The organism is Streptomyces sp. NPDC058620, assembly GCF_042717135.1.
In the GTDB taxonomy this organism is placed as follows: domain Bacteria; phylum Actinomycetota; class Actinomycetes; order Streptomycetales; family Streptomycetaceae; genus Streptomyces.
Genome location: NZ_JBHXQO010000024.1, coordinates 1 through 57671 on the forward strand (window position 1 = coordinate 1; position 57671 = coordinate 57671).

Below are 57671 nucleotides of genomic sequence, written 5' to 3' on the forward strand. Positions count from 1 at the left end.
CCGCGGACGCCTATTACCACACCGGTACAAACTGGTGGGTATCATGACAAGAGCCCCCTGTATTACTCCGGGGGCCTCTTCTCCGCTGTGCACTCGGCAGGATTCGAACCTGCAACCTTCTGATCCGTAGCTAGCCAGAGCGGTCAGTGGCGGTCATACCGGCCGCTACGAGGCCCCGGAGAGACGTTAGCGGACCGGGACGGTTGCTGGGGTTGCGGTACTGGGCTGCTGTACGGCGGTTTCACGGGGCCGTGAGGTACTAACCCTCGCCTTGTCGTCCAGCCAGAGAGCGGACGGTGATAGAAGTTTCCCCACCTCGTCAAGAACCCCACTCATTGCGGATCGTCCAGCACATCCCATCCGTCGGGCAGGCCCAGCGCGACTGGAACCGCACCTATGCGGAGCTTGCCGAGTGCCAAATTCCCTACACGGCCATGCGGCGCCGTCTGGTGCAACTGTCCTGCCGTCTTGCCGTGCATCCGTTCTGGGGCACCGAGCCGGGACGCTCGTCAGCGGCGCGGGTGGAGCTGCGGTGCCAGGTCCGCGCGCAGGAGGAAGCGGAGGCCCGTGGTCGATCACCTCACCGAGCGGCAGGAGAGGATCCTGCGGTGCATCACCGGGGGGATCGCTGAGCGCGGGGAGGCCCCGTCGGTCCGGGAGGTCGGTCAGCGGTCGGGTTGTCGAGCACGTCGTCTGTGGCGTATCAGCTTCGCCGGATGGAACAGGCCGGAGCGGGCGGCGCTGGCGCTCCTGCCGCATGGGCAGTTGACGGGACCGCTGATTCATCTGCGCATGCTGGGGCTTCTGAGCCGCCAGGCGGAAGGCGCAACCGAATCACGTTATCGCGAGTCACGCCAGGGAGGAATCGCTTGGGACGGACGACTGCGTAGCGAACGGCAACGCTGTCTGAGCGGCAGGACCACAATTGCGGTTTGCGCTTGCCCCGTTGGTGAGTTGCAATAGAAGAACAGCGTTCGAACTCCCTGATGTTGCAGGGCAACCAAACCAGCAACACAGAGGTTGAGCGAACGACAATTCAACGAGTCGAGGGGTGTCAGTATGCCTCGTCTGCTGCAGGGAACAGCCCGCGTGGAGGGTGTAGACCACGAGGACTTCACCGCGAATGAGCACCCGAGTGACAAGCTTCGGGATTTCCAAATCGTTCTCGAAGAGGGGCAACCTGAACAAAACATTGAGATCAGGCCCGTTTCGTGGGGCGGCGAGTGCCGCGTCGAGGTGGAACTCAACGCCCGTGCCGTGGATAACGGGTCGGCAAAGATCACTGGAGAGGCGCGGTTCTTCGAGGGCGCTTCCGAGACGACTGGTGAGCTGGAGGACAGGCAAAGCATCGACTTCTCCGTCCCGCGTTCCACCGGTGCGAACCCTTCCCGACAACATCACGTTTCGCTTCGCAACGAAGTCGATATTGGCGCAGAAGACACTGCGGATGTCTTCCTGACAGTCTCTAATCGGCGCCTCGACGTCGACGACGAAGACGACCTATAGAGGGAGTGAGCCATGCCTCGGTTGTTGATGGGCTCCGTGAGAGCCGCTGGAAAGGACTTCGAGAACTTCGGCAGTGACGAATTTCTCCGTGACAACCACCGTGACGTCAGGGAGCTGCTGAATCAGGGGGACAACGAGAGCGCGATTCGGGTTGATCCGTTCAAGTGGGGAGGAGAATGCCGAATCGAAGTCCACCTGAACGCCATCGCCCTGGATAGTGGTGTGGTCCAGGTGCACGGATTCACATCATTCTTCGAAGGGACCTCAGAAGACACTCCGGACGAGAGAGACCGCGAGCTTCTCAATTTCCTGGTGCCTCGGTTCAAAGCGCCACACGATCACCCGACGGTGATTTCGGCTCACATGCAGAGCGGGCCTGACATGGGAGATGTAACACTCTCCCTGACAAACACCCCTGCCGACTAGTACTCCCGCGGGACTCCTGTATTTGTCCTGGTCAACGGCGTGAGGGTGGGGATTGAACGAAGCGGGCTTCGGTCTACCCGCAGGACGTACACGGGTTTAGACCCCACAGGGGTGGCCATGTGTGGGCCAGGAAGGGCTGTTGGCACGTGGGCACCGCTTCTACACAGGTCAAAGCGTCACGGATGCGTGTGGCGTAGCGGTCTTGAACACCGTCGTGGCAGCGATGTGACCGTGGGTTCTAATCCCACACCCACCGCACGCGAAAGGCCCCTGACCAGACAAGGCGGGTTCTAATGATCCCCGCAACACCCTGATTTTCAGGGAGTTGCGGGGTTCGTGGATTTTGAGGACTTGATGGCGAGGTTCTTCGAGGCGCTGGACCGGGAGTGCGGCAGTATCTCGGGGCTGCTCGGGCGGTCGGGGTGAACCGTGCGACGGCGTTCGGGTGGGCACGGAAGGCCGGCGTCCGTGGTCGCGGGAAGACGGGCACGACCGGGCATCCGGGTCGGGCGGAGTATGACCGGCTTCGCGCGGCCGGGGTGCGGCGGCGGGCCGCCGCGGCACAGGTCGGGGTCCACGAACGTACTGCCCTGGACTGGGACCGCGGGATCCGGAAGATCGGCAACGCGCGCCTGCACCCCGATGGGCGCAGGATCGACTACACAACGGGCATGACCAGCACCGTTGCCGTCACATCAGCGCCGTCCCTTGCGGCGGTCGAGGCCGTGCTGCACCCAAGGTTCCTCACGGCGACAGAGCGGGAGTTGATCGCTGACATGCGTGGTGAGGGCCAGTCGCTACGCGCGAACGGACGGGCACTGGGCCGGCCGCCGTCCACCGTCAAGCGCGAGATCGACGCCCGTGCGGTTGATGGCGTCTATCAGCCGCATCGGGCCCAGCGGGCGTGGGCGAAGAGCCCGTCGCGCCCCAAGGAGTCCAAGCTTTCGTCGAGGGCGTTGAGCCGGTCGAGGATGGCGATGGTGGGCAGGCGATCGACCCCGCGAAAGCCGGAGCCGCCACGCGAACGCCGTGGATGGGCAGACCGCCGGTGACCAGTGGGCGCCGGAACGACTCAAGCCCGCGACCCTGAACAGCTATGAGGGGCTGTCACGCCTCTACATCCGTCCCGCGCTCGGCAAGAAGAAGCTCAATCGGTTGTCGCCGGCGGATGTACGGCGGTTCCTCGCAGAGTTCAAGGCCGCCTGCCTGTGCTGCCTCCGAGGGGCGGACAAGGAGAGGCCGGAGGGCAAGCGCAACTGCTGCGCGGTCGGCCGCTGCTGCAAGCGCCGCCCATCCGCTCGCACGGTCCAGTACATCCACGCCGTTCTCCGATCCGCGCTACAGCAGTCGATGCGCGAAGAACTGATCGCGCGAAACGTCGCACGGATCGTGGAGACACCCACAGTCGACACCAAGGAGGTACGTCCATTGGACGCCGCAGAAGTCCGCGTGATGCTCCGCACCGCCCAGCCTCACCGCCTGTACGCCCTGTGGCTGCTGCTCGTTTCGACCGGCCTGCGGCGGGGAGAAGTCCTCGCGCTCACCTGGTCGGACATCGACCTTGCACGCGGTCAGCTCCGCGTCCGGCGGAACGTACAGCGCATCCGGCGTGAGCTGATCTTCGGCACCCCGAAGACCACACGCTCGGTCCGTACGCTGGCGCTGCCGAAAGGCTGCGTACGGGCGCTCACGGAGCATCGCGAGCAGCAGGAGCGCGAGCGCAAGGTGGCCGGCCAGAAGTGGCAGCCGGTCCCCGAACATCCGACGGGCCTCATCTTCACCACAGTGACGGGCCGCGTCACGGACCCCCGCAGCCTGAATCGGATGCTCACCATCCTGTGCCGAGACGCGAAGGTGCGGCGGGTGCGCGTGCACGACCTGCGGCACACCTGCGCATCGCTGCTGCTGGCTCAGGGGGTCGACGCGCGCACGATCATGGAGACGCTCGGGCACAGCACCATCACCATGACGCTTGACTCCTACGCGCATGTGATGGGCACAACGCTTCGGGCCGCTGCGGATCAGATGGACGACGCGCTGAAATTCGACAACTCCGAGAGCGGAACGGAGGTCGAGACCGGATCGGGCACTGACGCCTGATCCACGTGTCGCGACCTACTGAGCCTGGCTGAGCCCGTCCATGTAGGCGTCCATGTACTCGGCTTCCGACAGGGCGTCGCACGCCGCGGGCTGCGGGTCCGAATCGGTCTCCGGGTCGAAGTCGGCAGGGCGGTTACTGACTGCCTCAGCTATGGCGTTCACGCACTGGCGGGTGATCTCCGCCTTACTGAGCGCGGGCGCGGAAGTGGCGGCCGGCTTCTCTGGTGCGGGGTCCGTGCTGGTGCAGGCGGTAAGCGTCGCGGCCAGGAGTATCAGGGTGGCGGCGGTGCGGGTGGTCATGGTCCCCCCAAGGGCGCGTGGTCGTGGGGGGACATCATGCGGGACGGGACAGCAGCAGGCCCCGCCGTTGCGCAGATACCGACGGGGCCTGTTCACGGACACGTTGATGTCACCCGCTGATGTCAAAGGCCCCCTGGACGATGTCCAGGGGGCCTTTGACCTATGTGCACTCGGCAGGATTCGAACCTGCAACCTTCTGATCCGTAGTCAGATGCTCTATCCGTTAAGCTACGAGTGCCTGCCGTTGGTGTGACCCGCTGGCTTGCCTCCCGGGCTTTTTCTGCCCCGTCGGCGTTGCGAGAACAACATTACATGACCTGCGCCGTCACGCGAAATCCATTAGCTCCACCAGCCCTGAGCTGCGGTAACACCGTCTCGGGACCCTTGCCGGACAGGCTGTCCCTCACCCGTACGGAGCCATCCGCAGCCGGAAACGACCGAAGCCCCGCGCCAGGGGCACGGGGCTTCGGTGGTGAGCGGAGGCGGAGGGATTTGAACCCTCGATGGGCTTTAAGACCCAAACCGCATTAGCAGTGCGGCGCCATAGACCGGACTAGGCGACGCCTCCAGCACACCCCGCGCGAACGCGGGTGGTGCGTTGCAGATGATGACACAGTCGAGCGCGCTGTCACCAATCGCCGCCCACCGTACTAGGCATGCGGGCGCCAGAGCAAAGCACCGCAGCGGTTGCGCATCGTCGGGGCGTGCGCAGCGTTAGAGGGAGCGGGGGCGCCGCCCCCGCCCGCCCGCCGTACGTGTCCAGAGCACAGGAGCCCCGCATGCTGCGTCGCCTCGCCGTCACCGCCGTCGCCTCTCTCGCCGTTCTGTCCGCCGCCGCGCCGGCGGCGGTCGCCGTGACCCCGGTGCCCGTACCCCTGCTGCCGCTGCCGCTGTTCCTGGACGACCGGCAGGACCCATGGGGGCACGAGGGCCGGAGCGGCCCGGGCGACCAGGGCAGTCAGGAGGCCACCCTGCGGATGACCGTGACCGTCACGGATTCCGGGGACCCGGCGGCCGACGGCACCTTCGAGCTCCTGTGCGGGCCCGACAGGGCGGGCGGCACCCACGCGAAGGCACAGGCGGCCTGCGACCGGCTGGCGGAAGCGCAGGCGGCGGACGAGAACCCGTTCCTGCCGACGCCCAAGGACGCCATGTGCACCCAGATCCACGGCGGACCGGCCACCGCGCGGGTCGTCGGGACCTGGCAGGGGCGGGACATCACCGCGTATCTGAACCGGGAGAACGGCTGCGAGATCTCCCGCTGGAACAACCTGATTCCGGTACTGCCCGCCCTCTGACGGCCCTCCGGCCGGTCCGCCGCCCGGTGTCCGCGCACGTCACACGGTGCGCGGACGGTCACAGATCACGCCCCCGGCGTACACCGCTCGCACAGAACCTTGGTGAGAGCTCCCCCTCATAGGCCGCCCCGCCGCCCTCCCCAGCCTTTAGACTCCTCCTGTGACAGCCTGCGGCCCGAGGGGCAGGATGGGGCCCGCTGTCGGCAAGGTGCGGTAATCAGGGAGGAAGCGTCGTCGTGAGCAGCAGGCCATCCCGAGGCGCTGCTCGCCTCGCAGCCATACTCGACGCCCTCCCGGACGGGCTTCTGCTCGTCAATTGCAACGGCACGGTCGTCAACGCCAACACCATCGCCCTCGAAATGTTCGAGACCCCGGGCACCGCGCTCGTCGGGCGCGGACTGCTCGATCTGCTTCCGGAGTTCGACTCCAAGCTGATTCCGGGGTCGATGCGCCGGCCGGAGGCTGCGGACGAGCAGGGCAGGACCAAGCCGACGCGGATGACCGCGCGGCGTACCGACGGCATCGAGTTCCCGGCGGAGATCACCAGCGCGAGCCTGGACAGCGGCCAGGCCGGGTACAACGACATCCACTCCAGCTACACCGGCGACGAGCTGCTGATGCTCGTCGTACGCGACCTGTCGGGCACCGTCGACACCGAGGCCGAGCTGGCCCGTTCGCAGCGCCAGACCGAGATGATCCTGCGGGCCGCGTCCGAGGGCGTCGTGGGTACGGACACGGACGGCCGTGTCGTCCTCGTCAATCCGGCCGCCGCTCAGATACTCGGTTTCCGTGCCAGCGACCTGGGCGGCAAGGAGCTGCACCCGCTGGTCCTGCACTCACGCGCGGAGGGCGAGCCCTTCCCGTACGAGGATTCCCCCCTCGCCGACACCCTCAAGTCCGGGCGCAAGCACCGGGTGCGCGGGCAGGTGCTGTGGTCCAGAGGCGGTGCGCAGGTGCCGGTCGATCTGACGACCGCGCCCGTCAGGGACGGGGACCAGCTGGTCGGTGCGGTGATGACGTTCACCGACCGCAGGCCGTACGAGGAGCTGACCGAGCAGCACACGGCCGAGGTCGCCGAACTGACCGGGAGCCACACCGCCGAGGTCGCCCGTCTCACCGAGGCCCACGCCGCGGAGATCGCGGAGCTGACCGAGCGGCACGCGGCCGAACTCGCCGACCGCACGGAGCGGTACGCCTCCGAGCTGGAGAAGCAGACCGACCTCGTCGCCGCGCTGAGCGCCCGGCACGGCCAGCTGACCGCCGTGCTCGGCGAGTCGCTGCGCGGCCCGCTGGAGGAGCTGCGCGGGGAGCTGTCCACGCTCGCCGCCGACCCGGCCGGCCAGCTGTGGCCGGAGGCCAACCAGATCCTGCACCACCTGGCCGCGGGCTACGCCCGGATGACGACCCTCGTCGACAACGTGCTGGGTTACCAGCGTCTGGACTCGGGTACGGAGGGCCTCGCCAAGGTCCCCGTCCTGCTCGACGGTGTCGTGGCGGCCGGTATCGACGGTGCGGTGGAACTGATCGGGCCGGGCCGCGCGCAGTTCGCGGTGCATGCCCCGCCGATCGAGGCCGAGGTGGACCCGGGACGGCTGGCGACGGCGCTCGCGCACCTGGTCGCGGATGTCGCCGGTGTCGACTCGACGGGCAAGACCCGGCTGGTGCCCGGCGGCGGCTATGTCGATTCGACGGTCGTCGTGGCCGCCGCGCAGCGCGGTGACGTCGTACGGATCGAGGTGCGCGGGCCGTTCGCCGGGGGAGACCCGGTGCACGAGCCGATCGTGCGCGGGATCGTACGGGCGCACGGCGGTGTGCTCCAGACGCACGAGATGCCGGGCATGAGCGGCAGTGCGTACGTACTCGAAGTACCGCTCGGCGCCGGCTCCGGCACGGTCGTGACCCCGCCGGTGGAGGCCGTGCCTGCGGCGCAGGAGATCGTCCCGCAGGACCAGGGGAGCACGAGCGGCGGACGGCGCAGGGCGCGCAGGCCGTCGACCGACGCCTTCCTGGACAGCCCCGTGGGCGGCGCCGCGGCGACGGACACCGATGCGGCGGAGCCGACCGGGCGGCGCAGGGCGCGGCGCGCGGCGGGGGCGCCGGAATCCGCTCCCGAGGAGCAGCAGCTCGCGGAACAGGGTCCCGGCGTGCCGAACGGCGGCTCCGGCCGCAGGCGCGGACGTCCCAGCCCGGCGGAGACGGGTGTGGCGGATCTGCCGGAGGGTGCGCAGGGGCTTCCGGGGGCTCAGGCGCTTCGGGGGGCTCAGGGGCTTCAGGGAGCTCAGCGAGTGGCCCAGCAGGGCCAGGCGTTGGCGTTGCCCGCCGGCGCCTCGGGCCCTTCCGTGTCTCCCGTTCCTCCCGCTTTCCCGGCTCCTTCCGAGGGTTCCGTGGTGACCGCTGCCGAGGGTGCGCAGGGTCGTCCGCAGCTCGGTCGGACCGTGCCGCCGCAGGGCGTGCCGTCGGGCGGGCAGATGCCGGTGTCGCCTTCGGGCCGTCGTGCGCGAAGGGACGGGGAGCCCCAGCCGGCCCTTCCGGCCATCGCCTCGCCACAGCCGTCCCCGGCCGCCCCGGACGGGGCTCCGGGTGCTCCGGGTGCTCCGGGTGCTCCGGGTGCTCCGGGCGGCGACGCCCAGGGCTCGCAGCCCGGTGGCCGCCGGGCGCGACGTGCGCTGTCGGCCGCTCAGGAACGTGCCGCGCAGGCCGAGCCGACCGGGCCGCGTACCGCGTTCGCGCTGCCGCCCGCCGACGCGGACCGGGTCCCGCCCGCGGCCGAGGCGGCGGCCGAAGCGTCGCCGGAGCGCCACGACGCCGTACAGACCACGCCGGACGCCGACCACACCCCGCCGCAGGCGCACCCCGTGCCGTCCGGCCGCCGTCGGGCACGCCGTCCCGTCGCACCGGACGAGCCGGCCGACGCGTCCACGCCCCCCGGCTGGGGCCAGGAGGGCACCTCCGGCCAGGGCCTGGCCGCACTGGCGGGGGACGCCGAGGCATCCGACGACGAGTCCTGGGCGGGCTCCGGCCGGACCACACACACCACCGGGGCCGCTCCGGCTCCCTCACCGGCGCCCCCGCGGGAGAGCGCACCGCCCACCGCCCACCCGGCCGACCACACGGCTCCCGCACAGGACGCGGGGCGTCAGCCGTTGCCCGCCGAGGCGCCGATGCCCGCGTCCTCGGACTCGACCCAGGGCCGCGCGTTCAGCGTGCGGACGCTGGGCCAGGGTGTGCCGTTCGCGCAGCACCTCGCGCACCAGCAGAACCAGAGCCTCGGCGGCGCCGGACGGCGCCGCAAGCTGACCGCCCCTCCGGAGGCCGAGCCCGCGGCGCCGTCCGTGCCGCCGCAGGCCGGCACGGCCCCTGCCGTTCCCGAACAGCCCTCCGCGCAGGCCGGTGCCCCGAAGGGCGCCGGGTCCGGTCAGCTGCTGTCGACCCCGGTGGCCGCAGGGCGCGCGTACGCCATAGGGGCGCCCGACAGGGGCGCCGCCGAAGGACCGGAGCCGCTGGACGGCCCCGGTGGTGCGGTCGAGGTGGCCAACCGGCCGCAGCCCCACCCCGTCGACGACGAGCTGCCCCCGGAGCCGCTGGACAATCCGCGACGGCTGCTCGTCTGGCCCGCACCCGACGTCTCCACCCAGCAGGCGCTGAGCGACCGCGGCTACCGTCCGGTGATCGTCCACTCCCGCGAGGAGGTCGACGCCCAGATCGCCGCGTTCCCCGCCGCGCTCTTCGTGGACCCGCTGACCGGCCCCATCACCCGGACCGCCCTCCAGTCGCTGCGCCAGGCGGCGGTGGCCGCCGAGGTGCCTGTGCTGGTGACGGCCGGGCTCGGGCAGGCGACGCGTGAGGCGGCGTACGGTGCCGACCCCGCCGTACTCCTCAAGGCGCTCGCCCCCCGCGACAGCGAACAGCACCCGCCGCGGGTGCTCCTGATCGAGGAGCACGAGGAGATCGCGGTGGCCCTGACGGAGACGCTGGAGCGCCGTGGCATGCAGGTCGCGAGGGCGGCGGCCGACAGCGAGGCGGTCGAGCTCGCCACCCGGATGCGGCCGAATCTGGTGGTGATGGACCTGATGCAGGTGCGCCGCCGACGCGCCGGAATCATCGACTGGCTGCGCGCGAACGGCCAGTTGAACCGCACGCCGCTGGTCGTCTACACCTCGACCGGTCTGCACGAGTCGGAACTGGCCGGGCTCAGCTCGGGCGAAACCGTTCTCTTCCTGGCCGAGCGCTCCACCAGCGACGAGGTGCAGTCCCGCATCGTCGACCTGCTGGCGAAGATAGGCACCAACTGACGCACGCATGCGAGGAGGGCGGTACGGGAAGTCCCGTACCGCCCTCCTCGTCGTGCCGGGTCAGAGCTGGGTGATGTCCAGCTCACCGTCCGCGTACTGCTTTCGGATCACCTTCTTGTCGAACTTGCCGACGCTCGTCTTCGGCACCGCCGGGATGACCGTCCAGCGCTCCGGCAACTGCCACTTGGCGACCGACTGCGCGAGGAACTCCTTCAGCGCGACGTAGTCGGCGGTGGCGCCCTCCTTGAGGACGACGGTGGCGAGCGGGCGCTCGCCCCACTTCTCGTCGGGGACGGCCACGACCGCGGCCTCGGCCACGTCGGGGTGCCCCATCAGGGCGTTCTCCAGCTCGACGCTGCTGATCCACTCGCCGCCGGACTTGATGACGTCCTTGGCCCGGTCGGTCAGGGTGAGGAAGCCGTCCTCGCTGATCACGCCGACGTCACCGGTCTTGAGCCAGCCGTCCTCGCTGAACTTGTCCTCGGGCCGCAGGTGTTCGCCGTCCGGGCCGCCGTAGTACGCACCGGCGATCCAGGACCCGCGGACCTCCAGCTCACCGGCCGACTCGCCGTCCCACGACAGGTGCTCGCCGCCGGGGCCGACGAGGCGCGCCTCGACGCCGGCGGGGAAGCGGCCCTGTGTGACGCGGTACGGCCACTCCTCCTCCGCGGTGAGTCCGGCGGGCGGGTTGGCCATGGTGCCGAGCGGCGAGGTCTCCGTCATGCCCCAGGCGTGGCAGAGGCGGACGCCCAGCTTGTCGTACGCCTCCATGAGGGAGGGCGGGCAGGCGGCGCCGCCGATGGTGACGCTGGCCATGGACGTGAGGTCGCGCGGGTTGGCGGTCACCTCGGCGAGCAGTCCCTGCCAGATGGTGGGGACGGCGGCGGCGTGGGTCGGCTTCTCCTGCTCGATCATGTCGGCGAGCGGGGCGGGCTGGAGGAAACGGTCCGGCATGAGCATGTTGACGCCGGTCATGAACGTCGCATGGGGCAAACCCCACGCGTTTACATGAAATTGGGGCACGACCACCAGGGTGGTGTCCTTGTCCGTGAGCCCCATCGACTCGGTCATGTTGACCTGCATGGAGTGCAGGTAGATGGAGCGGTGGGAGTAGACGACGCCCTTGGGATCACCTGTGGTGCCGGAGGTGTAACACATGGCGGCGGCCTGGCGTTCGTCCAGCTCGGGCCAGTCGTACTCGGTGGGCCGGCCCGCCAGCAGCTCCTCGTACTCGTGCACGCGCGGCGCGATCCCGCTGAGCCCGGAGCGGTCACCCGGGCCCGTGACGACCACGTGCTCGATGGACGGCAGGTGGGGGAGCAGCGGCACGAGGAGGGGCAGCAGCGAACCGTTGACGATCACGACCTTGTCGTCGGCGTGATTGACGATCCAGGCCAGCTGTTCGGCGGGGAGCCGGAGGTTGAGCGTGTGCAGTACGGCGCCCATGGAGGGGATCGCCAGATACGCCTCGACGTGTTCGGCGTTGTTCCAGCAAAGCGTTGCGACCCTCTGGTCGCCGTCGATGCCGAGCTCGTCACGCAGGGCGTGGGCCAGCTGCCCGGCGCGCCTGCCGATCTCGGCGAAGCTGCGACGATGCGGCTCGGGTTCGCCGGTCCAGGTCGTGACCTGCGACTTCCCGTGAATCGTCATCCCATGGGTCAGGATGCGGGTGACAGTCAGCGGTACGTCCTGCATGGTGCTGAGCACGGCGTCCTCCCGGTGGGCGCTACGCGGCAGTAATGTTCCGCTGATTCTGCGCACATACCACTTGGTATGTCACTACTCCTGCGCATACGAATCGGTGTCGCCGGGCAAAATCGCTCGTCCCGGGACGGGCCGCCCTTACCGGACCGGGGTCAGCTCCGGGTCCTCCCGGAGTTTGCCCAGTGCCCGCGACACCGCGCTCTTGACCGTCCCGATGGACACGCCGAGCACCTCGGCCGTCTGGGCCTCGCTGAGATCCTCGTAGTAGCGCAGGACGACCATGGCGCGCTGGCGGTCCGGGAGCTTGAGGACCGCTCGCCACATCGCGTCGTGAAGTGACTGCTGCTCGGCCGGATCAGGGGCCGGTACGGACTCCTGCTCGGGCAGCTCCTCGCAGGCGAACTCGTCGACCTTGCGCTTGCGCCACTGCGAGGTGCGCGTGTTCACCAGGGCCCGGCGGACATATCCGTCGAGTGCCCGGTGATCCTCGATCCGCTCCCACGCGACGTACGTCTTGGCGAGCGCGGTCTGCAGCAGGTCCTCGGCATCGCTCGGGTTCGCGGTGAGCGAGCGGGCCGTCCGCAGCAGTACGGGCCCCCGCGCCCGTACGTACGAGGAGAACGACGCATAGGGCGAGCAGGTCGGGTGTCCGGCGGCGGCAGCGACTGCCCTGGAGGCGCCGGTGCAGACTGGCGTGGTCATACCTCCACGCTAGGAGCGGGCGCCACCGAGGGGATCGGCCCCAGGTCCCGAAGCGTCGTCCGCCTCAGGTTGTAGGGGCGGGCCGGGCTGCACCTCCTGAAGGTGGAGGGGCCGCCGGCCCGTGTCAGGGTCCGCCCCTGAGCCGGGCACCGGCCGGCCGGTACCTGTGCGCGGGCCTCAGCGCCACCTCCGCGGCGCGGCCGGCTCAGTCGTCGGTACCGAGGATCAGCCCCGACGTGGGAACGCCCGTACCGGCCGTGACCAGCGTCCTGGCCGCCCCGGATATCTGGTTCACCGAGGTCGAACGGATCTGCCGGACCGCCTCCGCGATGCCGTTCATCCCATGGAGATACGCCTCTCCCAACTGCCCTCCGTGCGTGTTCAGGGGCAGTTCGTCGCCCGCCACGAAGTCCGCCGCCTCCCCCGGCCCGCAGAAGCCGAACTCCTCCAGCTGCATGAGGACGAACGGAGTGAAGTGGTCGTAGAGGATGCCCACGTCGATGTCTGCGGGCGACAGTCCGGAGCTGCGCCAGAGCTGCCGGGCCACCACTCCCATCTCCGGCAGACCTGTCAGCCCGTCCCGGTAGAAGCTCGTCATCTGCTCCTGTGCCCGCCCCGCGCCCTGGGCCGCGGCGACGATCACGGCGGGTGGCCGGGGCAGATCTCTGGCCCTCTCGGCGCTGGTCACGACGATCGCCTGCCCGCCGTCGGTCTCCTGACAGCAGTCGAGCAGCCGCAGTGGTTCGACGATCCACCGCGAGGCGGCGTGCTCGGCGAGGGTGATCGGCTTCCCGTAGAAGTGCGCCGCCGGGTTGGTGGCCGCGTGGCGTCTGTCCGTGACCGCCACATGGCCGAAGACCTCCGGCGCGAGACCGTAGGTGTGCAGATAGCGCTGGGCGGCCATCGCCACCCAGGACGCCGGAGTGAGCAGCCCGAAGGGAAGGTTCCAGCCGAGCGCCGTCCCCTCAGCCGTGGGCTCGCGCCGCTGCACGCCGGAGCCGAATCTGCGCCCGGAGCGCTCGTTGAAGGCGCGGTAGCAGACGACGACGTCGGCCACCCCGCTCGCGACGGCCAGCGCCGCCTGCTGCACGGTGGCGCACGCGGCTCCGCCGCCGTAGTGAACCCGGGAGAAGAACGACAGCTCACCGATCCCCGCCGCCTGCGCGACCGTGATCTCGGGGCTGGTGTCCATGGTGAACGTGACCATCCCGTCGACGTCTCCGGGGGTCAGCCCGGCATCGTCGAGGGCGGCCCGCACGGCCTCGACGGCCAGTTTCAGCTCGCTGCGCCCCGAGTCCTTGGAGAACTCGGTCGCCCCGATCCCGACGACCGCGGCCTTTCCACCGAGCGAATCGGCCCTGCGCAGGCTCATGCCACCGCCTCCACCGACGGACCGGTGGCCGGCAGGGCGAGGGTGACCCGGCCCGAGACATGGCGCCCCAGGCCGTTGGTCCCCACGACCTCCACCTCCACGACCTGCATCTCCCCGGCCTCCATCTCCCCGGCCTCCGCCTCACCGGCCCCGGAGACTCCTTTCGAGTGCTCCCCGCCCGAAACGGCGACGACCTTTCCGGTCAGCACCATCGTGTCCCCGGGGTAATTGGGTGCCCCCAGCCGGATCGCGACCTTTCTCAGTACCGCCGCCGGGCCGAAGCGGTCGGTGACGAACCGTCCCACGAGCCCGTTCGTCGTGAGGATGTTCATGAAGATGTCCGGCGACCCCTTCTCCCGCGCGAGCTCGGCGTCATGGTGCACGTCCTGGTAATCGCGGGACGCGACGGCCCCCGCGACGATGAGAGTGCGCGTCACCGCGATCTCCAGCGGTGCCAGCTCCTCACCCACGCACGTCCGCCCCGCCGCACCACGGACCTCTTCCTGCCTCACGTCGGCACCTCCTCCGCCTCCGCCAGCAACCGGCCCAGTTCGTCCAGCACTTCACTGCCGCACCCCAGGTACGCATCGAGCTGGCGCCCCCACAGGAAGTGCCGGTGTACGGGGTGCTCCAGGTCGGCGCCCGTCCCGCCGTGGAGGTGCTGACCCGCGTGGACGACGCGCCGGCCCGCCTCCGACGCCCACCACGCGGCCGTCAGTGCCTGAGCCCCGTACGCGAGCGAGTGATCGCGTCGCCACGCAGCCTCGTACGCGGTGACCCGGATCGCCTCGGTGTCCATGTGCGCGTCGGCGGCCCGCAGCAGGACCGCCTGATGCGTGGAGAGCGGACGACCGAACTGCTCCCTGGTCGCGGTGTGTTCGACCGCGCGCGCCAGCGAGCCGGCCGCCACTCCGGCCTGCAGCCCCGCGAACGCCGTACGACTCGTCGCCAGCACCGAGGCATAGGCCCCTGCCCCGCCGAGTCTCTCCCCGAGCGCCCCGTCCAGGTCGAGCCGCGCCGCCGCCCACGGCGCCGTCGTCTCAACCGGCTGAACCGACACACCCCCACCCGCGGTGCTCACCATCCACAGCGCCCTGTCCGAGTCGGGCACCAGCACATGAGTCGCGTCCCGCAGCCACGGCACGTACGGCACGGTCCCGCTCAGCCGCCCGCCACCGCCGCCCGAGCGGAGGCCGCCACGCGCCGGAAACGCCCCCGTCGCCACCGCCGTGCCGTCCCGCAGCGGCGGCAGCAGCCGCTCCCGCTGCTCCGCAGAACCGTGCTCGTCGACCGCCAGCACCCCGTACACGCACGTCGCCGCGAAGGGCACCTGCGCGGTGGTCCGTCCCTGTTCCTCCAGCAGCAGCACCAGCCCGAGCAGCCCGATCTCCTCGACCGCGGCGATCAGTCCCGCCGCGCACAGCTCCTTCCAGAGCTCGGCGTCGGAGCCCGTCCCGGCCGCCGCCAGCCGCTCGTGCGTCGAGAGGTCCTTGAAGATCCGGGCGGCAAGTCCCTGCCCCGCGGCCTGCTCCTCCGTAGGCGTGAAGTCCATCTCAGCCCTCACTCCCACGGAACACCGGAAGCTCCAACTCGGGGTCCGTACGGAGGAACTCCAGCCGCACCGGCATACCCGGACGGATCTTGTCGGACGGCACGCCGACGACGTTGCTGACCATCCGCACCCCTTCGGCGAGCTCGACCAGCCCTACCGCGTACGGCCCCGGCTCGTCCGGCAGGCTGAAGGCGGGGAACGGGGGATGGTGCATCACGACATACGAGAAGACGGTGCCCTCGCCGCTCGCCTCGACGGTGTCCCACTCCGGCCCACCGCACGCGCCGCACCCGGGGAGCCACGGGAAGCGCAGCGTCGCGCACTCCGTGCAGCGCTGGATCAGCAGCTTGTGCCCGGCCACCCCTTCCCAGAATCCGGCGTTGTCCCTGTTGATCACCGGCCGCGGCCGCAGGCTCCTGGTGCCCTGCCTCCCCTGCGCTGGGCGGTACTTCAGAATTCTGAAGCGGTGCGTCCCGGCGGGCTCCCCGTCCGCCCTGACGTCCATCCGTGTCGTGACGAAGTACCCCGTGCCCAGCTTGGTCGTCTTCAGCTCCGAGACCGACTCGATCACCGCGTCGAAGGTGATCCGGTTGCCCGGACGGAGCGGTCGCGGATACTCCTGCTCGCAGTCGGTCGCGACCACCGAGGTGTAACCGGCGCCGTCGAGCAGGGTGAACAACTCCTCGTACGCCTCGGAACGGTCGGTGTGCCCCGAGAGCCCGCCCATAGTCCATGCCTGGAGCATCGTCGGCGGCGCGATCGCGTCCGGCCCCTCGTATGCCGGGAGGCTGTCCCCCATCGCCTCGCACCAGTGCCGGATCATCGCCTGATTGACCACGTCCTTGCCGACGCCCGCGGTCGCCGCGGCCCGGCCCTCGTACCCCTTGAGGCGCCGGTGCAGCTCGTCCGGCTGTCGCCGCCCGCTTCCCCCTCCCCGCCCTTCCTTCACCGCTTCCCCCTCTTCATGCCGAGCCGCATCGTCGCGACGATCTCCCGCTGCACCTCGCTCACCCCGCCCCCGAAGGTGTTGATCTGCGCCGCCCTGTTCATCCGCTCCAGCTCCCCGTCCCCGAACGAACCGAGTGAGCCACCCCGGACCATTCCGGCCTCGCCCGTGATTTCCTGGCACATTCGATACACCTCGACGGCGCTCTCGGTTCCCACGAACTTCACGCCGCTCGCCTCGCCGGGGGCCAGCGAGCCCGCCCCCACGGACCCCACCAACCGCCAGTTGAGCAGGCGTGTCGCCGCCAGCCGCGCATACGCCTCGGCCAGCCGGGATCGCACCCACGGCTCGTCAGCCGGCCGTCGCCCCGTCACTGGATCGGGGGTCCTGGCAAACGCCAGGGCCGCGTCGTAGAAATCCTCGGCCTGCATCCCGATCGCGGCGAGCGCCACCCGCTCATGGTTCAGCTGGTTGGTGATCAGGCCCCAGCCGGCGTTCTCCGCGCCGACGAGATGGGAGACGGGCACCCGGACGCGGTCGTAGTAGGTGGCCGTCGTGGTCAGGCCACCCACGGTTTCGATGGGCGTCCAGGCGAAGCCAGGATCGTCCGTCGGGACCAGAATGATCGAGATGCCCTTGTGCTTGGGCGCTTCGGGGTCCGTACGGCAGGCGAGCCAGATCCAGTCCGCGTTCTGGGCGTTGCTGGTGAAGATCTTCTGCCCGTCGATGACCCAGCACGCGCCGTCCCGCACGGCCCGGGTGCGCAGCGCCGCCAGGTCCGTACCCGCCTCCGGCTCGCTGTAGCCGATCGCGAAGACCAGCTCGCCGCTGAGAATCCGGGGCAGGAAGTAAGCCTTCTGCTCCTCCGTCCCGTACTTCATCAGGGTCGGTCCGACGGTGTTGAGCGTGACCATCGACACCGGCGCGCCCGCGCGGTACGCCTCGTCGAAGAAGACGAACTGTTCGTCGGGGCCCCGGCCCTGCCCGCCGTACTCCACGGGCCAGCCGAGTCCGAGCATGCCGTCGGCGCCGATCCGCCGCAGCAGGGCGCGCTGAGCGGCCGGGTCCTCGACCCTCGTGTCCGGCATGACCTCGCGGAAGTAGGTACGGAGTTCGGCGCGCAGCTGCTGCTGGCGTTCCGTCGGGGCGAGGTGCACGGTGGCGTCCTCCCGGGCGTACGGATCGGTGACGTCCTGACTTTCTGACTGTCCGTCAGGTTTAGTCGGGCTGTCAAGCCCGCTGCCGCACCGCCGGCCCTGACCGCCGAACCACGAAAAGGTCTGCGCGACGGCACCCAAGTGCCGCCGCGCAGACCGTGTTTCACCTCACCGTTGACCTACCCCCCAGCAGCCCCCGGCCTCCGGCTCACCAGAACGGGGAGAAGTTCACCGCGTAGTTGTGATTGGACTGGTTGATCGCCGTGAAGGCCGAGCCGTTCACCTGGGCCGAGTTGTTCTGGTTCGAGGCGCCCGCCCCGACCGCCTGCTGCTGCGAGGTGGACGAGTTGCCGAAGTTGTCGCCACCGACACCGCTGCCGCCGATCGTCGCCACCGCCGCGTTCGATCCGTCGTTCGCGAAGGAGCCGTTGTCGGCTGCTGCCACGCCACCGAAAAGTGCGACGGCGAGCGGCAGAGCGGCAACAGCGGCGAGGGCACGAGCGGTACGAATGCTTGCCATGTCAATTCCTCCAGGAACCGAAAGTACGGCTTTGTTACGGCTGTTACGGCTGATTCCGAAGCAGCTGGCCGGCCGCTTCGGACGTGATCACGACGTCGCAGGACCAGAGTTGCCCACCGAATCCCCGCCGAACCACCCCGCAGCCCTCGATTCCCCCTCAAGCGTGAGGAACGGCCGATAAACCTCCCACGTGCTCCAAAACCCCAGCTCACACGCCTTGCCGCGGCCCCTTCCACACCCCCCCAAGAGGAAAAGCGTTCCTGCGTCATCCCCTCCGCACCCTTCCCCGCCCCCACCGCAACCCTCGACCCCTTCCCTCCATCGAACACCTGTACGAGAATGAGTCCATGGCCACCATCGACCGGCAGACCGCCACCCTGGCCCTGGCCCATGCGCTCGCCGCCGCCGCCGAGCAGGGGCTCCCCGTCATCCCGTTGTCCGCCACCAAGCTCCCCGCCCTGCGCTCCCCCCACCGCGGTGAAGAACCCCCGGTCCACTGCCGGGGCGCCTGCGGACTGCCCGGCCACGGCGTCCACGACGCGACCACCGACCCCGCCGCCGTACGCGCCCTCTTCGCCGCCGCACCACGTGCCACCGGCTACGGAATCGCCTGCGGCCGGCCACCGCACCGCCTCATCGGCATCGATCTGGACGTCGACGTCACCCACGGCAGCGACTCCATGGCCGCTCTCCAACAGCTCGCCGCACGGCATCGGTTCGCCATCCCGCCGACCACCACCGTGCTCACCCCGAGCGGCGGACGCCACCTCTGGCTGACCGGCCCGCCCGACGTGGCCGTACCGAATTCGGCGAGCCGCCTCGCGCCCGGCATCGACATCCGCGGCTTCGGCGGCTACCTCGTGGGCCCCGGCTCGGTCACCACCCACGGCAGCTACCGCCTGGCGCCGGGCACCGCCCACCTCGCCCCCGCACCGTGCCCCCGCGCACTCCTCCACCTGCTCACACCCCCCACCCGTCCCCGTCCTACACCCCACCGGCCCGGCAGCCGGCAAGGCCAGGGGCTGATCCAGTTCGTACGGGCGGCCCGGGCGGGTCAGCGCAACACGCGCCTCTTCTGGGCGGCCTGCCGCGCCTACGAGCACGGCTTCGGCGACGACCTCGCGGACGCCCTCACCGCCGCCGCGATCCACACCGGCCTCTCCGAACGAGAGGCCAGAGCCGCGATCGCCTCAGCGGCTCGCCTGACCACGGGCCGCCCCGGACTTCCCTGACCCCACGGAAGCGAAACCGGCGCCAGGAAAGCGAAAACGCGGCGGACCACGCGCTGTCGAGCGCCGATCCGCCGCCAAAGGGACCCGCCGGAAGGGGACTTCGCCCCTGTCAGCTGGTTCAGGCAGCCACGAAGAAGGGGCGTCCCGTAGCCGGGACGCCCCTTCTGAACCGCTACTTCTCCGACCTCGGCGGTGGGTGTGGGATTTGAACCCACGGTGACATCGCTGCCACGACGGTTTTCAAGACCGTTCCCTTAGGCCGCTCGGGCAACCCACCCCGCGTCGTCGGGCCGACGGACCGCGGGCCCGCCTCGACGCGAAGGACAGCCTAGCCGGTCAGCTGTCACCCTCGCGCTCGCCCAGGGTGAGTTCGGCCGTTGCCGTCTTGCCGTCGCGCTTGTAGGTCAGCGTGACCTTGTCGCCCGGCTTGTGGGTCCAGATCTCACCGATCAGGGTCGGGCCGCTCTCGATCACGGTGTCGTTGAACTTCGTGATCACGTCGCCGCCCTTGAGGCCGGCCTTGGCCGCGGGGCCGTCCGGGGAGACCGCCGGGCTGCCGCCCGCGCCCTCCTCCGAGATGACCGCGCCGCCCGTCGCCTCGTCCATGGTGACCGTCGCGCCGATCACCGGGTAGACCGGCTTACCGGTCTTGATCAGCTGCTCCGCGACGTTCTTCGCCTGGTTGACCGGGATGGCGAAGCCGAGACCGATCGAGCCCGCCTGGGACTGGCCGAGGCCGCCGCTGGTCGACTGGATGGCCGAGTTGATGCCGATCACGGCACCGCCCGCGTCGAGCAGCGGACCACCGGAGTTGCCCGGGTTGATCGAGGCGTCGGTCTGCAGGGCGCTCATGTACGAGTTCTTGCTGCTGGAACCGTCACCGGAGGCGACTGGGCGGTTCTTGGCGCTGATGATGCCCGTGGTGACCGTGTTGGACAGGCCGAACGGCGCACCGATCGCGATGGTCGAATCGCCGACCGCGACCTGGTCCGAGTCGCCGAGTGCCAGCGGGGTGAGACCGTCCGGTGCGTTCTTCAGCTTCAGTACGGCCACGTCGTAGCCCTGCGCGCGGCCGACGACCTCGGCGTCGTACTTCTTGCCGTTGGAGAACGTCGCCGTCAGCTGGCCGCTGTCCGCCGCGGAGGCCACCACGTGGTTGTTCGTGAGGATGTGGCCCTCCTTGTCGTACACGAAGCCGGTGCCGGAGCCGCCCTCGCCGTCGCCGTTCTGAGCGTCGATCGTGACGACGCTGGGCAGCGCCTTCGCCGCGACGCCCGCGACCGTGCCCGGGTCGCGCTTGAAGTCCTTCGGACTGTTCGAAGCCGCGATCGTGGTCGATCCGGTGGCGGAGTTCGTGTCGTTCTGGTCGGCCACCCAGTAGCCGAGGGCACCGCCGACGCCACCGGCGACGAGCGCCGCCACGGCCACAGTGGCGACCAGACCGCTCGCACGCCGCTTGCGCGGCGGCTCGGGCGCCGCGTGCGCCGGGGCACCCCAGGCCGTGCCCGAGCCGCCGCCGCCCCCGGCGTAGGAGGGAATCACGGGAGGGGGAGGCGGCCAGCCGCCCGCCGCCGCAGGCTCCTGATACGACGGCTGCTGCGACGGTTGTTGCTGCGGCTGGGGCGACGGGTACGGCTGCTCGTAGGGCTGCTGGGCAGTCTCGTGCGGCTGGTTCTCGGCAAAGGCGCCAGGGGCAGCGGCCGGAGCGGAGGCCGGCCCAGGAGCCGTCGGTGCCTCAGCGGGAACGGCCGGGGCCGGCGCCGCCGCGGACGGGGGCATGCCCTCGGGAGCAGCGGCCGGCGGCACTGGAGGTGTGGACGGAACAGGCGGTACGGCCGGGACCGCGGTGCCCTCGTTGCCCTCGTTCTCGGTGCTCACAGCTCTTTACTCCTCGGTTCCACTCGGTCTTCGGCAAGAGATCCGCTGTGCACGTGTCTGCGGTCAGCTTTTCCCACAGCACGTCAGGCCACTGTAAGCAGGACCTGTGCATCCGCACACCAATCTTTACATCAGACAAAACGGCCTCTCCCTGTGTCCCCTCTTATGTCTCCCTATTTAAGGTGCGCACACCCGCCGCCGACCGGTGACACGATGACGCGGTGACCGACGCACGACAGCACGCCATCCGCACCCCCATCCAGGTCATCGCCCACCGCGGGGCCTCGGACGACGCACCCGAGCACACGCTGGCCGCCTACCGCAAGGCGATCGAGGACGGCGCCGACGCCCTGGAGTGCGATGTGCGGCTCACCGCGGACGGACATCTCGTCTGTGTCCACGACCGCCGGGTGAACCGCACGTCGAACGGCCGGGGCGCCGTCTCCGCACTGGAACTCTCCGCCCTTGCCGCTCTCGACTTCGGCTCCTGGAAGGACCGTGAGGAGTCCCCGGACTGGGACCCGGCACCGGGCGAGCTCACCTCCGTACTCACCCTGGAACGCCTCCTCGAACTGGTCGTGGAGACACGGGCGGCCGGGCGGCCCCTCCAGCTGGCCATCGAGACCAAGCACCCGACCCGCTGGGCGGGGCAGGTCGAGGAGCGGCTGCTGCACCTGCTCAAGCGCTTCGGACTGGACGATCCGCCGGCCGACGGCCCCTCGCCGGTACGCATCATGAGTTTCTCGGCCCGCTCCCTGCACCGCGTCGAGGCCGCCGCGCCCGCCTTGCCGACCGTCTATCTGATGCAGTTCGTCACCCCGCGGCTCCGCGACGGGCGGCTCCCCGCGGGCGCCCGGATCGCCGGTCCGGGGATGCGGATCGTACGCAGTCACCCCGCCTACATCGACCGCCTGCACGCCGCCGGGCACCGCGTGCATGTCTGGACGGTGAACGAACCCACGGACGTGGAACTCTGCGCACGCCTCGGAGTCGAGGCAATCATCACGAATCGCCCAAAGCAGGTTCTGTCCCAACTGGGCCGCCTTTAACACTCGCTACGGGGTGTACACCGGCGCATTCGTTCCGTGTGCAATCGTTACGAGTGCGTCACTGGCAGACCTTTGGCCGGTTTCCGGTCCAGTCCATTGGGGCATCCAATCCGTGGCGTGGGGCGAAGGAGGTCCGGGGGTGACGTTGGTGGTGGCACAGGAAGTGCCCACGTCGTCGAGCATGGCCGTACCCCATGGCCCTGCGGGCGTGGGGCAGGCGCGGCACCGTATGCGCGAGCAACTGCGCAGCAACGGGGTCGCGGACACGGTCGTCGACGATGCAGTTCTGATCCTTTCCGAACTTCTCAGCAACGCCTGCCGGCACGGCAGGCCACTGGGGCAGCACACAGAAGTGGGTGACGGCGATGTCCGCGCCGCTTGGCGGGTCGACAGGACGGGCGGGCTGACCGTCGAGGTGACGGACGGTGGCGGGCCGACCCGGCCGGTCCCCTCCACCCCTTCGGTGACCGCACGGGGCGGTCGTGGGCTCAACATCATCAACGCCCTCGCCCGCGAGTGGGGCGTACGCGACAACTCCTCCGGCGAGGTCACCGTCTGGGCCCAGGTCGCCCAGGAGCAGCGGACAGGCGTCCCTGATGGACGTGCACCCGAAGGCCCCGGCGGACTCAACGGCCTGGGCGAGCTGGGCGGACTCGACGGCCTCGGCTTCGCCGACGCGTTCGACGACATGAGCTGACGTGGGCTGACGTGAGCTGACGTGGGCTGACGTGGGCTGACGAGCGGACGGGGCAATGAGGCCCCGCAGCCACGCTCACCCGGCCGCGGATCAGCGGCACAGGACAGCTCTCACAGCGGCAAGGGACGGGCCGCACAGCGACACGAAGCACGTCGTGCGTCGGCCCGGCCGTCAGGGGCACGCACGGACCGCGCCGACAGGTGTCCCCGGGCAGCGGCACAGGCGGCTAGGCTCGCGGCCGAGACCGCACTGTCGCAATCGGGAGAATGCCCACCATGGCCAAGAAGCGCCCTCAGTCCAAGGCCGGGAAGCAGCAGCTCAAGGATGGTGAGATCCCGGTCGTCGGGGCCCGCGAGCCCTGCCCGTGCGGTTCGGGCCGCCGCTACAAGGCGTGTCACGGACGCGCCGCCGCCCAGGCCGTGGCCGAACTGGTCCAGCGCCCCTTCGATGGGCTTTCCGGCGAATGCGACTGGGTCGCCCTGCGCGAGCTGGTGCCCGCCGCCACCGTCGAACTGACGCTCAGGGGCGGCCTGCCCGAGGGCGTGCCGTCCGTGACGCTCGCGACCGTGCTGCCCATGGCGTGGCCCGCGCTGCGCCGTGACGACGGTTCCGTACTGCTCGCCCTGCAGAACGACACCTCGTCGGGCGACCTGAGCCGCGACCTCGCGGACACCCTGCGGCGTGCACTGGAAGCGGAGCCGGGTACGCCGGTCGCCGCCCGGCGCGTACCGGCCGACGGTCCGCGCCTCCAGGACGTGCTCGAGCCCGACGCCCCGTTCGAGCCGGTCGTCCACTCCGGATTCGAGTTCTGGGTCCCGGACGCGGAGAACGCCACGGCCGAGGTGTCCGCCTCCCTGGAGCGTGCCAACGACGCCGCGATCCCGACCACGCTGCTCTCCGGTGTGGACGCCGCGTACTGGTGCGAGACCCCGGAGAAGAACCACCTGCGCTGGGTCATGCCGCACCCCGAGGAGCAGCTCCTCGACGCGCTCGCCCGGCTGCACGCGGCCGGGACGTCCTCACTCGGCGAGGGGACCCGTCTCGTCGGATCGTTCCGGGCCCACGGGCTGATGGTCCCCGTCTGGGACCTGCCGCGCACGATGGGTGCCGAGGAGTGCGAGAAGCCCGCCGCTGAGCTCGCGGAGCGGCTCACCGAAGCACTCGCTTCGGACGCCCCGCTCACCCCCGAGGAGCGCCGTGCGCGCGGCGGGCTCACCAACCGCCAGGTGACGCTCAGCTGACAGTGACGAGGCCCGTGGGGCGACTTGGTGACTCGCGTCACAGCTGATCGTACTCGCGGGTAAATCGTTGTCCGAATAGGCGAGATCGAATTTGCGAACGGCAGATCTCTTGTTACCGTTCTGGAAGCCCGGTCGCTGGTGCATCCCCCGTCGCCAGCGACCGGGCATCCTCATTTTCCGGGCCCGTTCGACCGGGCTCCCGGCACCGGCCCTGCACACGTCGTGGCACCGGCGGACCACCACGGCGGTACGTCGGCCCGGATCGTCAATCAGTGGGCGGGGAAGCCGGGTTGCTGCCGGTCCGCAGGAGCAGCGGAGTTTCCTCCGCCGTGCCGCCTGCCGCGTACTCCGCCACTGCTGTATAGGCATCCGCCGCTCCGTGCACAGGCCCGCGCGGCGTCTCGCAGACACCCGGCTCGTCGTGCGCCTCCACCTCGCAGCGCAGTTCCACGGCCCGCCCGCCGGGCCCCATCAGCGTGAGAAACGACCGCAGTCGCTCACCGGTGGTGTTGCGGTAGTACGTACGCGCCCAGACCTCGCGCCCCTCCGTCATGACACAGGTCTGCGCCTCGACGCCTTCGGGGGAGGTGAGCTCGGGACCGCATCCGGTGGCAGGCCCGTCGGCGCCGGCGGGCAGCCGACTTTCGGACAGAAGTCCGGGGGGAGAAATCTTTTTTGGAGAAATCCCGTCCGCACCCTCGGTCAGGCCCTCCACCGAGCTATCCACCGGACGCTCTTCGGACATTTCTCCGGCCAGTTCTCCGGTCCGTTCCCGGCCGCGCCCTTCGCCATGTTCTGCGGAAAGGCCATCAGAAAGTAGCGACCTACCGGATTTGGCATCGGACGATACGGATTCAGGCGATCCCGATGTCACTGCGGAAGCAGCCAGGGGAAGCGGAACGGTGAACAGCACCGCGGCCGAGAGACCGACCATGCGGAGATTCATCGTGGCCTCACCTGCCGACTGGGCGTGAATTTCTGACGGTGCGCCGACGATATCGACGGAATGCGGGCGGCCGGGACGCTCGCACCCATTTACCGCAGAACTCGGGTCGGCTCACACCCGTACGAGTGAGCCGACCGCCGTCGAGTGCCGTCCGTCCGCCACCATGTCCGGCGCCCGACGGCCTGCTGACAGGCCGTCGGGCGGGTTACCGCCGGCCCGTCAGTACGCGAGCCGGCTACCGCCGTCCGGAGCACCGGTGCTCGCCTCGACGAGCGCGTCCAGCACCGCTTCCACGTCGGGGAGCCAGGGCGCGGCCGTCCGGGACTGCGGCGCCCGTTCCCAGCGCACCTGTCCCGCACCGATCTCCGACGGCGGCAGGACGAGATAACCGCCCTCGCCGTGGAAGCGCAGAGAGCTGGGCACCCAGTCCTTGGCGTACAGCAGTTCGCCGAGCCGTTCCAGGGTGTACGGAGCCACCAGCAGCGACCACCGCGTCGGCGTCGCCACCACCGGGCCGATGCGCAGCCCCATCGCGTCGAGCGCGGTCAGCGCCCTGGCGCCCGCCACGGCGGGCAGGCTGAGCGCGCAGGGAGCACTGCCTCCGGTGGCCAGCACGACCGGGGCGGCGGGCCGGTTGGTCCACCACCACCGCACCATGCGTTCGTCCGTGGTCGCGACCAGGAGGCCGGGATCGAAGGGGTGTGCGCCGGGCACGGCGCACTCGGGGTCGGGGCAGGCGCAGCCACGGCCGCGGTCACTGCGCGCGCCGGCCGTAGCCAGCCCTGCTCCGGGCAGCACGGGCCACTGCCATGCGGTGGCACAGGTCAGCACCGCGTCGAGCTGTGCGGGCTGTCCCTTGCGCCGGAGCCGGAGCCTGCGTCGCCTTCCGAGGATCTCGCGCATGAGCGCTCGTTCCTTTCCGTTGAACGCCGAGGTCCACATCACACCACGTGTGCGTTACACCACGCGTGCGTCTCTTCACTGTGCGTACATGCTCATCAGATCTGCGGTACGGGCATGCCATCGGTACCGAGCGTGAGCCGAGCCGAGCAGAGTGGAACCGTGCAGAAATGGAGCTGAGTCGAACCGAGCCGATTGAACCGAGCCGAGCTGAGCCGAGTCGAACCGAGTCCAGCCAATACCTGGGCGGGGGCGGCGCGCGCTGCACGCCTGCGTCCCTGGTGCAAGCCCCGCCACTCGGGGGTGGGGGCGCGGCCGTCATCGATAAAGACGTCCGGGCCCGCTGCCAGGTTCCAGGGCGATCACAACTGCCCCTGGTCATCAAGAATTACGTACCCAGCATGCCCCGGATGACGCTCCCCCGGGCACTTCACCCCGAGGGCACCGCCTGTCGAGCACACCCAGTCGACCGCAAATAACTGCCATAGGTGCATTTTTTAGCCAACTTAACAGTCACACAGACACCACAAATCCCGTGAGGACAATGCTGGACATCGCCTTACTTGTGCGTGTACATGTGGATGCATTGATAGCGGCGCAGAATGACATGGGGGTTTGCGATGCTATTCGACGAATCGCACCGGTCGGAAAGCTGGCTGCCATGAGCGCCCCTCACCTGCCGAAAGTGGCTGGAATCGATCCTACGGTTCCTGTTTCAACGCACACTTCCGCGCCTCTGACGGGCGTCCCGGCGGCCCCGGGAGCCTTCCTCCAGGACCGTCTGGCGTCCTGGGTGTCCGACCTCACGACCCTGCACGAGCTCACCGAGCGCCTGGCCAGAACGCAGACGCTCGACCACGCCCTCCGCGAGCTGCTGGACGCCGGAGCCGCCCTCGTCGGCGCCCGCAGGGGACTCCTCGTCCTCGAACCGGCCGCGGGCGGTCCGTCCACGACGATCGGCCTGGGTCTCGCCCACGCGGAGCTCGGACACATCGAGACCGTGCCGCGCAGCGCCACCTCGTACGGCCGCATCCTCGACGGACTGCCGGACGCGCAAGGACCACTGACCAGCCCCGACCTGCTCGGCGACGAGAATCTCGACCCGCGTCACCGCGAGGTCGCCGCCCGGCTCGGCTACGCCGCGAGCTACGCCCTGCCGCTCGCCACCGAGGCCGCGGGCCGGCTCGGGGCGGCCGTCTGGCTCTACGACGAGCCCGCCGAACCGCTGGAGCGCCAGCGGCATCTCATCGGCCTCTACGTCCGGTACGCCACGGAGCACCTGGCCAGGCTGCTGGAGCTCGAACGGGCCCGCGCCGATGTGGCGACCCTCGCCGAGGAACTGCTGCCCAGCGGACTCCCCCGGATCCCCGGCGTCCAACTGGCCGCCCGCCACAGGCCCGCGCCCCAGGGCGGCGGGGACTGGTACGACGCGCTGGCGCTGCCGGACAGCGCGCTCGGCCTCGCCGTCGGGTCGGCCGGCGGCTCGGGCCCCGGCGCACTCGCCGCCATGGGACGGCTGCGGGCGAGTCTGCGGGCGTACGCCGTGATGGAGGGCGAGGACCCCGTCGCCGTGCTCTCCGATCTGGAACTGCTGCTGCGGCTGACCGAGCCCGCCAGGGCCGCGACCGCGCTCTTCGCCTACTGCGAGCCCGCCCACCGCAAGATCGTGCTGGCCGGCGCCGGGCACAGCCCGCCCCTGGTGATCGGCGAGCGCCGCACCGAGTTCGTGGAGACCTCCCTGTCCGCGCCCCTGGGGATGCTCGCCTGCTGGGAGGCGCCGAGCGTGGAGTTCACCCCCGGCCCCGGCGAGACCCTGCTCCTCTACACCGACGGGCTGCTGCGACGCACCGGCGACACGATGGACCGGGCGTTCGCCCGGCTGCACTCGGCGGCGGCCTGCGTGCCGAAGGCCGCGCGCCACGACCCGGGAGCGATCGCCGACCACGTGCTGCGGGCGATGCTGCCGGAGGGCCTGGACCAGGGCGACGACACCGAGGACGTCGTGATCCTGGCCGCCCACTTCGACTGACCGCTGCGGCGACCGGGCACCGGGACGGATGGCGGCCCGGAGGTACCGCGCGGTAGATGTAACAGGTCTTCCGGCCCTGGACCCCCTTCCGTACGCCCGTACGATGGGGAGTGGTCCAGTGTCGTATCAAGGAGAGACAAATCGTGTCTGAGGAGCTCATCCCGGAGAACCCGGAGCCGGAGACCGAAGAAGCAGAGCCGATCAAGCAGCGGAAGAACGGCCTGTACCCGGGCATTTCCGATGAGCTCGCCGAGAACATGAAGTCCGGCTGGGCCGACACCGAGCTGCACGGCCTGGAGCCGATCGCCCAGGCCGAGTACACCGCTGCCCGCCGCGCCGCCCTGTCCGCGCGCTTCCCCGGCGAGCGCCTGGTCATTCCCTCGGGCAACCTCAAGACCCGTTCGAACGACACCGAGTACGCGTTCCGCGCCTCCACCGAATACGCGTACCTCACCGGCGACCAGACCCACGACAGCGTCCTGGTCCTGGAGCCGAAGGGCGCCGGGGACGAGGCCGGGCACGAGGCGACGGTCTACCTCCTGCCCCGCTCCGACCGTGAGAACGGCGAGTTCTGGCTCGACGGCCAGGGCGAACTGTGGGTCGGCCGCCGCCACTCGCTCGCCGAGGCCGAGCAGGTGCTGGGCATACCGGCGAAGGATGTCCGTGAGCTCCCCGCCGCGCTGACCGGGGCCACCGGACCGGTGCGCAACGTCCGCGGACACGACGCCGGCATCGAGGCCGCCCTGACCGACAAGGTCACCGCGGAGCGCGACGAGGAACTGCGCGTCTACCTCTCCGAGGCCCGTCTGGTGAAGGACGCCTTCGAGATCGCGGAGCTGCGGAAGGCGTGCGAGATCACCGCCCGCGGCTTCGAGGACGTCGTGAAGGTCCTCGACAAGGCCGAGGCGACGAGCGAGCGCTACATCGAGGGCACTTTCTTCCTGCGCGCCCGCATCGAGGGCAACGACATCGGTTACGGCTCGATCTGCGCCGCGGGCCCGCACGCCACCACCCTGCACTGGGTGCGCAACGACGGCGCCGTCCGCTCCGGCGAACTGCTGCTGCTCGATGCCGGTGTGGAGACCAATGACCTCTACACCGCCGATGTGACGCGCACCCTTCCCATCAGCGGCACGTTCACGCCGCTGCAGCGGAAGATCTACGACGCGGTGTACGAGGCCCAGGAGGCGGGCATCGCGGCCGTCAGGCCCGGCGCCGACTACCGCGACTTCCACGACGCCGCGCAGCGCGTGCTCACCGAGAAGCTGGTCGAGTGGGGCCTGCTCGGCGACCTGTCGGTGGACAAGGTCCTGGAGCTCGGCCTCCAGCGCCGCTGGACCCTGCACGGCACCGGTCACATGCTCGGCATGGACGTCCACGACTGCGCGGCCGCGCGTACCGAGGCGTACGTCAACGGCGTCCTGGAGCCCGGTGTGTGCCTCACGGTCGAGCCCGGTCTGTACTTCCAGGCCGACGACCTGACCGTGCCCGAGGAGTACCGCGGCATCGGCGTCCGGATCGAGGACGACATCCTCGTCACCGAGGACGGCAACCGGAACCTGTCCGACCAGCTGCCGCGCCGGGCCGACGAGGTCGAGGCGTGGATGGCTCAGCTCAAGAGCTGACCCCGCAGGGCGACGTACTGTCGCACCGCGCGGAGGGCGCGCCGCTCAGGACACCATGAGCAGCGCGCCCTCCCGCCATTTCAGGACCTTGTCGAAGCTCACGACGGCGCCCCGGCCCGGCCGGTTGCCGAAGTGGACGTGGTCGGCGAGCTGCTCGATCAGACCGAGCCCCCGCCCGCTCTCCGCCATGTCGGGCGGCTGCACGGCGGCCGGCTGGTCCGCGGCCGGGCAGGCCGCTTCCCCGTGGGCCGGTGGCCGCTGCACGGCAGCGGGCGTCCGGCCGGACAGACGGTCCGCGGACGGGTGTACGGCGGTGCGAAGCGCGCGCCAGGTGGGGAATCCGGGTCCCGAGTCGGCGACCTCGATACGGCATTTCTCGCCGTCCAGATAGGCGGTGACCCGGTACTGCCCGGGGGCCGTGACGGAGGGCCCGCTTCCCGGAGGACATGGCCCCGGCATGTCACCAGCACCCTCGGCGTCCCGGCGTTCCCCGCCGTGCTCCACGGCATTCGCACAGGCTTCGCTGAGCGCGACCGACAGGTCGTAGGAGATGTCCGGATCGACGCCTGCGGTTTCCATGGTGCCGAGTAGAAAACGACGGGCGAGCGGAACGCTCGCAGCTTCGCGCCGCAAATGGAGTGACCACCACATGCTCATGCTTCAGCCTCCTGGCTGCGGCTCGACATACTGATACGTATTGCCGCGCAGTGGCCTTCGTAAGCACGGATCGGCCGTGACGGCACTCTTTCGGCGGATGCGAAAGTTCCGCATACCGGCTATGTCCGGTGGCTCCGGCCCACCCGAACAGGCACAACAGCCACCTATGGCAGAGGAACCCGACCTTCCGGACCTGCCTGACGCGAGCCCTGGCCGCAGTGCGATGATGACCCGGCCATGTCTATGCCCGTCGCACGCGCCGGAGCCGGTCTGCGGCTCATGAGGGCCGCGGTGTTCACCGCGGTCTGCGTCGTGCTGTCCGCGGCAGGGCACACGCTCGCCTCGTGCGCGGCCGTCCCGTGGTGGACCCTGCTCGCGGGATTCCTCGGGCTCTTCGCGATCGTGGTTCCGCTCGCGGGGCGCGAACGGTCACTCCCGTCGATCGCCGCCGCACTCACCGGCGGACAGCTCGCTCTGCACGTCCTCTTCGGACTCGGCACCCACGGCGCGAGCACCTCGACGGCCTCCGCGGCCGGGACGGACAGCGACGCGCTCATCCGCTTCGCGGCCGGACTGCTCTGCGGCGAGGGACCCGCCCGGCTGAGCGCCGGCGAGGCCCACCGCATCGTCACCACCGCGGGCATCGATCCGGCGACGCTGGCGCAGGGCCACGCACACCCCGCAGCGACCGATCCGACCGCGCTGACCGGCCTCGCCGGACTCGCGGAATCGTCCGGGGTGCTGCCGAGTCTGCCCATGTTCCTCGGACACCTCCTGGCGGCACTCGCCACGGGCTGGCTGCTGCGGCGAGGCGAGGTCGCGCTGTTCGGCCTCACCCGGCTCTCGGTGCACGGCGCCCAGGAGCTCGCGTCCGGCGCCCGGCTGCGTGCACTGCGCGCCGCTCTCTCGCTCGTACGCGCGCTGCTCGCCGGCCTTCCGGGGCGGCGCACGACCGGGCCGCTCCTTCCCCGTACCGCTGCCGACGCACCTGCGCCCGCGACCGGGGACCCCTTGCAGCACATGGTGATCAGGCGCGGGCCTCCCGCCGTATACGTACGAGCAGCCTGACGCGACACCCTTCGCGCGGATCACTCCGCCGGGCCCGGATCACCCGGGGAAAAGGTGTCGCGATGCCGTCACGCACCGGTGTGACGGACCACCTTCCCTCCTGCCTGTGGAGATCCCTGCCATGAACGTTTCACGCATCGCCATCGCGGGCGGCGTCGCCGCTTCCACCGTCCTGCTGTTCGTCGGCCCCGCCGCCGCGCACGTCAGCGTCCAGCCGCAGGGCGAGGCCGCCAAGGGCGGCTACGCCACCATCAACTTCAAGGTTCCCAACGAGCGCGACAACGCCTCGACGGTCAAGCTCGAAGTGAACTTCCCGACCGAGCACCCGCTGTCCTCGGTCAGCCCGCAGGCGGTACCGGGCTGGAAGATCAAGGTCGACAAGACCAAGCTGGACAAGCCCCTCGACGTGCACGGCAAGAAGATCACCGAGGCCGTATCGAAGGTCACCTGGACCTCGGACGGCAGCCAGATCGACCCCGGCTACTTCCAGCAGTTCCCGCTCTCGGTCGGCCAGCTCCCCGAGGACGCCGACCAGCTCGTCTTCAAGGCCCTCCAGACGTACGACAACAAGGAAGTCGTCCGCTGGATCGAGGAGCCCGCGGCGGACGGCGAAGAGCCCGAGAGCCCTGCCCCCGTCCTCAAGCTGACCGCCGCTTCGGCCGACGCGCACGGCGCCACCGCCGCCGACCACGACAAGAGCGCCCACACCACGGACGACAAGGCAGCCGGGGAGACGAAGGCGTCCTCGGCCTCCGCGTCGGCCGACAGCAGCGACAGCACCGCCCGGGTCCTGGGCGTCGTCGGCATCGTCATCGGCATCGCCGGTGTCGCGTTCGGGGTACTCGCGGGACGCCGCCGCAACGCCTGACGTCCACAGCAGCACCCGCACCACAGACCAGGAAACAATTCTCCATGCGCACCAAGAAGACGATGCTGGCCGCGGCGCTCGCCGCCGCGGCCGCACTCACACTGTCGGCATGCGGCAGCGACGCCGACCCGGCCAAGCAGCCCGTCGCCGATGTCTCCATGGACACCAGCACCAAGGCCGCGACCGTACTCGACCAGCCCTTCACCAAGCCCGACCTCGTCCTCACCGACACCCACGGCAAGAAGTTCGGCCTCCGCGAGGCGACCAAGGGCAAGCCGACGCTCATCTACTTCGGCTACACCAAGTGCCCCGACGTCTGCCCGCTGACCATGAGCAACATCGCGCTCGCCAAGCGCGCCCTGCCCAAGGCCGACCAGGACAAGCTCCAGGTCGTCTTCGTCACCACCGACCCCGAGCGCGACACCCCTTCGTCCCTGGGCAGCTGGCTCAAGGCCCAGGACCCCGCCTTCATCGGACTCACCGGTGACTTCCCGACCATCCAGGCGGGCGCCCGGCAGATCGGCATCGGCATCGACCCGCCGAAGGTGGAGAAGGACGGCACGGTCGTCTCGATGCACGGCGCCCAGGTGGTCGCGTTCTCCCCCAGGACCGACAAGGGGTACGTGCTCTACGGCGAGGACACCACGGCCGACGACTACACGAAGGACCTCCCGAAGCTGATCACGGGGGCGACCCCGTGAACCGCCGCACCGTCCTCGCCGGCGTCCTGGCCCTCACCACGGGGCTGACGCTGGCGGGGTGTTCCTCCGACAGCAAGCCGGAGCTGAAGGTGGTCGGCGCCTTCATGCCGCAGCCCATCAGCGACATGGCGGCCGGATTCCTCGTCGTACAGAACAGCGGGGACGCCGCCGACCGGCTCACCTCCGTGACCAGTCCGCTCTCGGACAACGTCACGATCCACGAGACGAAGAACCAGACCATGCACATGGTCAGTTCCTTCGAGGTGCCCGCCGGCGGCGAACTGGATCTTGAACGTGGTGGCAGCCACATCATGTTCATGAAGCTCAAGCAGCGGCCCAAGCAGGGCGAGAAGGTCTCACTGGAGCTGCACTTCGAGAAGGCCGGCCCCATCAAGGTCGACGTTCCCGTGAAGGAGACCACCCACAACCCGAAGAAGCAGTGAGGGACTGACACACCATGACAGCCACCGCCCCGCGCTTCGGGCCGCATCCGATACGCCGGCCGCTCGCCGCCCTCGCGCTCATCGCCGCACTGACCAGCCTGCTGTTCGGCCTGGTGCTGGCCGGCGCGAGCCCCGCGTCCGCGCACGCCGCCCTCACCGGGAGCGACCCGCAGGACGGGGCGGTGGTCGACACCGCGCCCAAGGACGTCACCCTCACCTTCTCCGAGCAGATCGCCATCGGTGACGACTCGATCCGCGTCCTCGACCCCGACGGACGGCGGGCGGACGACGGCGCGCCCCGTGAGGTGGGAAGCGGCGGCACCGTCCAGTACGGCGTCCGGCTCCTCTCAGGACTGCCCGACGGCACCTACACCGTGGCCTGGCAGGCCGTGTCCGTGGACAGCCATCCGGTCTCCGGCGCCTTCACGTTCTCTGTCGGCGCCCCCTCGGAAACCACCGTGGCACTGCCCTCGGGCGGGGCCGGCGGTGGTCTGGTCGGCACGCTCTACGGCATCGCGCGCTACGCCGCGTACGCCGGATTCATCCTGCTGGCGGGCGGTGCGGCCTTCGTGCTCGCCTGCTGGCGGCGCGGTGCGGGCGAGCGCCCGCTGCAACGCCTCGTCGTGCGCGGCTGGATCACGCTGACGGCCGCCACTCTGGTCATGCTGGTGCTGCGCAGCCCGTACACCGGTTCCGGGAAGCTCTCGGACGCCTTCGACCTCAACGGTCTGCAGGCCGTGCTCGACACCAAACCGGGGGCCGCACTGGTCTCCCGGCTGCTCCTGCTCGGCGCGGCCGCGCTCTTCGTCGCCGTCCTGTTCGGCGGGTACGCCAGGCGCGACGACGAGACGGAGCAGAAGGACCTGACCTTCGGTCTCGCCATCGGCGGCACGGTCGTCGCCGCCGGTATCGCCGGTACCTGGGCCCTCGCGGAGCACGCGTCGACGGGGATCCAGCCGGGCATCGCCATGCCGGTCGACGTCCTGCACCTGCTGGCCGTCGCCGCCTGGCTGGGCGGCCTCGCCGCGCTGCTGGTCGCTCTGTACCGGACGCCGTCGGTCGAGAGTTCCGCCGTACGGCGCTTCTCCCGCATGGCGTTCGCGAGCGTGGTCGTCCTCGCCGCGACCGGGATCTACCAGTCCTGGCGCCAGGTCGGCTCCTGGTCCGCGCTGACCGGCACCCGGTACGGGCAGCTCCTGCTCGTCAAGGTCGCCCTGGTGGCCGTCCTCGTCGGCGTCGCCTGGATCTCCCGTCGCTGGACCTCCCGGCTGACGGAGAGCGTGGAACCGGCCGTGGACGAGGAGGCGCGGGATGCCGAGGAGGAGAGCGAGGACCGGATCGAGGGCGCTGAGCCGGTCGTGGTGACGGCGGGGACGGGCGACGAGGACATCGCGCCCGATCGCGCCGCCCAACTCGCCCGGCAGCGCGCCGCACTGACGGCCACCAAGAAGAAGCGCGTCCGTGATGCCGACCCGGACCGCTCGGGTCTGCGCCGTTCGGTGCTCACGGAGGCCGGCATCGCCGTCGTCCTCCTCGCGGTCACGACCGTACTGACCTCCACCGAACCGGGACGTACGGAGGAGGAAGCCTCCCGTACCTCGGCCGCCGCGACCGTTCCGGCGGCAGGCACCCCGGTCAATCTCAGCATGCCGTTCGACACCGGCGGCCAGGACGGCAAGGGGACGGTGCGGCTGGACATCGAACCCGGTCGCATCGGCGCCAACGAGCTGCACATCTGGGTCGACGGCGAGAACGGCCGGCCGCTGGACGTCCCCGAGGTGAAGGTGGCCCTCACGCTCAAGTCCAAGGACATCGGCCCGCTGCCGGTCGTCCCCGACCACCTCGCCGACGGCCACTGGACGGCCGACGGCATCCAGATCCCGATGGGCGGCGAGTGGACGATCTCCGTGACGGTACGGACCTCGGACATCGACCAGACGACCATCGACAAGAACGCCAAGATCGGCTGAGCAGGTTGAGCAAGAACATGAAGGACGAGGCCCCGAAGGCCGCGAGAAGTATCTCCGGGACGGTCGCGACCGGTGCGGCCGGTGCGGCCGGCGCCGTCTCCCGGCGGCGGCTGCTCGGCAGCGCCGGAGTCGCCGGAGCGACCGGCCTCGTTCTGGGCGCGGCGGGCGGTGCAGCGGGATACGCCGCCACCCGCCCCGACGACCCGGCGGCCCTGACCTCCGTCGGGTCGACCCGGGCAATGTTTCACGGGAAACATCAACCGGGGATCACCACTCCGCTTCAGGCCCGCGGCCATCTGATCGCGTTCGACCTGGCGCCGGGCGCTGGACGCAAGGAGGCCGCCGCGCTGATGCGCCGCTGGTCGGCCACGGCCGAGCGGCTGATGGCGGGCCGGCCGACGGAGGACGGGGACGGTCACGACACCGGGATCGCGCTGGATGCCGGGCCGTCCTCGCTGACGGTCACCTTCGGCTTCGGCCGCACCTTCTTCGAACGTACGGGCCTGACCGCCCGTCGGCCCGCCGGCCTCGACCCGCTGCCGCCGTTCTCCTCCGACCACCTCGACGCCAAGCGCTCCAACGGCGACCTCTGGGTGCAGATCGGTGCCGACGACGCGCTCGTCGCCTTTCACGCGCTGCGCGCCATCCAGAAGGAGGCCGGCACGACGGCCCGGGTGCGCTGGCAGATGAACGGCTTCAACCGCACCCCGGGCGCCACCGACCGGCCGAGGACCGCCCGCAATCTGATGGGACAGATCGACGGCACCGGCAACCCGAAGCCGGCCGACAGCGATTTCGACCAGCGGATCTTCGTACCGTCGAGCACCGGGACCGACAGCACCTCGCCCGACTCCGGTCCCGCGTTCGACTGGCTCGCGGGCGGCTCGTACGCCGTCGTCCGGCGCATCAGGATGCTCCTCGACGACTGGGAGAAGCTCCCGGTGGACCGGCAGGAGCGGGTCATCGGGCGCCGCAAGGCGGACGGCGCCCCGCTCAGCGGCGGCACCGAGACGACCGAGATGGATCTCGACAAGGCCGGACCCGACGGCCGCCTCCTGATCCCCGACAACGCGCACGCCCGGATCTCCTCCCCCGAGAAGAACGGCGGCGCGGCCATGCTGCGGCGCCCCTTCTCGTACCACGACGGCATCGCGGCGGACGGCACCCCGGACGCCGGGCTCCTCTTCGTCTGCTGGCAGGCGGACCCCTTCCGGGGCTTCGTCCCGGTGCAGCGCAAGCTCGACAGGGGCGACGCGCTCTCCCCGTTCATCCGGCACGAGGCGAGCGGCCTCTTCGCGGTGCCGGGCGGCGCAGCGAAGGGCGAATACGTGGGGCAGCGGCTGCTGGAGTCCTGACGGCCGCCCGGCCGCATCCTGAGACGGAGCGGCCCCTTGCGCACGGCGCATTAGGGTGACCGTATGTCAGCCACGCGCTACGCCTATCTCGGCCCCGAAGGCACCTTCACCGAGGTCGCCCTCCGTACGCTCCCGGAGTCCGCCACCCGCGAGCTCGTCCCGATGGTCTCCGTTCCGGCGGCCCTGGACGCGGTGCGCAGCGGCGAGGCGGCGGCAGCGCTCGTACCGATCGAGAACTCGGTCGAGGGCGGGATCACGGCGACGCTCGACGAGCTGACCACCGGCGAACCGCTCATGATCTACCGCGAGGTGCTGCTCTCCATCACCTTCGCGCTGCTGGTGCGCCCCGGGACCAAGCTGACCGACATCAAGACGGTCACCGCGCATCCGGCCGCGCAGCCGCAGGTACGCAACTGGATGGCGAACCATCTCCCGAAGGCCGTGTGGGAGTCGGCCGCGTCCAACGCGGACGGCGCGCGGCTGGTCCAGGAGGGGCGTTACGACGCCGCCTTCGCCGGAGAGTTCGCCGCGGCGACCTACGGCCTGGAACCGCTGGTGACGGAGATCCACGACGCCGAGAACGCCCAGACGCGCTTCGTTCTGGTGGGCCGCCCGGCACGGCCGTCCGCGCCGACCGGTGCGGACAAGACCTCGGTGGTCATCTGGCTCGGCGACGACCACCCGGGTGCGCTGCTCGAACTCCTCCAGGAGTTCGCGGTCCGCGGGGTCAACCTGATGTTGATCCAGTCCCGGCCGACCGGCGAGGGCATCGGCAACTACTGCTTCGCCGTGGACGCGGAGGGACACATCGCGGACCGGCGGGTCGGTGAGGCGCTCATGGGACTGAAGCGCGTCTGCCCGAACGTACGGTTCCTGGGGTCGTATCCCCGGGCCGGAGTGACGGCCGAGGACGTGCGCGCGCTGCGTGCGGGGACCTCGGACACGGACTTCACCGAGGCGTCCGACTGGCTGGCCCGCAGCCAGGACGGCCGGGCCTGAAATCAGCCGGGACGGCCGGGTCGGAGACACACGACCCGGGGGTGAACCCTGCCCTGCCGGTGCTCCGATCAGGAGCGTCCTGTGCACGACCCACCGGTCCTACCTGCAGATTTTCATGTACCCACAGAGTTATCCACAGGCCTACGTCTCGACCTGGGGACAAGTCGACACCGTAATGCGACATGGTCGACAAATCGGCTCAGGGGCATCAGACCCGTCCACAGAGCCACAGTTCGTCGTGTGTTACCCCAATTGCATTGATCAACTCTTTAGAGCACCGAATTCCCACCCGAATGAGTGTGTGAACCTCGTTTGAACGGGGAATCCATGAGCCTTCATGTGGCTTTCGGAACGATCTCTTCCGGTGTCCACAGAACTTCTTCACAGCCTGTGGATAACTAAATCGAACCGCACCCACCTGTGGACAACACGGGGGCTCCGCCCTCAACTCCCGCACCGCGCAAGCTCGGTGCGTCAAGGAAAACGAACGGGTTGGACCCTTTTCGGGGGAATGGGCTCGCCTATTGACCACGCCTGCCGCACTCGACCCGGCGTTTCTCCTCCAGGATTATCAATTCCGGCAATTCGGGCAAAGTGACACGCTCGCCGATATCGGTTCGAGCGGGGGAACCCCGCACCGGTAGCCTTGAGGGGTGATTGACCTTCGCCTGCTCCGTGAGGACCCCGACCGTGTTCGCGCCTCCCAGCGCGCCCGTGGAGAGGACGTCGCGCTCGTCGACGCCCTTCTCTCCGCCGACGAGCTGCGCAGGTCGTCCGGCGTCCGCTTCGACGAACTCCGCTCCGAGCAGAAGTCGCTCGGCAAGCTGATCCCCAAGGCAACCCCGGACGAGCGCGCCGAGCTGCTCAAGAAGGCCGATCAGCTGAAGGCCGAGGTCAAGGCGGCCGACGCCGCTCAGGACGAGGCCGACGCCGAGGCCAAGCGGCTGCTCCTCCAGCTCGGCAACATCGTCCACGAGGACGTGCCCGTGGGCGGCGAGGAGGACTTCGTCGTCCTCGAGACGCACGGCACCATCCGTGACTTCGGGGCCGAGGGCTTCGCCCCGAAGGACCACCTGGAACTCGGCGAGGCGCTGGGCGCCATCGACATGGAGCGCGGCGCCAAGGTGTCCGGCTCGCGCTTCTACTACCTGACGGGTATCGGCGCGCTGCTGGAACTCGCGCTGGTCAACGCCGCGATCGCGCAGGCCACCGAGGCCGGCTTCATCCCGATGCTGACGCCCGCCCTGGTCCGCCCGCGCGCCATGGAGGGCACCGGCTTCCTCGGCCAGGCGTCCGCGGACGTCTACCACCTGGAGAAGGACGACTTCTACCTGGTCGGCACCTCCGAGGTCCCCCTCGCCGCGTACCACATGGACGAGATCGTCGAGGCCGACAAGCTGCCGCTGCGGTACGCGGGCTTCTCGCCCTGCTTCCGCCGCGAGGCCGGCACGTACGGCAAGGACACCCGCGGCATCTTCCGCGTCCACCAGTTCGACAAGGTCGAGATGTTCTCGTACGTCGATCCGGCGGACGCCGAGGCCGAGCACCGGCGGCTCCTCGACTGGGAGAAGCAGTGGCTCACCGCGCTGGAGCTGCCCTTCCAGGTGATCGACGTCGCCTCGGGCGACCTGGGGGCCTCGGCTTCCCGCAAGTTCGACTGCGAGGCGTGGATTCCGACGCAGGGCAAGTACCGCGAGCTGACCTCCGCCTCGAACTGCGACGGTTTCCAGGCGCGCCGCCTCTCCGTCCGGATGCGCGACGGCAAGAAGGTCCAGCCGCTGGCCACGCTGAACGGCACGCTCTGCGCCGTACCGCGCACCATCGTGGCGATCCTGGAGAACCACCAGCTGGCCGACGGTTCGGTGCGGGTGCCCGAGGTGCTGCGCCCCTACCTCGGCGGGCGTGAAGTCCTGGAGCCGGTCTCCAAGTGACGACCTTCCCGTACAAGCTCATCGCGACCGATCTCGACGGCACCCTGCTGCGTGACGACGACACGGTCTCCGAGCGCACGCGCCAGGCGCTGGCCGCGGCCACCGCGGCCGGCGCGGCGCACATCATCGTCACCGGACGCGCGGTCCCGTGGACCCGGCACATCCTGGACGACCTGGGTTACGAGGGCCTCGCGGTCTGCGGTCAGGGCGCGCAGGTCTACCACGCGGGCGAGCACAAGCTGCTGACGTCGCTCACCCTGGACCGTCAGCTCGCCGGTCTGGCGCTGTCCAAGATCGAGGCGGAGATCGGACCGCTGGCGCTGGCCGCCAGCCGTGACGGCCTCGAGGGCGAGGTGCTGGTCGGGCCCGGTTACCGGGTGCAGGACGGGCCGCTGCCCGCCGTCTTCGTGAACGACGCCGCCGAGATGTGGACCGCCCCGCTGAACAAGGTCTACATCCAGCACCCGGAGCTCGGCGACGACGCACTGACGAAGGCCGCCCGCGAGGCGGTCGGCAGTCTGGTGGACGTGGTCATGGCGGGCCCGGGAGTGGTGGAGATCCTGCCGCTGGGGTTGAGCAAGGCGACCGGGCTGTCCCTGGCCGCCCGCCGACTGGGCCTTAGGGCGGCGGACACGCTGGCCTTCGGCGACATGCCGAACGACATCCCGATGTTCGGCTGGGCGCAGCATGGTGTGGCGATGGCGAACGCGCACGACGATCTGAAGGCCGTGGCCCACCAGATCACCGCGTCGAACGAGCACGACGGCATCGCCGTGGTGCTGGAGGAGCTTCTCAGGACAGCGAACTCCTGACGCTCGGGGGAGAGCCGGCCGGCCCGGGCGGCCGGCGGCGTCCCACGGAATCACCGCGGCGCATTGGTGGGGCGGAATCGCCGCGCCCGTATCCTGGCGCCGGTGTCGCTGTTGCGGAGGATGCGCGGATCGAACGCGCGCGGGGTTTCACGACCCCGACGACGGCTTAGCAAGCCGCTGCCTTACCACTCGGCCAATCCTCCGGGCGGGTGGCCGCGCGATGCGCGTGAGGGGCCACCCGGGGGTCCTGCGGCGAGCGGTTCGGCGGAGTAGCCGATGTGGCTTACTCCCGGACCGGCGGCCGACCACCCTGCGGGGAACTCGACGGACTCGGACTCTCGGTCATCGCCGCGCTCCTCTCCCGGTTCCGGTGGCGTACGTATCCGTGCGCGCTGTCCCTCTACTGTGCCCCGCCGCCCTTGTTCCGGGCCACCGAATATCGCGCCGCCGTACGCACCGTGCGCTGTCGCTGTCGCTGTCGCGAAGAAGCATGGCGACGTTGAGCACGGTCCTGCGGGTGTAGAGCGCGAGCCGAGTGGCCGCCTGTGGATAACCTTCGCTGTCTTCACCCTTCCATAGGGACTACATGTCAATTCACCTTGTCGAGGACGTCGACGCGCCCCATCCGCTCGACGCGCAGCGCGCGCGATAGTTACGCGTACCACTGTCCGTTCATAGGACACAGAACAACCCCCGCCCATCGGCCGGGGGTTGCACGGTGCGGGGAGTGCCTGCTCACTCCTCGCCGGCGAGCTTCAGCGCCCGCAGCTTCTGGCCCGCGTACCAGGTGGCGGCCACCGTGATGCCCGCCAGCAGCACCGTCGCCAGCGGCAGTCCGACGTCCGAGGTGATCGCGCCCTCCGCACCGACCTTCTCGGCGACCGCGAGGGACCACTGCTGCACACTGAGCGTCCGTGCGCCCGGCACCAGGCTGCCGAAGAGCGCCTCCCACACGAGCGCGTACACCAGGCCGAAGACGACGGCGTGGCGGCTGACCGTACCGAGCAGCAGGAACAGCGCGCTGTACGCGATCGAGGCGACCAGCGCCGCGATCGTGTAGGCCACGGCGATCTGCTGTCCGTTGCCGTTGAGGATCAGGCCCGCGATCAGGGTCGGCAGGGCCGAGAACACCATCGTCACTGCGATGGCCACGATCAGCTTCGTGACGATGATCGTCGGACGCTTCACCGGCTTGGCCAGGAGGTAGACGATCGAGCCGTCGTCGATCTCGGGACCGATCGCCCCGGTCCCCGCGATGACACCGATCAGCGGGACCATCGTGGCGATGGCGAAACCGCCCAGCACGTTGGCGGCGACCTGGTCATCGGCCCCGGCGAACGCCCGTACCGCCACGGCGATGACGACCAGGAGCACGGGCAGGATGAACAGGATGGCAGCCCGGCGCCGGCCGAGCAGGGCCCGGTAGGTGAGCCGAGCGACTGTGGGGTCGTACATGACGCTTCACAGCTCCTTTCAGGCCACTACTCAGGCCGCTACGAGATAGGAAAAGACCGATTCGAGGGACTCGTCGGACGGCGAAACGGTCAGCAGCCGGATGCCGTGTTCGCGTGCCACCCTGGGCAGCAGCGCGGTGAAGCGCCCGAAGTCGACGGCCTGGATGCGCAGGGCACGTTCGCTCAGGTCGACCTCGATGCCCGCGGTGGACGGGTCGGCGATGAGCGCGGCAGCGAGTGCGCGGTCGTCGCTGGACCGTACGAGATAGCGGTGCGGCCGGTCCGTCATCAGCCGGCGGATGCGGCGGAAGTCACCGGACGCGGCGTGCCGGCCGGCCACGATCACCTCGATGTGCGAGGCCAGTTGCTCGACCTCCTCGAGGATGTGCGACGAGAACAGGACCGTACGGCCCTCCGCCCCCATCCGCCGCAGCAGTTCCATCAGCTGCATGCGCTGCCGCGGGTCCATCCCGTTGAACGGCTCGTCGAGCAGGAGCACGGACGGCGCGTGCACCAGCGCGGACGCCATCTTCACGCGCTGGCGCATGCCCTTGCTGTACGTCGAGATCTTGCGGTCCTGCGCGTGCTCCATCTCGACGGTGGCCAGGGCCTTGCGCGCGGCCTCGTCGCCGAGCCCATGCAGTTCGGCGTTGGCGACGACGAACTCGCGGCCGGTCAGGAAGTCGTACATCCCTTCCCGCTCGGGCACGATGCCGATCTCCTTGTAGACCGCCTCGTTGCGCCAGATCGTCCTGCCGTCGAGCGTGACCTTGCCCGTCGACGGGGCGAGGAACCCGGCCATCATGTTGATCAGCGTGGACTTCCCGGCGCCGTTGGGGCCGAGCAGCCCCGTGACACCCGGGCCCACCGTCATGCTGACGTCGTTGACGGCGACCACATTGCCGAACCAGCGCGAGGTGTGGTCGATCTCGATGGTGGTCACAGCCCGACCTTCCGGTAGCGGCGCATCAGCACGGCGTACGAGCCGGCGACGAGCGCGAGAACAACGATCAGGTACGCCACTCCGGCACCGGCTCCCGGGCCTTCCCCTCCGGGGAAGGCGGAGGTGGCGCCGAGGAACGCGGTCTGGACACCGTCGATCAGCGTGATCGGGGAGAAGAGCCCCAGCCACGGCACCGCGCCGCTGGACCCCGTCTCCCAGGCGATGGCCTGGACCGTGGAGACCGCCCCGTAGGTGATGGTCAGTACGGCGATCACCGCGGCGACGCCGAAGCCGCGGCGCGGGGTGAGGGCGGCCATCACCAGACCGAGACCGGCGAACAGGACGGACAGCAGCGCCACCGACACCAGCCCCTGACCGAATCCCTTGGTCTGAGCGGCGAAGTCGAACTTCGCGAGGAGCGAGCCCGCGTACAGGATGACGAGCGGAGCCGCGGTGAGGATGAAGAGCGCGGAGGCCATGGCCGCGTACTTGGCGACCACGTAGTCGCCGCGTTCGATCGGCCGGGAGAAGTAGAGGGGGATGCTCTTGAACCGCAGGTCCCTGGAGACGGACTGCGGTGCCTGTGCGGCGATGAACAGCCCGATCACCGCCTGCAGGTAGATGGCGAACGCCGTGTACTTGATGGGCAGTTTCGTCATGTTCGGGGTGGCGATGGCGACCGCCACGATGATCAGCGCGACGAGGCACATCACCCCGCACAGCAGCATCGGGAGCACCTTGGACTTGGCGGAACGGCCGAGCCCGAACGAGCCTCGCAGGGACTGCGAGAAGAGCGAGCGGCGCGCATAGGCGCGGCCCAGGCGCGGACCGTCGTAGGAGCGGTATCCGATGTTGTGGATGCGGGAGCCGTCGCCCCCGGCCATGACCCCGGTCTCGGTGCTCATCACGAACCGCTCCCCTTCTGCGTTGCGGCGCCGACGGACGCGGCGTGTGCCGCGCGGACCGCTTCCGGCGCCTCCTCGGTACGGAAGACCTCGGCGATGTGGTGGCGCCGCTGTTCCATCCGTACGAGGCCGAGTCCGAGCCCGGCGACGCTGTCGCGGACGATGTCGTACGTCTCCTCGCCGGTCGCTTCGACCAGGAGGATGTGGCCCGCTCCGGGCAGCCCCTCCGCGTCGAGGCCGTCGAGGCCGACCAGCTTGACGCCGGCTCCCGTGAGGACCTTGCGCAGCGCGTCGGTGCCGTCGGGGTGGGTGTCGCTGTCGGTGACCTCGACCGCGAGGGTCGTGGTCGTCTGCGTGAAGTCGCTGGTTGAGCTCGACCGCAGCAGGGCGCCGCCGTCGACGACGACCACGTGGTCGCAGGTGCGCTCGAGTTCGCCCAGGAGGTGGGAGGTGACGAGCACGGAGATGCCGAAGTCGGTGTGGATGCGGCGGATCAGGCCCAGCATTTCGTCGCGCCCGACCGGGTCGAGGCCGTTGGTCGGCTCGTCGAGCAGGACCAGCTGCGGGTCGTGGACGAGTGCCTGGGCCAGTTTCACGCGTTGCTTCATGCCGGTCGAGTAGCCGCCGATGGGCCGGTAGCGCTCCTCGTACAGACCGACGTGGCGCAGCGTGTCGGCGGTGCGCTCGCGCGCCGCCGTGGGAGGCAGTCCGGACATCCGGGCCATGTGCACGACGAACTCGGTGGCCGAGACGTCGGGTGGCAGGCAGTCGTGCTCGGGCATGTATCCGACGCGCTCCCGGATGGCGGCGCCACTGGTGGCGACGTCGAGCCCGAGCACCGCGGCCCGGCCTTCGGTGGCGGGGGACAGACCCAGCAGGATCTTGATCAGTGTGGACTTGCCGGCCCCGTTGGAACCCACCAGGCCGGTTACGCCGGGTCCGATGTCCAGGGTGAGCCGGTCAAGTGCGGTCACCCGGGGGAACCGCTTGCTCAGGCTTTCGGTCACGATCACAGTCACGTCTTCGAAGGTAGTGGCGTGGACCACAGCGGTCGTCAGACCTGGCGGCTGTATCCGCCTAAGACTCCAGGCGTACGGACCCGTAGGGGGACCCCACAAGGGAGGACTCCGGGGGTCCGGGCCGACGGCTCCCGGAGTTGTCCACAGGTCTCCGCGCACCCCTTGACGTAGCCGCCGGACATTGTCACATTCATCAGTGTCACGTTACGGGCACGTACCGCGCACGTCAGGGAACGGACGGTTGCATGACCTCGGCAGCGAAGGACGAAAAGGCCCCGGAACTGCGGGGGTTCAGAGAGGTGCAGCGCCTCGCGTACGACTGCGCGGAGGCGGTCGCCGCTCAGCTCAGGCCGGGGGTGACGGAGCGCGAGGCGGCGCGGATGCAGCGCGACTGGCTGCGCGAGCGCGGTGTGCGCGACTGGTTCCACCTCCCGTTCGCCTGGTTCGGGGACCGCACGGCGTTCGCGGGCTTCAAGGTGCCGCTGCAGTTCTTCCCGACCAACCGGAAGCTGGAGCCGGGGATGCCGTTCATCCTCGACATGGCCCCGGTGTACAAGGGTTTCACCGCGGACATCGGCTACTCCGGCTGTCTCGGACTCAGTCCGCTGCACGACAGGCTGCTGGCCGATCTGGAAGTCCACCGCGAGCTGATCCTGCGCGAGGTCCGTGAGCGGCGCTCCCTGCGCGAGATCTACGAGGACGTGGAGCGCCTCATGATCAGACAGGGATACGCGAACCGGCACCGGGCGTACCCCTTCGGCGTCATCGCCCACAAGGTCGACCGCGTGAGCGAACGGCGCTGGTCGCCCCATGTCTTCGGATTCGGCACCCAGGCGCTCAAGGGACTGGCGAGCGATGCCCTGCACGGCCACCGGGACGGCTGGTCGCCCCTGTGGAGCCCGTACCGCTTCTCCGACCACCCACCGCAGCCGGGGCTGTGGGCGGTCGAACCGCATCTCGGATTCCGGGGGACGGGCGCGAAGTTCGAGGAGATCCTGGTCGTCACGGACTCCAGGGACCCCGGACAAAGTGCGTTCTGGCTCGACGACGACCTGCCGCACGTGCGGCGCTGGGCAGAGGAGAAGGTGGCGGCGTGAAGCTGCGTGAAGCGCGCGAGCGCTGGGTCCGCACGGGCGGAATCGAGCTGTGTGTCGCCGAGTTGGGCGACGCCTCCAGGCCGACGGTCGTGCTGGTGCACGGCTACCCGGACAGCAAGGAGGTCTGGTCGGAGGTGGCGTCACGGCTGGCCGAGGAGTGGCACGTCGTGCTGTACGACGTACGCGGCCACGGCAGGTCGACCGCGCCCTCCCCCCTGCGGGGCGGTTTCACGCTGGAGAAGCTCACGGACGACTTCCTGGCCGTCGCGGACGCGGTGAGCCCGGACCGGCCGGTGCACGTAGTGGGGCACGACTGGGGTTCGGTGCAGGCGTGGGAGTTCGCCACGGTCAAGCGGACCGAGGGGCGGATCGCCTCCTTCACCTCCATGTCCGGGCCTTCGCTCGACCACTTCGGCCACTGGATCAAGCAGCGCATGAGCCGGCCCACGCCGCGCAGGGTGGGCCAGCTGATGGGGCAGGGTGCCAAGTCCTGGTACGTGTACCTGCTGCATACGCCGGTACTCCCGGAGCTCGCCTGGCGGGGGCCGCTCGGCAAGCAGTGGCCGCGGATTCTCCAGCGGATGGAGAAGGTGCCGGCGGGCGACTACCCGACACCGTCGCTGCCCCAGGACGCCGCGCACGGGGCCTGGCTCTACCGTGACAACGTCCGCCCAAGGCTGCGCAGGCCCCGGACCGACGCGTACGCGCATGTTCCGGTCCAACTGATCACTCCGACCGAGGACTTCTTTCTTTCCGAGTCGCTCTACGATCAACTGGAGCTGTGGGCTCCCCAGTTGGTACGCCGGTCGTTGCCGGCCAAGCACTGGGTGCCCCGCACCAGGCCGGACCAGCTGTCCTCCTGGATCAGCGAGTTCGTCGCCTCCAACGAGGCGGCCCGGCGGGACGGCCTGCCGGTCCAGGGTCCCGTGGCGACCGGGGCCCACGCCGACCGGTTCGGCGGGCAGCTGGTCCTGGTGACGGGGGCGGCCGCCGGTATCGGCCGGGCGACGGCCTTCGCGTTCGCCGAGGCGGGCGCCCGGGTGGTGGCGGTGGACCGTGACGGGGAGGGAGCGGCCCGGACGGCCGAGATGGCCCTCCTGATCGGCTCTCCGGCTGCCTGGGGCGAGACGGTCGACGTCAGCGACGAGCAGGCGATGGAGAAGCTCGCCGAGAAGGTCGCCCGGGAGTACGGCGTCGTCGACGTGCTGGTCAACAACGCCGGGATCGGGCTGTCCGGCTCCTTCCTGGAGACGACGAGCGAGGACTGGAAGAACGTCCTCGACGTCAATCTGTGGGGGGTCATTCACGGCTGCCGGATCTTCGGCAAGCAGATGGCCGACCGCGGCCAGGGCGGCCACATCGTCAACACGGCTTCCGCGGCCGCCTATCAGCCCTCGCGGGCCCTGCCCGCGTACAGCACGTCGAAGGCGGCTGTACTGATGCTCAGTGAGTGCCTGCGGGCCGAGCTGGCGGAGAAGTCCATCGGGGTCAGCGCGATCTGCCCCGGCATCGTCAACACCAACATCACGGCGACCGCGCGGTTCGCAGGCGCGGACGCGGCGGAGGAGAAGCGCCTCCGGGACCGGACCAGCAGGCTCTACGGGCTCCGGAACTACCCGCCGGAGAAGGTCGCCGCCGCGATCCTCAACGCCGTGGTGCGCAACCAGGCCGTCGTGCCGGTCACCCCGGAGGCCCGGGGCGCCCGGCTGCTGTCCCGGGTGAGCCCCGGCGTGCTGCGCGGCATCGCCCGTCTGAAGCCGCCGCTGTGACCGGGGGCGGGAGCGGCCCGTCGGCCGCGGAGGTCCGGCCGGACGCCGAGTACCGGATCGAGGACCTGGCCCATGCCAGCGGCGCCACGGTCCGCACCATCCGCGCCTATCAGGACCGCGGGCTGCTTCCCACGCCGGAGCGGCGCGGCCGGGCCAATGTCTACCGGTACACGCACCTGGCCCGGTTGCGGCAGATCGCGGATCTCCTGGACCGTGGCTACACCCTGGCCAGCATCAAGGAGTTGCTGGAGGCGTGGGACGCCGGCCGTGGACTGGGCGGCGTGCTCGGCCTGGTCGCCGAAGTGCACGGTCCGTGGACCGATGAGGAGGCCGGCCGGATCACCCGCGCCGAACTCGACCTGCGGTTCGGTTCGACGCCGGACGAGGCGGCCGTCGACGAGGCAGTGGCTCTCGGCGTACTCGAACGCGTCCCCGGCAAGGAGGACGAGTTCCTGGTACCGAGCCCGCAGGAGCTGGCGGTGGCCGCCGAGTTGTACGCGGCGGGAGTCCCCCTGTCGGCAATCTCCGGCCATCTGCGGGAACTTCGCGGTCAGGTCGAGCACATAGCCTCGCGCTTCCTGGAGTTCACCACCGAGCACGTCTTCGCCCGGTATCTCGGCCATCGCCCGCCGACGGACGCGGACGCGGCGGAGGCCGCCGTGATGGTGCGACGGCTCAGACCACTCGCCCAGCAGACCGTCGACGCCGAACTGGCCCGGGCCATGCGCCTGTTCGCCACCCGGCACCTGCACCACCATCTGGGCTCCGAGGAGCCGCTCACGGACGACCAGACGCCCCGGCCCGTCCCGCTGCCCGCGGAGACAATGCGCGCCGTACAGGACCTGGTTGGCGCTGAGAGCGTCGAGGCGTTCGTCGCGGCGGCCGTTCAACGAGAGGTGCAGGCGAGGACATTGGACGCACTTGCCGCATCTCACGCAAATGATAGATAAGTTGACCAAATGGGCCATTTCGCTTGTCACTTGTCCACAGAATCGCCAAAACGCCTGTGGATAACCACAGTTGGCTGTGGATCAAACCTGCTCCCTGCCTCCACTCCCGAGAATCCGGGTGCGCCAGGCCGAGCACCGCGGGCACTCTTGCCGGATGGATGAGAAACGCACCGTCAAGGTGTCCAAGTACCTTTCGCGCCACCTCCGGCACCAGCCGGAGCGCATCGGACTCACGCTCGACGCCCAGGGCTGGGTGCGGATCGACGACCTTCTGGAGGCGACCGCCCGGCAGGGATTCGCCCTCACCCGCAGCGAGCTCGACCTTGTCGTCGCGGCCAACGACAAGCAACGCTTCACCCTGGACGGCGACCGCATCCGGGCGAACCAGGGCCATACCGTCCCCGTGGACCTCGGACTGCCCCCGGCCGAGCCACCCGCGTACCTCTACCACGGCACTGTCGCCCAGGCCCTGGAGTCCATCCGCGCCGAAGGGCTGCACCCGATGGACCGCCACCACGTCCACCTCTCACCGGACCGCGAGACCGCGACTCGCGTCGGTGCCCGTCGCGGTCGGCCCGTCGTACTGTCGGTGGACGCGGGAGCGATGCACCGGGCGGGCCACACCTTTCACGTCAGCGCCAACGGGGTCTGGCTCACCGATGCCGTACCGCCGGAGTTCCTGCGCATGCGCGACTGAATGCGGCGCCCGGCCGAGCACGGAGCCAGGGCGCCAGGTTGCCGGGGCCCTCGCGGAGATCGTCGCCGCGCGGGGAGGTACCGGCCGCGTCCGCTTCCAGACTCACCCCGCAGGTGCGAGGCGGCAACCCCGCGCGACCCCCTGCACCGTATCCCGACGACTCGGCCGTATCGTCGCATGTATGCATTTGAGCACCCTCATCCTTCCCATCCACCGCTGGAGCGAAGGCCGCAAGGTCTGGCAGCGGGCCGAGGACCTCGGCTTCCACGCCGCGTACACCTACGACCATCTGGCCTGGCGGACCTTCCGCGACGGGCCCTGGTTCGGTGCGGTCCCCACGCTGACCGCGGCGGCTGCCGCCACCGAGCGCATGCGCCTCGGCACCCTCATCACCTCGCCCAACTTCCGGCACCCGGTGACGCTCGCCAAGGACCTCATCACGCTCGACGACGTCTCCGGCGGACGCATCACCCTCGGCATCGGCGCCGGGGGCAACGGCTTCGACGCCACGACGCTGCGCCGGGCCGACGAGGCTCCGTGGACACCGCGCGAACGTGCCGACCACTTCGGCGAATTCGTCCCGCTCCTCGATCAACTGCTGCGCGAGCCCTCGGTCACGTACGAGGGCGAGTTCTACACGGCCAACGAGGCCCGGAACATCCCCGGCTGCGTGCAGCGCCCCCGCCTCCCCTTCGCGATCGCCGCCACCGGCCCGCGCGGGCAGAAGCTCGCCGCGCGGTACGGCCAGGGCTGGGTGACCACCGGTGATCCGAAGCTGTACGAGACGGGGACCCCGGAGCAGTCCGTGGCCGCCCTGCGCCGGCAGCTCGACGGGCTCGACGCGGCAGGCACCGCGGTCGGACGGGACACCACGGAGCTGGAGAAGATCCTTCTCACCGGCTTCACCCCGGACCGGCCGCTGGACTCCTTCGACGCGTTCGTCGACTTCGCGGGAACGCACTTCGCGCTGGGTTTCACGGAGATCGTGCTCCACTGGCCGGTCCCAGGCTCGGATTTCGCCGCCGACGAGAAGGTATTCGAGCGGATCGCCACCGAGGGCCTGACCCAGCTCCGCTGAAATCCGGTTCCAGTGTTCCCCGTTCATGTCCTCGCTCGTGTCCGCGGGCACATGCCGCTGACATGTTCTGCTGTTCAGAGGCGCGTGCCCTCAAATGTGCGCCCCTCTGCACGCCCGTGCACTCTTGTACGGGAGAATGCCGCTGTGACCTCAGCTACCGACTCGCCTCTGCCTGCCGTAACCCGGCTGATCGCCACCGACCTCGACGGCACGCTGCTGCGCGACGACAAGACCCTGTCGGACCGCACGGTCGCAGCCCTCGCGGCGGCCGAGGAGGCCGGGATCGAGGTCTTCTTCGTCACCGGCCGCCCCGCCCGGTGGATGAACGTCGTCAGCGACCACGTCCACGGTCACGGCATGGCGATCTGCGCGAACGGCGCCGCCGTCGTCGACCTGCGGGCCGAGGGCACGCCGCTCATGGTCCGGCCACTGGAACGGGACGCCGCCCTCGCAGCGGTCCGCACCCTGCGCGAGGCCGCCCCGGGCACCTCGTTCGCCGTCGAGTTCACCACCGGTATCCACTACGAACCGGCCTATCCGCCGTTCCACCTGGACCCGGGTGCCACCGTCGCCGTCGCCGAGAAGCTGCTCCAAGCGGAGTCCCCGGGCTCCGGCGCCCCGGTGCTCAAGCTCCTGGCCCACCATGCCGAACTGGCCCCGGACGAGTTCCTCGCGCTGGCCCGCTCCGCCGCCGGTGACCTTGCCTCCTTCACCCGGTCCAGCCCCACGGCCCTCCTGGAGGTCAGCGGACCGGGTGTCTCCAAGGCCAGCACCCTCGCGCTGTGCTGCGCCGAGCGTGGCATCGGCCAGGCCGAGGTGGTCGCCTTCGGTGACATGCCCAACGACGTGGAGATGCTGAACTGGGCGGGCGCCTCCTTCGCGATGGGCAACGCCCACCCCGACGCCGTGGCCGCCGCTTCCGGCAGGACCGTCACGAACAACGAGGACGGCGTGGCCGTCGTCATCGAGCGGATCCTCGCCGCCCGCTGACCACCCCTCACGGTCCGCTGACCACCCCCGGCAGGCCGTCCGTCAGAGCGTCACCCCGCGTTCGCCCAGCCAGCGCACCGGATCGACGCCCGACCCGAGGAGAGGCGTGAGCCGCACCTCGAAATGAAGGTGCGGCCCCGTCGAGTTCCCGCTCGTGCCCGCCTGGCCGATCCACTGCCCCGCCCCGACCCGCTCGCCCTGGTCCACCGTGACGCCCGCCAGGTGTGCGTACTGCGTGTAATAGCCGCCCGGGTGCCCCACCACGACCTCGACGCCGAACGCTCCGCCGCAGGAGACCGAGAACACCCTGCCCTCGCCGACCGAGCGGACCGGGGTGCCGATGTCCACGGCGAAGTCCTGCCCCGTGTGCCGCCTCGCCCAGTGTTCGCCGACGCTGGCGAACCCCGCCGAGAGCGCGTAGTTCTCCACCGGTGCCACCCAGCTCGGTCCGGCGTCCCACCCGCCCGGCTGCCCGATCCGTACGGCACCGGCGCACTTCCCCGCCGTGACACTGCAGTCCGCCTCGCTCTGGAGCCGCTGCTGCGCGACCGCCAGCTTGGCAGCGATGCCCCGCTTGACGGCGGCCAGCCGTACGAGAGCGCCGTCCAGGGTCTGCCAGGCGGACCTGGCCCTGCGCTCTCCGTCCGCCAGCGCGCGTTCGGCACGCTGGGCGCGTTCCATCAGACGGGTCACGCCCATCTCGGCCTGCCGGGCCAGTTGGCGGCCGCGCAGCAACGCCTGGGGATCGTCGGCGAGCAGCAGTTGCGCGGTGTACGAGAGGCCGGCGCCGCCGGTCCGGTACTCGGCGCGGGCGACCCGGCCGAGATCCGCGTGGATCGCCTCCAGCCCGCGCCGCTGCCCGTCGAGGAGACCGTCGAGGCGCGCGGCCTTGGCCCGCTGTGCGACCGAGGCCCGTCTGTTCCTCTCGTACGTCTCGGTGGCCTGCGCCGCCTCCTGGTAGAGCCGGGCGACCGTGACTCCCGTACCGAGCCCGGACAGCGACCCGGCCAGCGGCCCGGAAGGCGGTCCCGGCAACGGCCCGGACCCAGGATCGGACGACGGATCGGGCGCCGGATCGAACCGCTCGGCAGGCAGCGGCACAGCGGGACCCGGCACAGCCATCGCGTCCGGCCCAGGCGCCGCGGACAGGGCGGCCAGGGCCGACACGGCACAGAGCAGCAGCACGACCAGCCGCTCGCGCCGCCGACAGCCGACTTTGGTACGGCCATCTCCCCGGCCGTACGTCTGGCGGCATTCCTGGCGGCATTTCTGGCGACAGCGACACAGCACAGCGGAACGCATTCCCGGATCGTCACCCCGGCCGGCCCCGAATCCGGGGACCCCGGGGTGTCGTACCGCCAACCGGCCCACCCACGGCGCACAGCCGGCCGTCGGGCCGGCTCCGCGACGCGGCCGTCAGAGAGGCGCCTCCCACACCACCGTCGCACCGCCCCCGCCCTCGCCGATTCCGGGGCCGAACCAGCTCGCACCGCCCAGTGACTCCGCCCGGCGGGCCAGGTTGCGCAGTCCACTGCGCCGCCCGCCCTCCGGGATGCCCACTCCGTCGTCGGCGACCGAGAGGCGTACCCCGTCGCGCCCGTCAGGCAGGGTGACGGTCGCGTCGACGACCACGTCGATCAGGGAGGCACCGGCATGCCGGAACGCGTTGGACAGCGCCTCGCGCAGGGCCGCGATGAGGTTCTTGCCTGTGAGTTCACCGACGAGTGAATCGACCGGGCCGACGAAGTGGTGCGAAGGCTTGAAGCCCAGGGGCACGGCGGCCATGTTGATCTCCCGCAGGACGCGGGTGCGCAGCCCCGAAGGCACCTCGGCCGGTTCCTGCTGGAGCGCGAAGATGGCCGTCCGGATCTCCTGGATCGTCACGTCCAGCTCGTCGACGGCCCGTCCCACCCCGGTCGTCACCTCGGGCACCACCGACCTGCGCTGAGCGCTCTCCAGCATCATTCCGGTGGCGAACAGCCGCTGGATGACGAGATCGTGGAGGTCACGGGCGATCCGGTCACGGTCCTCGTACACCGCGAGCCGTTCTCGGTCGCGCTGGGCCTCGGCCATCATCAGCGCGAGTGCCGCCTGGGAGGCGAACTGGGTGGCGAGGGTCCGCTCCGCCTCCGTGAAGGGACGTTCGCCCCGGCCGCGCGGGGTGGCGAGCGCGCCGAGCACCCGGCCGCCGCTCTGCAGGGGGAGCAGCATGCTCGGGCCGAACTGGTCGGCCAGCCTCGTGACCATGCGTCCGTCCGAGGCCAAGTCGTCCACGAAGACGGCCTGGCCGTCGAAGAGCATCGCCGCGACGGCGCTCTCCGGCGGAACGATGACGCCCAGCGAATCGGACGGGTTGTCGGCGGATACCGCGACGATCTCCAGCCCGCCCTCCGGCGTCGGCAGCAGCACGATCCCCGCTGCCGAATCGGCGAGACGACGGGCCTGTTCGGCGACGACCGACAGCGCGTCGTCGGCGTCACCACCGGACAGGAGCGCGGTCGTGACCGCCACCGATCCGTCGATCCACCGCTCGCGCTGCCGCGCCGCCTCGTACAGCCGGGCGTTGCCGATGGCGATGCCGGCCTCGGTGGCGAGCACCCTCACCATGTGCAGGTCGTAGTCGTTGAACTCGGTCCCGCCGCGCTTCTCCGCCAGGTAGAGATTGCCGAAGATCTCGCCCTGTACGCGGATCGGCACCCCGAGGAACGTGCGCATCCGTGGGTGGCCCTGCGGAAACCCGGCCGCCCTCGGATCGGCGGTCAGATCGGCCAGCCGGAGCGGTACGGGATCGTGGATCAGCGCGCCGAGGAGCCCCTTGTGCCCGTCGGGCCGATGGCCGATCTCCCGGGCCACGTCCTCCGGCACTCCGTGGGTGACGAAGTCGGACAGCCCCTCCCCGGTGTCGTCGACGACACCGATGGCGGCGTAGCGGGCATCGGCGAGCTCGGCGGCGGTCTCGCAGATGCGGTCGAGGGTGGAGTGCAGTTCCAGGCCCGTGCCGACCGAACGCATGGCCTCCAGCAGCTGCGGGACGCGGGCGGTGAGTTCCGTGGAGAGACCCTGCAGGCTGCGCGTCGCCCGGGTCGCGGCTTCGAGTGAGTCCTTCGGGTCCGGCTCTGCCATGTACTGAGCCTAGTTAGTCCCATTTAGTGAGGAAAGTCGGGCAGGGTCTGTACGGCCCGCCCGACCCCCCGCATCAGGCGGGCACGCTCTCCCGTTCCCGCTCCAGCATCCGGCGCAGGGGTCCTTCCACACCCGCGAGGTCGCCGTACGCACCGCGCTGCACCACGCGGCCCGCATCGAGCACCAGCACCTCGTCGACGGCGTCGAGTCCCTCCAGCCGGTGGGTGATCAGGAGGGTCGTACGCCCACGGGTAGCCGTCAGCAGGTCCGCGGTCAGCGCGTCGGCCGTCGCCAGGTCGAGGTGCTCGGCGGGCTCGTCCAGGACGAGTACGGGGAAGTCGGCGAGGAGCGCGCGGGCCAGCGCGAGCCGCTGCCGCTGACCGCCGGAGAGCCGGGCGCCGTGTTCGCCCACCAGGGTGTCGAGCCCGTCGGGCAGGGAGTCGGCCCAGTCCAGCAGCCGGGCCTGCGCGAGCGCGTCCCGCAGCTCACCGTCCGTCGCTCCGGTACGGGCGAGGCGCAGGTTCTCGCGGATGGAGCTGTCGAAGACATGGGCGTCCTGGGCGCACAGCCCCACGTACGTCCGGACGGTGTCGCTGTCCAGTTCGCTCGCTTCGACACCGCCGATCCGGTACGTCCCGGCCCGGGCGTCCAGGAAGCGGAGCAGGACCTGGGCGAGCGTCGACTTGCCCGAGCCCGAAGGCCCCACGACGGCGATGCGCCTGCCGGGGACGAGCGTCAGATCGACGGATTCCAGGGCGTCCCGCGTCGCCCCCGCGTACCGGGCGGACAGCCCCCGCACCTCCAGCGGGAACGGCGAATCGGGCGCTTCGGCGGGGGTGGCGGGCTCCCGCACAGGCGCCGGGGCGTCCAGCACCTCGTACACGCGCTCCGCGCTCCGCTTCACGCGCTGGCGGTACTGCACGGCGAGCGGCAGGCCCGTCACCGCCTCGAAGGCCGCCAGCGGGGTCAGCACCACCACGGCGAGCGCCACACCCGCCAGCCGTCCGTCACGGACTGCCGGGAGCGCGACGAGTGCGGCACCGACCACCGTGAGGCCGCAGATCAGGGCGGAGAGACCGCCGCCGAGCGCGGTCGCGGTCGCCGCGCGGGAGGCGATCCGGGTGAGGACGCCGTCCGCCTCGCGCACCTGCCGGCTGCGGGCGGGCAGCGCACCGGCCACCGTCAGCTCGGCCGTCCCGGTGAGCAGATCCGTGACCCTGGTGGCCAGCGTGGCCCGCGCGGGCGCGAGTTGGCGTTCCACGTGGCGGGCGCACGCGCCACTCACCAGGGGCACGCCCACCCCGGCGAGGAGGAGGCCGACGGCGAGGACGACGCCCGCCTCCGGGAGCAGCCAGCCGGTGAATCCGGCAGCCGCGGTTCCGACGACGACCGCGGTCCCCACGGGCAGCAGCCAGCGCAGCCAGTAGTCCTGCAGCGCGTCCACATCGGCCACGAGGCGCGACAGCAGGTCGCCGCGCCGCGTCGTACGCAGGCCGGCCGGCGCGATGCGCTCCAGCCTCCGGTACACGGCGACCCGCAGCTCCGCGAGCATCCTGAGCACCGCGTCGTGCGAGACGAGGCGCTCGGCGTACCGGAAGACCGCGCGGCCGATGCCGAAGGCGCGCGTCGCGGTGACGGCCATCATCAGATAGAGCACCGGCGGCTGTTCGGAGGCACGGGAGATCAGCCACCCCGACACGGCCATCAGCCCGACGGCCGAGCCCACGGCGAGGCTGCCCAGCAGCAGGGCCAGACCCAGCTTCCCGTGCTGCGCACCGGCGGCCTTCCGGACCCGGGCCAGGACGTGCCCCTGCCGCGGGGCGGTGTCCTTGAAGACCTCGGCCTCCCCCGTACCGTCCGGCTCGCCTGCGGATTCGAGGGACGGGGTGCCGGGCCGCGGCACCGTCGGGCGCCCGGCCTCCCCGTCCAGGACCGCGGCCGCACGGCTTCCTGCTACCTGCGGCTCCAGTGTCACGACACGGTCGGCCACCGACAGCAGCGCCGGACGGTGCACGACGAGGAGTACGGTCCGACCCTCCGCCAGTCTCCGTACCGCCTCGACTATCCCCGCCTCCGTCTCGCCGTCGAGACTCGCGGTCGGCTCGTCCAGCAGGAGCACTGGCCGGTCGGCCAGGAACGCGCGGGCCAGGGCGAGCCGCTGCCGCTGCCCCGCCGAGAGCCCGGCGCCGTCCTCGCCGAGCAGCGTCCGCACACCCTCCGGAAGCTCCGCGACGAAGCCGGACGCGCCCGCGTCCCGCAGCGCCGCCGACACCGCGTCGTCGTCGGCGTCCGGGCGGGCCAGTCGTACGTTCTCGGCGATCGTGCCGGCGAAGAGGTGCGGGCGCTGCGGCACCCAGGCGATCCGTTCGCGCCAGCGTTCCGGGGAGAGCTCGGCGAGATCGGTCCCGCCGATCCGCACCCGCCCCTCGTCGGGTGCGGTGAAGCCCAGCACCACATGCAGGAGCGTGGACTTGCCGACTCCGCTGGGGCCGACGAGGGCGACGGTCTCACCCGGCTCCACCACCAGGGAGGCGTTGTCGAGCGACGGTTCGCTGCGGCCCGGGTGGCGGACCGTCACCCCGTCGAGCTCCAGCCCCGTCGTCGCCGGGACGTCCTGCGTGCCGGCCGTCCGGGGCTCGGTCTCCAGGACCGCGAAGATCTCCTCCGCGGCGGAGAGCCCCTCTGCGGCCGCGTGGTACTGCGCCCCGACCTGCCGGATGGGCAGATACGCCTCCGGCGCCAGGATGAGGATCACCAGACCGGTGTAGAGGTCCAGCTCTCCGTGGACGAGCCGCATCCCGATGGTCACGGCGACCAGCGCCACCGACAGGGTCGCCAGAAGTTCCAGGGCGAAGGACGACAGAAATGCGATCCGCAGGGTCCGCACGGTGGCCTGCCGGTACTGCGAGGTGATGGTGCGGATCGATTCCGCCTGCGCCTTGGCGCGCCCGAAGACCTTCAGCGTCGGAAGTCCGGCGACCACATCGAGGAAGTGCCCCGAGAGCCGTGAGAGCAGCCGCCACTGCCGGTCCATCCGGGACTGGGTGGCCCAGCCGATCAGGATCATGAAGAGCGGGATGAGCGGCAGCGTGACCACGATGATCGCGGCGGAGACCCAGTCCTCCGTGACGATCCTCGCCAGGACCGCGACCGGGACCACCACCGCGAGTCCCAGCTGCGGCAGGTAGCGCGCGAAGTAGTCGTCGAGCGCGTCGACGCCGCGGGTGGCGAGCGCCACCAGGGAGCCGGTGCGCTGACCGCTCAGCCAGTCGGGCCCGAGCTGTGCGGCGCGCTCCATGAGCCGGCCGCGCAGCTCGGACTTGACCGCCGCGCCGGCCCGGTACGCGGCCAGTTCGGTGAGCCAGGCCAC

At 70.4% G+C, this 57671-nt stretch carries 47 protein-coding genes, 4 tRNA genes and 1 pseudogene (1 of these 52 running past the window's edge); 28 read left to right on the top strand and 24 right to left on the bottom strand.

From position 1 onward, the window contains the following. The first annotated feature begins 396 nt into the window (after window positions 1–396). From ACFWSK_RS21720 to ACFWSK_RS21740, 5 genes and pseudogenes are all read left to right on the top strand, one after another. Window positions 397–963: a hypothetical protein gene (locus ACFWSK_RS21720; RefSeq protein ID WP_383788646.1), complete on the top strand. Its 567-nt coding sequence runs from the start codon at window positions 397–399 to the stop codon at window positions 961–963. A 96-nt stretch (window positions 964–1059) separates the two neighbouring features. After that, on the top strand, window positions 1060–1506 hold the full coding sequence (locus tag ACFWSK_RS21725; RefSeq protein WP_383788647.1) for a hypothetical protein: 447 nt from the start codon (window positions 1060–1062) through the stop codon (window positions 1504–1506). Window positions 1507–1518: 12 nt separating this feature from the next. Beyond that, window positions 1519–1932: a hypothetical protein gene (locus ACFWSK_RS21730; protein WP_383788650.1), complete on the top strand. Its 414-nt coding sequence runs from the start codon at window positions 1519–1521 to the stop codon at window positions 1930–1932. Between the two features lie 539 nt (window positions 1933–2471). Next, a pseudogene (locus ACFWSK_RS21735) lies at window positions 2472–2909 on the top strand (helix-turn-helix domain-containing protein); the annotation flags it as partial. A 52-nt stretch (window positions 2910–2961) separates the two neighbouring features. Beyond that, on the top strand, window positions 2962–4032 hold the full coding sequence (locus ACFWSK_RS21740) for a tyrosine-type recombinase/integrase (protein ID WP_383788652.1): 1071 nt from the start codon (window positions 2962–2964) through the stop codon (window positions 4030–4032). A 15-nt stretch (window positions 4033–4047) separates the two neighbouring features. Here ACFWSK_RS21740 and ACFWSK_RS21745 read toward each other — a convergent pair whose 3' ends face one another. From ACFWSK_RS21745 to ACFWSK_RS21755, 3 genes are all read right to left on the bottom strand, one after another. Then, window positions 4048–4332, bottom strand: coding sequence for a hypothetical protein (locus tag ACFWSK_RS21745; protein WP_383788654.1), 285 nt, complete (start codon window positions 4330–4332; stop codon window positions 4048–4050). A 165-nt stretch (window positions 4333–4497) separates the two neighbouring features. Beyond that, window positions 4498–4570 (bottom strand) — tRNA-Arg (locus ACFWSK_RS21750). A 239-nt stretch (window positions 4571–4809) separates the two neighbouring features. Next, window positions 4810–4900 (bottom strand) — tRNA-Ser (locus ACFWSK_RS21755). A 211-nt stretch (window positions 4901–5111) separates the two neighbouring features. Between ACFWSK_RS21755 and ACFWSK_RS21760 the strand changes: the two genes are divergently transcribed. After that, a complete protein-coding gene (locus tag ACFWSK_RS21760) occupies window positions 5112–5630 on the top strand; it encodes an SSI family serine proteinase inhibitor (RefSeq protein ID WP_383788657.1) in 519 nt (172 codons plus the stop codon). A 236-nt stretch (window positions 5631–5866) separates the two neighbouring features. After that, window positions 5867–9922 (top strand): PAS domain-containing protein, encoded by a 4056-nt coding sequence (locus ACFWSK_RS21765; protein WP_383788660.1) that lies wholly within the window; start codon window positions 5867–5869, stop codon window positions 9920–9922. A gap of 60 nt (window positions 9923–9982) precedes the next feature. Here the strand turns inward: ACFWSK_RS21765 and ACFWSK_RS21770 are convergent, their stop codons facing one another. From ACFWSK_RS21770 to ACFWSK_RS21805, 8 genes are all read right to left on the bottom strand, one after another. After that, on the bottom strand, window positions 9983–11629 hold the full coding sequence (locus tag ACFWSK_RS21770; RefSeq protein WP_383788663.1) for a long-chain fatty acid--CoA ligase: 1647 nt from the start codon (window positions 11627–11629) through the stop codon (window positions 9983–9985). 135 nt (window positions 11630–11764) lie between these two features. Further along, on the bottom strand, window positions 11765–12328 hold the full coding sequence (locus tag ACFWSK_RS21775) for a SigE family RNA polymerase sigma factor (RefSeq protein ID WP_383788664.1): 564 nt from the start codon (window positions 12326–12328) through the stop codon (window positions 11765–11767). A 205-nt stretch (window positions 12329–12533) separates the two neighbouring features. After that, a complete protein-coding gene (locus ACFWSK_RS21780) occupies window positions 12534–13700 on the bottom strand; it encodes a lipid-transfer protein (protein WP_383788667.1) in 1167 nt (388 codons plus the stop codon). Next, window positions 13697–14212, bottom strand: a complete 516-nt coding sequence (locus tag ACFWSK_RS21785; RefSeq protein ID WP_383788669.1) for a MaoC/PaaZ C-terminal domain-containing protein — start codon at window positions 14210–14212, stop codon at window positions 13697–13699. The genes ACFWSK_RS21780 and ACFWSK_RS21785 overlap by 4 nt, the downstream gene beginning before the upstream one ends. Beyond that, window positions 14209–15252 carry an acyl-CoA dehydrogenase family protein gene (locus tag ACFWSK_RS21790; RefSeq protein WP_383788672.1) on the bottom strand — a complete coding sequence of 348 codons (1044 nt, stop codon included), beginning with the start codon at window positions 15250–15252 and terminating at the stop codon, window positions 14209–14211. The genes ACFWSK_RS21785 and ACFWSK_RS21790 overlap by 4 nt, the downstream gene beginning before the upstream one ends. A gap of 1 nt (window position 15253) precedes the next feature. Beyond that, entirely contained in the window at window positions 15254–16201 is a 948-nt protein-coding gene (locus ACFWSK_RS21795; RefSeq protein WP_383788675.1) for a bifunctional MaoC family dehydratase N-terminal/OB-fold nucleic acid binding domain-containing protein, read from the bottom strand. Beyond that, window positions 16198–17355: an acyl-CoA dehydrogenase family protein gene (locus ACFWSK_RS21800; RefSeq protein WP_383788677.1), complete on the bottom strand. Its 1158-nt coding sequence runs from the start codon at window positions 17353–17355 to the stop codon at window positions 16198–16200. Before ACFWSK_RS21800 ends, ACFWSK_RS21795 begins: the two co-directional genes overlap by 4 nt. A 208-nt stretch (window positions 17356–17563) precedes the next feature. Next, entirely contained in the window at window positions 17564–17875 is a 312-nt protein-coding gene (locus ACFWSK_RS21805) for a hypothetical protein (RefSeq protein WP_383788680.1), read from the bottom strand. Window positions 17876–18222: 347 nt separating this feature from the next. Here ACFWSK_RS21805 and ACFWSK_RS21810 point away from each other — a divergent pair, with 347 nt between their 5' ends. After that, window positions 18223–19107 (top strand): bifunctional DNA primase/polymerase, encoded by an 885-nt coding sequence (locus ACFWSK_RS21810; RefSeq protein ID WP_383788683.1) that lies wholly within the window; start codon window positions 18223–18225, stop codon window positions 19105–19107. 190 nt (window positions 19108–19297) lie between these two features. Here the strand turns inward: ACFWSK_RS21810 and ACFWSK_RS21815 are convergent. Continuing rightward, window positions 19298–19384 (bottom strand) — tRNA-Ser (locus ACFWSK_RS21815). 59 nt (window positions 19385–19443) lie between these two features. Further along, complete coding sequence (locus ACFWSK_RS21820; protein ID WP_383788686.1) at window positions 19444–20985, bottom strand: S1C family serine protease; 1542 nt, start codon at window positions 20983–20985, stop codon at window positions 19444–19446. Between the two features lie 221 nt (window positions 20986–21206). Here ACFWSK_RS21820 and ACFWSK_RS21825 point away from each other — a divergent pair, with 221 nt between their 5' ends. From ACFWSK_RS21825 to ACFWSK_RS21835, 3 genes are all read left to right on the top strand, one after another. Then, window positions 21207–22034, top strand: a complete 828-nt coding sequence (locus ACFWSK_RS21825; protein WP_383788689.1) for a glycerophosphodiester phosphodiesterase — start codon at window positions 21207–21209, stop codon at window positions 22032–22034. A 139-nt stretch (window positions 22035–22173) separates the two neighbouring features. Continuing rightward, window positions 22174–22731, top strand: coding sequence for an ATP-binding protein (locus ACFWSK_RS21830; RefSeq protein ID WP_383788692.1), 558 nt, complete (start codon window positions 22174–22176; stop codon window positions 22729–22731). Between the two features lie 275 nt (window positions 22732–23006). Next, window positions 23007–23972: a DUF5926 family protein gene (locus tag ACFWSK_RS21835; protein ID WP_383788694.1), complete on the top strand. Its 966-nt coding sequence runs from the start codon at window positions 23007–23009 to the stop codon at window positions 23970–23972. A gap of 265 nt (window positions 23973–24237) precedes the next feature. Here ACFWSK_RS21835 and ACFWSK_RS21840 read toward each other — a convergent pair whose 3' ends face one another. Beyond that, on the bottom strand, window positions 24238–24918 hold the full coding sequence (locus ACFWSK_RS21840) for a hypothetical protein (RefSeq protein ID WP_383788696.1): 681 nt from the start codon (window positions 24916–24918) through the stop codon (window positions 24238–24240). Between the two features lie 219 nt (window positions 24919–25137). Next, the gene (locus tag ACFWSK_RS21845) at window positions 25138–25821 is read right to left on the bottom strand and encodes a bifunctional DNA primase/polymerase (RefSeq protein ID WP_383788699.1); all 684 of its coding nucleotides are present in this window, start codon (window positions 25819–25821) and stop codon (window positions 25138–25140) included. A 541-nt stretch (window positions 25822–26362) separates the two neighbouring features. Here ACFWSK_RS21845 and ACFWSK_RS21850 point away from each other — a divergent pair. After that, entirely contained in the window at window positions 26363–27847 is a 1485-nt protein-coding gene (locus tag ACFWSK_RS21850) for a PP2C family protein-serine/threonine phosphatase (protein ID WP_383788847.1), read from the top strand. Window positions 27848–27990: 143 nt separating this feature from the next. Beyond that, a complete protein-coding gene (locus ACFWSK_RS21855) occupies window positions 27991–29472 on the top strand; it encodes an aminopeptidase P family protein (RefSeq protein ID WP_383788701.1) in 1482 nt (493 codons plus the stop codon). Between the two features lie 45 nt (window positions 29473–29517). Here the strand turns inward: ACFWSK_RS21855 and ACFWSK_RS21860 are convergent, their stop codons facing one another. Beyond that, on the bottom strand, window positions 29518–30129 hold the full coding sequence (locus ACFWSK_RS21860) for an ATP-binding protein (protein ID WP_383788704.1): 612 nt from the start codon (window positions 30127–30129) through the stop codon (window positions 29518–29520). 237 nt (window positions 30130–30366) lie between these two features. Here ACFWSK_RS21860 and ACFWSK_RS21865 point away from each other — a divergent pair, with 237 nt between their 5' ends. The 9 genes from ACFWSK_RS21865 to ACFWSK_RS21905 all read left to right on the top strand — a co-directional run bounded on the left by ACFWSK_RS21865 (window position 30367) and on the right by ACFWSK_RS21905 (window position 40276). After that, window positions 30367–31197 carry a hypothetical protein gene (locus tag ACFWSK_RS21865; protein WP_383788706.1) on the top strand — a complete coding sequence of 277 codons (831 nt, stop codon included), beginning with the start codon at window positions 30367–30369 and terminating at the stop codon, window positions 31195–31197. A 121-nt stretch (window positions 31198–31318) separates the two neighbouring features. Beyond that, window positions 31319–32065 carry a YcnI family protein gene (locus ACFWSK_RS21870; protein WP_383788708.1) on the top strand — a complete coding sequence of 249 codons (747 nt, stop codon included), beginning with the start codon at window positions 31319–31321 and terminating at the stop codon, window positions 32063–32065. Between the two features lie 44 nt (window positions 32066–32109). Then, entirely contained in the window at window positions 32110–32766 is a 657-nt protein-coding gene (locus tag ACFWSK_RS21875; protein WP_383788711.1) for an SCO family protein, read from the top strand. After that, entirely contained in the window at window positions 32763–33209 is a 447-nt protein-coding gene (locus ACFWSK_RS21880; protein WP_383788714.1) for a copper chaperone PCu(A)C, read from the top strand. Before ACFWSK_RS21875 ends, ACFWSK_RS21880 begins: the two co-directional genes overlap by 4 nt. A gap of 14 nt (window positions 33210–33223) precedes the next feature. After that, window positions 33224–35179 (top strand): copper resistance CopC/CopD family protein, encoded by a 1956-nt coding sequence (locus tag ACFWSK_RS21885; protein ID WP_383788716.1) that lies wholly within the window; start codon window positions 33224–33226, stop codon window positions 35177–35179. Window positions 35180–35184: 5 nt separating this feature from the next. Then, window positions 35185–36534, top strand: coding sequence for an iron uptake transporter deferrochelatase/peroxidase subunit (gene efeB / locus ACFWSK_RS21890; RefSeq protein ID WP_383788719.1), 1350 nt, complete (start codon window positions 35185–35187; stop codon window positions 36532–36534). A 63-nt stretch (window positions 36535–36597) separates the two neighbouring features. Next, window positions 36598–37533 (top strand): prephenate dehydratase, encoded by a 936-nt coding sequence (gene pheA / locus ACFWSK_RS21895; RefSeq protein ID WP_383788722.1) that lies wholly within the window; start codon window positions 36598–36600, stop codon window positions 37531–37533. Window positions 37534–38186: 653 nt separating this feature from the next. After that, window positions 38187–39464 (top strand): serine--tRNA ligase, encoded by a 1278-nt coding sequence (gene serS, locus ACFWSK_RS21900; protein ID WP_383788724.1) that lies wholly within the window; start codon window positions 38187–38189, stop codon window positions 39462–39464. Continuing rightward, on the top strand, window positions 39461–40276 hold the full coding sequence (locus ACFWSK_RS21905) for an HAD family hydrolase (protein WP_383788726.1): 816 nt from the start codon (window positions 39461–39463) through the stop codon (window positions 40274–40276). The genes serS and ACFWSK_RS21905 overlap by 4 nt, the downstream gene beginning before the upstream one ends. A gap of 114 nt (window positions 40277–40390) precedes the next feature. Here ACFWSK_RS21905 and ACFWSK_RS21910 read toward each other — a convergent pair. The 5 genes from ACFWSK_RS21910 to ACFWSK_RS21930 all read right to left on the bottom strand — a co-directional run bounded on the left by ACFWSK_RS21910 (window position 40391) and on the right by ACFWSK_RS21930 (window position 44624). Beyond that, window positions 40391–40479: transfer RNA gene (locus ACFWSK_RS21910), tRNA-Ser, on the bottom strand. A gap of 532 nt (window positions 40480–41011) precedes the next feature. Then, a complete protein-coding gene (locus tag ACFWSK_RS21915; RefSeq protein ID WP_383788728.1) occupies window positions 41012–41731 on the bottom strand; it encodes an ABC transporter permease in 720 nt (239 codons plus the stop codon). 30 nt (window positions 41732–41761) lie between these two features. Then, on the bottom strand, window positions 41762–42673 hold the full coding sequence (locus tag ACFWSK_RS21920) for an ABC transporter ATP-binding protein (protein WP_383788730.1): 912 nt from the start codon (window positions 42671–42673) through the stop codon (window positions 41762–41764). Beyond that, window positions 42670–43578: an ABC transporter permease gene (locus ACFWSK_RS21925; protein WP_383788732.1), complete on the bottom strand. Its 909-nt coding sequence runs from the start codon at window positions 43576–43578 to the stop codon at window positions 42670–42672. Before ACFWSK_RS21925 ends, ACFWSK_RS21920 begins: the two co-directional genes overlap by 4 nt. Beyond that, window positions 43578–44624, bottom strand: a complete 1047-nt coding sequence (locus tag ACFWSK_RS21930) for an ABC transporter ATP-binding protein (RefSeq protein WP_383788738.1) — start codon at window positions 44622–44624, stop codon at window positions 43578–43580. The genes ACFWSK_RS21925 and ACFWSK_RS21930 overlap by 1 nt, the downstream gene beginning before the upstream one ends. A gap of 218 nt (window positions 44625–44842) precedes the next feature. Between ACFWSK_RS21930 and ACFWSK_RS21935 the strand changes: the two genes are divergently transcribed. From ACFWSK_RS21935 to ACFWSK_RS21960, 6 genes are all read left to right on the top strand, one after another. After that, on the top strand, window positions 44843–45694 hold the full coding sequence (locus ACFWSK_RS21935; protein WP_383788741.1) for a M24 family metallopeptidase: 852 nt from the start codon (window positions 44843–44845) through the stop codon (window positions 45692–45694). Further along, window positions 45691–47463 (top strand): SDR family oxidoreductase, encoded by a 1773-nt coding sequence (locus ACFWSK_RS21940; protein WP_383788743.1) that lies wholly within the window; start codon window positions 45691–45693, stop codon window positions 47461–47463. The genes ACFWSK_RS21935 and ACFWSK_RS21940 overlap by 4 nt, the downstream gene beginning before the upstream one ends. After that, a complete protein-coding gene (locus tag ACFWSK_RS21945; protein ID WP_383788746.1) occupies window positions 47460–48413 on the top strand; it encodes a MerR family transcriptional regulator in 954 nt (317 codons plus the stop codon). The genes ACFWSK_RS21940 and ACFWSK_RS21945 overlap by 4 nt, the downstream gene beginning before the upstream one ends. A 154-nt stretch (window positions 48414–48567) precedes the next feature. Continuing rightward, window positions 48568–49110 carry an RNA 2'-phosphotransferase gene (locus ACFWSK_RS21950; protein WP_383788748.1) on the top strand — a complete coding sequence of 181 codons (543 nt, stop codon included), beginning with the start codon at window positions 48568–48570 and terminating at the stop codon, window positions 49108–49110. 181 nt (window positions 49111–49291) lie between these two features. After that, window positions 49292–50188 (top strand): LLM class flavin-dependent oxidoreductase, encoded by an 897-nt coding sequence (locus tag ACFWSK_RS21955; protein ID WP_383788751.1) that lies wholly within the window; start codon window positions 49292–49294, stop codon window positions 50186–50188. Window positions 50189–50332: 144 nt separating this feature from the next. Continuing rightward, window positions 50333–51178 carry an HAD hydrolase family protein gene (locus ACFWSK_RS21960; RefSeq protein WP_383788754.1) on the top strand — a complete coding sequence of 282 codons (846 nt, stop codon included), beginning with the start codon at window positions 50333–50335 and terminating at the stop codon, window positions 51176–51178. 42 nt (window positions 51179–51220) lie between these two features. Here the strand turns inward: ACFWSK_RS21960 and ACFWSK_RS21965 are convergent, their stop codons facing one another. The 3 genes from ACFWSK_RS21965 to cydD all read right to left on the bottom strand — a co-directional run. Further along, entirely contained in the window at window positions 51221–52363 is a 1143-nt protein-coding gene (locus tag ACFWSK_RS21965; protein WP_383788756.1) for a peptidoglycan DD-metalloendopeptidase family protein, read from the bottom strand. A 231-nt stretch (window positions 52364–52594) separates the two neighbouring features. Then, window positions 52595–54301 (bottom strand): GAF domain-containing sensor histidine kinase, encoded by a 1707-nt coding sequence (locus ACFWSK_RS21970; protein ID WP_383788758.1) that lies wholly within the window; start codon window positions 54299–54301, stop codon window positions 52595–52597. Window positions 54302–54374: 73 nt separating this feature from the next. Beyond that, window positions 54375–57671 carry the 3' portion of a thiol reductant ABC exporter subunit CydD gene (gene cydD, locus ACFWSK_RS21975; protein ID WP_383788761.1) on the bottom strand. 219 nt of this gene lie beyond the right edge of the window, so 3297 of the gene's 3516 nt are visible here — the last part of the coding sequence; its start codon lies beyond the right edge, outside the window; it ends in the stop codon at window positions 54375–54377.

Coding starts and splice junctions, on each gene's coding strand:
- ACFWSK_RS21720 (WP_383788646.1), top strand. CDS start 397: ATGCGGAGCTTGCCGAGTGCCAAATTCCCTACACGGCCATGCGGCGCC.
- ACFWSK_RS21725 (WP_383788647.1), top strand. CDS start 1,060: ATGCCTCGTCTGCTGCAGGGAACAGCCCGCGTGGAGGGTGTAGACCAC.
- ACFWSK_RS21730 (WP_383788650.1), top strand. CDS start 1,519: ATGCCTCGGTTGTTGATGGGCTCCGTGAGAGCCGCTGGAAAGGACTTC.
- ACFWSK_RS21745 (WP_383788654.1), bottom strand. CDS start 4,332: ATGACCACCCGCACCGCCGCCACCCTGATACTCCTGGCCGCGACGCTT.
- ACFWSK_RS21760 (WP_383788657.1), top strand. CDS start 5,112: ATGCTGCGTCGCCTCGCCGTCACCGCCGTCGCCTCTCTCGCCGTTCTG.
- ACFWSK_RS21775 (WP_383788664.1), bottom strand. CDS start 12,328: ATGACCACGCCAGTCTGCACCGGCGCCTCCAGGGCAGTCGCTGCCGCC.
- ACFWSK_RS21780 (WP_383788667.1), bottom strand. CDS start 13,700: ATGAGCCTGCGCAGGGCCGATTCGCTCGGTGGAAAGGCCGCGGTCGTC.
- ACFWSK_RS21790 (WP_383788672.1), bottom strand. CDS start 15,252: ATGGACTTCACGCCTACGGAGGAGCAGGCCGCGGGGCAGGGACTTGCC.
- ACFWSK_RS21805 (WP_383788680.1), bottom strand. CDS start 17,875: ATGGCAAGCATTCGTACCGCTCGTGCCCTCGCCGCTGTTGCCGCTCTG.
- ACFWSK_RS21810 (WP_383788683.1), top strand. CDS start 18,223: ATGGCCACCATCGACCGGCAGACCGCCACCCTGGCCCTGGCCCATGCG.
- ACFWSK_RS21835 (WP_383788694.1), top strand. CDS start 23,007: ATGGCCAAGAAGCGCCCTCAGTCCAAGGCCGGGAAGCAGCAGCTCAAG.
- ACFWSK_RS21840 (WP_383788696.1), bottom strand. CDS start 24,918: ATGAATCTCCGCATGGTCGGTCTCTCGGCCGCGGTGCTGTTCACCGTT.
- ACFWSK_RS21845 (WP_383788699.1), bottom strand. CDS start 25,821: ATGCGCGAGATCCTCGGAAGGCGACGCAGGCTCCGGCTCCGGCGCAAG.
- ACFWSK_RS21850 (WP_383788847.1), top strand. CDS start 26,363: ATGCTGGACATCGCCTTACTTGTGCGTGTACATGTGGATGCATTGATA.
- ACFWSK_RS21860 (WP_383788704.1), bottom strand. CDS start 30,129: ATGAGCATGTGGTGGTCACTCCATTTGCGGCGCGAAGCTGCGAGCGTT.
- ACFWSK_RS21865 (WP_383788706.1), top strand. CDS start 30,367: ATGTCTATGCCCGTCGCACGCGCCGGAGCCGGTCTGCGGCTCATGAGG.
- ACFWSK_RS21870 (WP_383788708.1), top strand. CDS start 31,319: ATGAACGTTTCACGCATCGCCATCGCGGGCGGCGTCGCCGCTTCCACC.
- ACFWSK_RS21875 (WP_383788711.1), top strand. CDS start 32,110: ATGCGCACCAAGAAGACGATGCTGGCCGCGGCGCTCGCCGCCGCGGCC.
- ACFWSK_RS21885 (WP_383788716.1), top strand. CDS start 33,224: ATGACAGCCACCGCCCCGCGCTTCGGGCCGCATCCGATACGCCGGCCG.
- pheA (WP_383788722.1), top strand. CDS start 36,598: ATGTCAGCCACGCGCTACGCCTATCTCGGCCCCGAAGGCACCTTCACC.
- ACFWSK_RS21915 (WP_383788728.1), bottom strand. CDS start 41,731: ATGTACGACCCCACAGTCGCTCGGCTCACCTACCGGGCCCTGCTCGGC.
- ACFWSK_RS21925 (WP_383788732.1), bottom strand. CDS start 43,578: ATGAGCACCGAGACCGGGGTCATGGCCGGGGGCGACGGCTCCCGCATC.
- ACFWSK_RS21935 (WP_383788741.1), top strand. CDS start 44,843: ATGACCTCGGCAGCGAAGGACGAAAAGGCCCCGGAACTGCGGGGGTTC.
- ACFWSK_RS21950 (WP_383788748.1), top strand. CDS start 48,568: ATGGATGAGAAACGCACCGTCAAGGTGTCCAAGTACCTTTCGCGCCAC.
- ACFWSK_RS21955 (WP_383788751.1), top strand. CDS start 49,292: ATGCATTTGAGCACCCTCATCCTTCCCATCCACCGCTGGAGCGAAGGC.
- ACFWSK_RS21970 (WP_383788758.1), bottom strand. CDS start 54,301: ATGGCAGAGCCGGACCCGAAGGACTCACTCGAAGCCGCGACCCGGGCG.